The sequence below is a fragment of the Streptomyces sp. NRRL F-5650 genome (assembly GCF_000721365.1).
In the GTDB taxonomy this organism is placed as follows: domain Bacteria; phylum Actinomycetota; class Actinomycetes; order Streptomycetales; family Streptomycetaceae; genus Streptomyces; species Streptomyces ardesiacus.
In genome coordinates this window covers 1-55,909 of the sequence record NZ_JOGV01000005.1, presented here as the reverse complement: position 1 = coordinate 55,909, position 55,909 = coordinate 1, and the positions used below count along the sequence as shown (strand labels likewise).

Sequence of the window (55,909 nt, the reverse complement as noted above, 5' to 3'; positions counted from 1 at the left end):
AAGATCTCCTGTGGCCGTGCCACGCGGCAGGGCGTTCCCCGGGAGAGCGCCGACCAAGGCCTGGGCGATCTCCGCGAGCCGGATGGTGAGGATCACCATGGGCATGCGTCCATCCGGCACCGGCTCATCACGGATACGGCGGGCCTGGCTGACCAAGTCCGGGGCCGTGTCGCCCAGGAGCTGCTCCAGGTGGGGGAGCTGCTGGCGCAGGCCCACGAGGAGCAGCGTGACGTCGTCGTCGCGGGGCAGCGGCGACGTGCCCAGCACCCGTTCCACCAGGTCCTCGACAGCGTGCACGGTGTCGAGAGGGTGGCGCCGCCTGATCTCGAAAGCGCGGGAAGCGGGGCGTCCACGCGAGTCGGGCTTCGGACGCAATGCCGAGTACACGTTGTCTCCGATCAAGGCGCGGGAAGAGGCCGGTCGGTCTTCCACGACCTGGTGGTTCAGTGCGGTGCCTGTGTCGGCACCGCTACGCCGAGGCCAGCCGAGGCGAAGCCGTGCCGCATCCTGCCGTCCCGACGAACTTCCCTCGCGGACATCGGCAACGGGCTGGATGCCAAGGACCGGCGCGATGAGAGTGATCACGGCAACCTTTCCGTGGACGGCGGGGCGAAGGAGCTGCGAATAGCGTTGCCGTTCCCCGGCATGCTCCGATAGCGAAATCGGACCCCACTTCTCCCCACTTCGAGTGCACGGAGGACGGCTGAAATCCCCCTTCAGCTCCCAGAGAGACCCGGACAATAGTGCTGAATTCGGGCACACAACCCGACGTTGATGCCCTTCTGCGTGACACCGCCGCTGGAGATCAGCTTCGCGACCCCGCTTCGCCCCACTTCCCTGGAAGCGGTTGACAGGATTTCCGAAGGTGAGGTAAATGCGATCCGCGCGGCCTCTGAGACCTCCATCCTGGTATCTGCCCAGGTGAGGTCGCATCTGGCGCGCGAATGGGGCCCTCGCTGCTGGACGTGAGAATGGTCGGCAGCCTCTTACTGAAACATCTCGACTCGTGCCAAGCGTACGAATATCGCCTATTCGTTCCCGCTTCGGTTCCCTTGGTGCGTCTCTGTGCGCGCCGGGAGGGCGATCAGTCGTCGGTGAAGTGGGGAGAAGTGGGGACGGGTTTCGCTATCACCCCCGCCGCGACATGCGCCACGGTATTCAGCAGGACGTCCCGTCCGTGCCCGTGCCCCGGGCACCGCGATTGCAGCGAGGAGTGATCCCACCGTGCTTGGTCCTACCAGCACTGTCTTGCCATGCGTCCATGGACGCGACGGCGGTCGCGAGGTGACGCACGCTGCGATTGACCTCTACGGCCTCGAAGCCCCGCAGAGCGCCGCCCGGCACATAGTTCGCACGACTCTCGCAGGGACGGCCGACAGCGAATACACGGACGACGTGGTCCTGGTGGCTGACGAGTTGGTGGGCAACGCCGTCGAGCACGCGGGAGCGGCGCTCGACATCTCCCTCGATGTGTATGACTGGGGAGTGGCAATCCAGGTCCGGGATGACGGTGAAGACACCACCGCGGTGCCGGGGGCACCCCCGGCCGCCGATGAATACGACGAAGGCGGGAGAGGCCTGTTTCTGGTGGACGTACTGGCGAGCGCCTGGGGAGTCCAGCGCGACAAGAAGGGGAAGCGGGTCATCGCGATCTTCCTCTACCGGGCCGGAGACGCTGACCGATGACACTGAGCGATCTCGCGCCCCGCCGTTTGGCCCCAGACCTGACGGTGCGGCCGCTGGGCATCAGCAGCGGAACCTCCCGTTGGGCCCCGAGCGCCCCTCACCCCCAGGACGCACGGCTACTCGACGGGCTGCGGCGGGCTCTGGAAGCCGGCGGCAAAGATGACGGAATGCAGTTGCTCGACACAGCCGACAGCCACCGGTGCGGCCACGCCGAGCGACTGGTCGGCAAAGTCCTCAAGGAGCACCCGGGCCACAGGGTCCAGGTCGCGAGCAAAGTCGGCCGGATGCAGGGTTCTGCTCCGCACCCCTACGCCGGCCCGCGGGTCCGCCACCAACTCGAGCAGACCCTGGAGAACCTGTATCTGGACCAGTTGGCCCTCTACACCCTGGAGTCCTACGACTTCGGCCTTGGCGACCGGTACCTCGACCCAGTGATCGAGCAGATGCGGGCCCTACGCGATCTCGGCCAGATCCGAGCTATCGGGCTGCGAGGCCCAGGATCTCACTCCTCTGAACGCTCGATAGGTCGCTTCCTGGACCTTTTCGACCGCATCCGCCCCGACGTGCTCTGGACGCAGGCGAGCGCGTTGCTGCCGCTGGCCGATCTCGGCGAAGGTGAAGATCTCGGCGCCTTCGCTGAGCGCCACGGCGTCGGTCTGGTGATCGCCTCCCCGCTGGCGCACGGGGTGCTCGCGGGCGGCTGCGTGGAGCGTGCCCTGGCCGCGTGGCCGGACACGGAGCCCGGCCATGGGGCTGTGGCTGCAGCAGTCACCCACGGTCTCGCACAGCTGGTCGGCCGGTTCGGCTCGTCTCCGCAGGAACTGGCCCGGGTCGCTCTGCGGGCCATCCTTCAGCGTGTCCAGAACGCTGTGCTGATTCTCGGCATCGGCGACGAGCAGCACCGGCACGACCATGGTCTGCTCGGTCAACCCCTCACCGAGCAGGAACTCGCTTTCGCCGAAGAGGTATTCGCCCGAGTGCAGAGCGCGCTGTTCAAGCCCGACGAGCGCGCTCCATCCGTGGAGGTCATCGTGTGATCATCCGAGCGGACGGGCTCCTTCAAAGAGCGACTCCATCGCGGAGGTAGCGTGGAACCCCGTCGTCCAGGACCTGGAGGGCGTTGACGGTCCGAGCTCGCTGGCGCTCTGGCAACAACGGCAGCGCTTCCGGGATCTCGAAGAAGCGGTGCTCGGAGATCTCCTCGTCGACCGGCTTCAGGCCGGCAACCTGCTCGGCTGACAGGACGCCGGCGTCGAAGACGAACCCGAGGAGGTCGTCCCACGGGCCGTGGGGCCCGACCCAGTCGACGACCAGGAACCGAAGATCGGCAACCGCAAGGTCGAGCTCCTCCCTGAGTTCGCGTCGAAGGGCGTCCTCGGGGGCCTCGTTGTCTTCGGCCATGCCGCCGGGCAGATCCCAGCCCGATTTGTAGGTCGGATTCACCAGAAGCAGCCTCCCGGCGTGATCCCGGATCAGCGCGTCCGCAGCGGCACGCTTCCGGGCCTGATGGGCATTGCCCTCGGCCAGGTAGGCCTCACGGCCGGGATCGCCTGGCATCGGTGCATCTTTCACTGCGGACCTTCCGGGAGCGCGAGACTGCCGAGCAGCAATGTACGGTGCTGTGCTGTGGCGGTCATCCGTGAGAGGAGCTCGCGGACCTCACGGACCTGTCGGTATGAGTCGAAATCAGTCTGTAACGCGTTGAGTTGATGGCTGAGGCGCGCAGACGTCACCGACTGGCTGGAGTTCAGCAGCTCCATGCCGATCGAGCACGCGGCGTCGGGCTTTCCCTGCGCGAGGAGAACTCGCGCCAACGTGACCTGCCCGAACGCGCGGCTGCGGACCCGGCTCGCATCGCGCAGCGCCAAGGCGTGCTCCGCTTCCTTGGCTGCCGCTTTGAGCGCGCCGAGATCTAGGAGAACAGAGGCTGCCTCGCTGGCGAGTGCTGCCTCGTCGAACGGAGCCACCCATCTGGACGCTGGCGCCGTCCGCGCGAGGGTCAGGGCCTCGCGTGCACAATCAAGCGCGCGCTGCGCCTCGGACTCGGCATTGAGCTGCGCCAGCGCCCGGGCCTCCATGGCGTGCAGGCGAGCCTTGAGGGTCGGCACCTGCGGGACGGCCGCGAGGCGCGCGAGCCCGCTGCGGGCGAGATCTGCCGCGGCATCGACCTGACTGGTCTGCAGGGCCAGGTGGCTCATGCCGGCCATCACGTTCGCACCCGCCGTCACGTCGGTCAGACTCTGCGACAGCCGACGGGCACGATTGAAGTGGCCGGACGCCAGGTCGTCTCGGCCCGCATCGTGGGCCATCCAGGCTGCCATCTCGGTGAGGACAACCGCCGCGCCGAAAGCGGTCTCGCTGTCTTCGTCTCTGTCCGCTGCACCGAAGAGGGCCGGGGCAACGACCGTGTTGAGGTAGTGCACCACAGACCGGTACACATGCCCCCCGCCGAGCTGGCGGTCAGCGAGGCGAAACGACTCCATGGCGGCCAGGTGGGGCGAGCTCGAGTCATTCCCCGCCATGGGAGCCGTAGTCGTAACTTCCGGCTCCAGCGAACTGAAGAGCTGATCGGCCGGCTCGCCGAACAGGTGCTCCAGCACACGGCACGTCGCCGGTCGCGGGAGGCCCTTGATGTCTCCGGCCATCCAGCGGTCCCAGGTGGACCGTGCGACGTACACGGAGGCAAGGGAGGCGTTGCCGTCGAGCTGGGCAACCTCCTTGGCCGCCTGCTTGAAGTGGACCGTGAACGTCTCGAAGATGCGCATGCGGTGGGCCTCCACCACCTCCGGGAATCGAATTGCCCTGCGCATCGTCACACTCCGCCTTCAGATGCTCTTGCCGAAGCCGAGCAGGGGTACGTCGTACAGGTCCGCCCTGCGCCGGCGAGTCAGGGCCGCCCCGTCGTCGTCACCGACGACTTCGACGATGGGGATCTCGCAGATGAACTGCACCGTCGCGTCGAGCAGGTGCGACACCCGCCCTTCGGCGGACTTCGCCTTGAGGCCGGCCGCGACATGGATGTGTGGGGCCAGGCGGTCTTTCTCGGGGTCCCAGGCGAGCGTCCCACCGCCGAGCGCCTCAAGCGTCTCGACGTGTACCTCTTCCCACAAGGGGGCCTCGGGGTCGGCGAGCGGTTCACACGAGCCCACCAGCCGGGCCGCCCGGAGGCCGCCGACGAATGTCGGGATGTACCCGGCCCGGATGTCCTGGTCCGCGCAGAACTGCGTGAGGCCCTCCAGGAAGTCCTCCCCGTGGTCGAGAGCGAGCACGAACTGCCTGCCGGTGCGGAGCTGGGCGAAGCGCATGGTGGGTGTCCTTCGTGCTGGTCGATGGTGGTCAGGAGCGGTCGAGGAACGCCTTCGCGATCTCCGTGCGAGGCGTGTCGGCTGCCAGCAGGGCGGCCAGGAGCAGCCGGGCCTTGTACGGGCCGAGGGTTCCCGCCCCGATCAGGCCACGGGCCAGCAGGTCGCGCTCGGATCCGTCGAAGCCGTAAGTCGAGGTCAGGACGGGGCCGGCACCGATGCGAGTGGCGAGGACGACCGGCATGGCGGCCGCCAGCTCCTCCAGCAGGCCGCACCAGCTCTCGGGGACGTGACCGACGCCGAACGCGGCCACCACGAGGCCGGAGATCTCGTTCTCCAGGCCCTTCAGCAGCGTCCCGCTGCTACCCAGGGATGCGGTGACGATCTCCACCTGCGGCAGGGGAGCGATCGGCAGCGACAGGGGAGCGATCGACTTTGGCAGCCGGTGCAACTGCACCATCCCTTCCACCACGTGGCCCAGCGGCCCTGTGTTCGGCGATGCGAATGCTCCCGGGCTAGTCGTGTGCGTCTTCCGGACGTGGCGGGCGGTATGGATCTCGTCACCCAGGACCACGAGGATCCCGGCGCCCCGAGCCTCTGAACTGCCTGCAGTCTGCACGGCGGCCAGGAGGTTCGCCGGACCGTCGGCTCCGGCCGACGCGGCATTGCGCATCGCGCCGGTGAAGACCACCGGCATCGAGCCCGGGTAGTAGAGGTCGGTGAGGTACGAGGTTTCCTCGAGGGTGTCGGTGCCCTGCGTCACCACCACCCCGTCGAAGCCCTCTCCTTCGGCCCTGCTGAGCCGTTCGGCGAGGCTGACGATGTCGCCGGTCGTCAGGGAGGCCCCGGGCAACTGCCGGAAGTCCTCCACCGTGACCTCAGCGGTGTCCTGGAGGCCGGGAACGGCGCCCACCAGGTCGGAGCCGGTCAGCGTCGGTGTGACGCCGGGGGCCGCTGGGGTGCGCGTCATGGCGATGGTGCCGCCGAGGGTGAGCACCAGGACGGTGCGGTTCGGGGCAGAATCTGCGGAGAACACGGAGGGCCTTTCGGACGGGGTGGCTGCGCGGACGGCAGTCATCGCGGGACTAGCCGAGCTTGCCTAGGAAGAGCAGGGTCTCATCCAGCGCTTCCACGGTGAGCAGGCGACTGCGGGGCCGAACGAGGCCGGCCACGCCGCACTCGCCCAGAGCGTGACAGCGGGCGGTCAACCAGCTCCAGTCCAGGCCCAGGAAGTCCGCGAGGGACCGTAGGCGGCTCGCCGGGTCCTCACCCACGAGCACGTCGGTTCTCTGCGCGTCGGCGAACACGGTGGCGTAGGAACGCAGATCCCCGCGGGATGACGTACTGCGGGCCGCCCACAGCGCACCACCCGGGGCCCGGACCCAGTTGGCCACGACGGCCCGTTGACCGGGCACCAGGGCTACCCCGTCCATCTCCGAGTACTCCCTCTTCGGCACCACCCTCACGCGGATCCCGCATCGCTCCATCAGAGCGATCGCCAGCAGCAGCAAGATCCGCTCGTACTTCTCCGAGCGCGCCACCTCGGCCTCGGGCAGACAGAACACCCGGACGGTCTGCGCTGTCGTGCTGTGGAACCGCTCAAGTGCTCGCAGGTACTCCAGCTTGTGTCGGAAGAACAGCCAGCAGGCCGCCTCTTCACCGGTCTGCTCACGAGTCCAGAAGATCGGCACTTCGCTCGCGTCCGTCAGTTCCTGCTGGATGTGCCGGGCGCAGAACGCCGATCCCATCCAACTACTGCCGACGGTCGAAAGGTCAACGAGCAGCTGGCTGGGCGCCGAGCGGGGCATGGACAGGTAGGTGTCGAGAAGGTCCTGTTCCGCATCGAGCGCCTGATCATCGGACAAAAGGCCGTCATCGAGCTGAGTGAGCGACCAGAGAATGCCGTAGGAGAGGTCGTCCAAGAGGTACGCCGAGGGGATTGACATCGGCCCGGTGTCCGGCGATCCGGGGAGAGTGGGCCTCCGCGCGCCCGCAGCGTCGCGGACGTACACGTTGACATCGTCCCGACTGTCCTCGACGCCGACAAGGAAGCCACGGCGCGCCGGCCGTAAGAACCGCTCCAGGTCGCGTAGTCCGTCAGGGCCCAGCCCATGCACGCTGGCTTTCCCGTCTCGTCTGATGACGGGAAGAAGATGGATGGCGGCGCTGGTTCCGTCCAGGCGCTGCTGTCCGGAGATCTCCCAGAGCCCAGCAGGCCCGCCGGCGGGGAGCAGCACCGTGGATGTGGGCCAGCGCGCGACGACCCGCGCAGCCACCGATTCCAACAGTGTCGTGGGCTCGCTCGCTACGGGCGCCAGGTTGAACAGCTCCTCGACAGTGTGCCCGAGCATGCGCTCCAGAATCTGAGCGGCCTCGCCGCGAGGACGACCGGACCATGTGCCCGACGACCACCTGTCGAACGTGGTGCGCCCAACGCTGGCTGTGGCCAGCCGACGGTTCCCGGTTTCCCGCGCGAGATCACGACCAGTGGCCGCGAAGTGGACGCAGAACGCCTCCCACCCAAGAAGGTCCCGGTCCTTCAGAAGGAGGCTGAACAGCGTCCGGCGCATCGCGGAAGCCCCTCCCTGGGCGTATACGGGCAGCGGAGCGCCTCCACGCGTGGCGACGGGCACTGCACACTTCGTGACCATGGCTAGGATGCTCCCTAAGCCGAGCCCTTAGCAATATGGTCGAGCAAATTGCTTAGCCATATTGCTTGTAGGCGCCGTGGAGAGCCGTCAGACTGGCCACCATGCCAGAAGCGAAGACGCCGTGGTCGTTGACCCTCAGCGAAGTCGGCCTGCGCCTTGAGGAGTTGCGCGAACGGCGCGGCCTCACCCAAGGCGACGTCGCCAGCCATGAAGTGCTGGTCCGTCGCGGTATCAGGATCGACAAGAGCGGGCTCAGCAGGCTGGAGGGTGGACAGCGCCGCCGTGTCGCCCGCGACCTCGTCGAGGCGCTGCTCGAGGTCTACCAGGCCAGCGCCACGGAGCAGTCAGAGATCCTGGCCCTTCTGAGTGCGGACACCACCCCCGCAGGCCGCCCGCGCCCCGCCCTCTGGCGGCGTAACGCTCACCTCCTGGGCCCCATGCAATTTGAGGGCTTCTTGAAGATGGAGCGCCGGGCCACTGCCCTGTCGAACTTCGAGCGCGACATCTGGCCGGGCCTCTTCCAGATCGAGGACTACGCCTACAGTGTCATCGCTCAAATGAGACCCGATCTGCGCCCTTCCGAGGTCAAGGCGCTCGTCGACGTCCGTATGGACCGTCAACACCAGGTACGAGAAGGCGCCCTCTCGGAGTTTCGCGCCCTGGTAGACGAGCGAGTCCTGAGCTCGTCCGTCGACGACCGAGCCGTGGCACGTCGACAACTGGAGCGCAGTCTGGAGGAGTCCGAGGACTCCCGCAACACCATCCGCATCCTCCCGGAGACAGTCGGACTACACCCAGGGGCAGCAGGTCCGTTCGTCGTCATGGCCTTCCCCGAGGCCGCCCGACAGGTCGTGTGGGTGGAGACAATGGTCAGTTCGCTGTACTTCGACGGAGAAGAAGATGTGCAGCGCTACACAGCAGCTTTCACCAACCTGTGGGAGCGGGCGCTGGACCCCGACGAGACGCGCACGCGCCTCAAGAAAGAGATCAAGGAGCTAGAACAGTGACAGAAAAGCCGGACCCGTCCTCTTTCGACCTCGCATCGGTCGACTGGACGGTGTCCAAGTACAGCGGCGGCGGCGGAAACTGCGTGCGGGTCGCCGTCGTGGACGGGTACGTCCTGGTCGGTGACTCGCAGAACCCCGATCGACTGCCCCACGTCTACACCCCGGCCGAGGCCAAGGCGTGGCTACTCGGCGCGAAAGACACGGACTTCGACTTCATCCTCGGTCTGTGACTCCGGCCTGAACCACCGCACGACATGGGCCGGCCCCATGGCACATGGGGCCGGCCCGAACTGGTCAGCCAGCTTGCGGCCTGAACCGGCAGACCTGCTGGGCACAGCATCAGTCGTCGAACTCAAAGCCTGCCGTCTCCGCACGGGCAATAGGCTTGCGAACCGCGCCGGGGTTCGAGATCACGGGCTCAAGGGCAGTCTTGAGTTGCGTGACGTCACTCAAGCTCCCGAGCGCACAGAACATGCCGCCCTCGCTGTCGAAGTCGAGGCGCTCAGCAAGATCCGGCCAGGCGAACTGCACAAGACCTTCCCGGAAGTACCCGTTCGGCTCGTGCCCGGCGGCAACCACCGCCGCATCAGAGGCCAGGTCGCCGGCATCAAGCGTCAGCGAGTGCTCACCATCAAAGTCATGCAGCGTCATAGTCACGCCGCGATCTTCCCACCCCCGGCACAGAGGCTGCCCAGCGCATTCAAACTGCTCGTCCACGCCTGACCCGGCGAACCTTTCCGGCTACAGCACTAGCCTGGGACTGGACACTCTCGGCCGGTAGTCCACCGACCGGTCGCGTGCGCGGGCGCGCCGCTCGATGACGACGGTCGACGGCGCGGTGCACGCGGTGATCTGGCGAGGACCGGTACAGCCGTACCCCCTCCTCGGTTGCCTTGCTCCGCTCGCAGCCGCATCTTCCGTCAAAGAAGCCAGCGGACGGTCGACGGCTCGGTGCACGTGGTGATCTGGCGCAGGACCGGCACAGCGGTACCCCTCCTGATCGCGGGTGAGGCTCTGATCATGACCAGTGGGAGGCAGGGGCAGTGTCCAGGATCGGACGCTACGACTGTGACCTGACTCTCATCCGTCGACCGGGGTGTGAGGCTGCGCGTCGCTCCCCGTGTCGCCCGGAGAGGCCGGGTGCGGCTCGTCGGCGTTCACACAGACCTGGTAGGACCCCGTCGGCTTCTCTCCGTCGGGCAGCCCGTTGGGGAAGATCCAGAATCCGTTCTCTCCCCGGTAGGCACCTGCGGCTTCGCGGGCCCGCTCGGTCTCCAAGGCCTGGCGGACGGTACTGCACAGCGTGCACGGGCATGCGGCCGGCCGCTCGGCTGCGACCCACGCGTCGTACAGCTCCTGCCCTCTGTCCGCGGGCAGCCCCCGAGCGATGGCGACCGCTTGAAGCATGGCGTCCCACCGGGCGGCCTCGACCGCCGGCGGCTCGACGGTGTCGGCGAGGGACCGGTGGCTGTGCTCCTGGTGGACGTGGCGGAAGACGCGTACGGACATGCCGCGAGTCTGGCCCGCCGGGGACCGGCGGAGCCAGGGGTTTGCGGATACTTGCGCGCAATGGGTTCCGCGGCGTCACGGTCAGCCGGGGGAGGGTGTCACGCCCGGACGTCGCCGGGGATCATGTCGTCCCGGATCCGCACGTAGCGCACCGAGTGACGGTGCTGGCCCAGATCGAGAGCGGTGTCGGCCTCGACCTCGGCGACGAGGTCGGGCGCCACGGGGTGGAAGGCCAACGGTTCCTTCACTCCCCACCCGGCTGAGAAGGTCCGGCCCCACCAGGGATGCTCCGCTCCCGCCGGCCGCAGGGCGGCGCCCAGCTCGACGGCCGCCTTGCGGGGTAGCGGCGTGGAGCGGGCGACCAGGCGGAGCGTACCTGCCGCGTCGAGTCGGCCGAGCAGGAGACTTCGGGGCGCGGCCACGGCCCCGGTGACCGCGCCGATGATCCCTTCCACCGTGATGCGGGTCCGGAGCTTCATCCACCCGCGCTCCCCGGGCCGGTACCGCGAACGCGGATCCTTGATCACCAGCCCCTCGATCCCGGCGGCCCCCCAGAACGGGTCCAGCCAGCCAAGGGCGGTCTCCCGGTCGGAGGTCTGCGGGCACAGCGCCCACGGCGCCGTCAGCCGGCGCCCGGCGAACAGATCCTCCAACACGGCCCGGCGCTGCCGCAAAGGCTCGTCCAGGTGAACAACACCGGCCAGTTCGAGTACGTCGAAGACGATCAGGTGAGCCGGCCGCTCCAACGCCGCCCGCCGGGCCGTGGCACCACGGCGCCGGGCCCGTTCCTGCAGCGCAGAGAAGTCGAGCCCGTCCGCTCCCCACACAACCAGCTCGGCATCAAGGACCGCTTCGACGCCGAGCACGGCCGCAGCCTCGACGAGTTCCGGAAACGCGGGGCCCAGATCAGAACCTTGCCTGGACTGGAGGAACGGCTCCGAGCTAGCGAACACCAGAGCACGGAACCCGTCGGCCTTCTGCTCGAACACCGCATGGCCGGCCTCCGACTGCGGCAGCGCGGTGACCGGGCGGGCGAGCATCGGGGGGACAGGCGGAGTCAGGTTCACCCTCCAGTCCTACGCCCCGCGGGCCCCGTCCGCCTGCCTGCGGCCCGTGTGTCACCGGCACGCCCACCGACTCCACCAACCCGGATGGCTTGTCTGCAGTGTCCGAAACTCGCGTGTTCGAATTAGAGTTCGATAGAGTCGAAGCGACGCGAGTCGGTTAGTTCATGTTTGGGGGTATTTGAGCGGAGGGTGGCATGCGTGAAGGTCTTCCTCACCTGCATGTGGCGAGCGGGTTTTCAGCCCGCTACGGCGCCTCACATCCAAGCGATCTCGCCGCCCGGGCCGCCGAGCGCGGCATCGGGACGCTGGCGCTGACCGACCGGGACATGGTCACCGGGACCGTCCGTTTCGCGAAGGCCGCTGCCGCTGAGGGGATCCGCCCGCTGCTCGGTGTGGACCTCGGAGTCGCCGCCTGCACTCCCGCCGCTCCGGCCGCCCGCCGCCGCACTCCGGTGCGGGGTGGTGCACACGTGGCCGAAGCACCGTTCCGGGCGACCTTCCTGGCCCAGGGTCCGGACGGGTGGGCACGGCTGTGCCGACTGGTGTCCGCCACTCACGCTGCCGCGTTCGCCGCCGCTGCTGCGCCGGCGTCGTCGTGGGATCAGCTGCGCCAGTACGCGGGCAGCGGCCTGGTGGTGATGCTCGGCCCTGCCTCCGAACCGCTGCGCGCCCTCTCGTCAGGGCGCGCGGACATCGCCGAACAGCTCTTGGAGCCGTGGCGGCAGGCCGCGGGCGAAGGTCTGCGGCTGGAGGTTGTGTGCTGGGGTCTGTCTGGGACAGGGCCCGGCTCCGTACGCCTTGCCGCGCACACGCTCATGCTTGCCGACCGCCTCGCCATCCCGGCCGTCCTGACCAACGCCGTCCGCTACGCCGACCCGGGGCAGCACCGGATCGCGGACGTGCTGGACGCCGCGCGGCTGCTACGCCCGGTGGACCGGCGACGGCTGGACTGCGGCGAGCGCTGGCTCAAGCCCGCCGGCGACATGACGGCGATCGCACAGCGGGTCGCGGCGGCCGCCGGTGCCGACGGCCGGCGGGCGGAGCGCCTCCTCGCCGACACGCGTACCGTCGCCGACGCCTGCACCCTGGACCCCGTACGGGACCTCGGGCTGGGCACCCCGCATTTTCCCGAGCCGGAAGTGGTGGGTGCGGAGTCGGTGCCGGGCGGCGCGATGCGACTGCTGCGGCAGCGGTGCGAGGCCGGGATGGTCGCTCGCGGCCTCGACCTCGACCGGCGCGCAATGAACCAGCTGCACTACGAGCTCGGCATCATCGGACGGCTCGGCTACGAGGCCTACTTCCTCGCCGTCGCTCAGGTCGTCGCCGACGTCCGCGCGATGGGCATCCGGGTCGCCGCGCGCGGCTCCGGTGCTGGCTCGATGGTCAACCACTCGCTTTTTGTGGCGACCGCAAATCCCTTGTCACATTCTCTCCTTTTTGAGCGCTTCCTGAGTGAGCGGCGAGCCTCGCTCCCGGACATCGACATCGACGTCGAATCCGCGCGCCGACTGGAGGTCTACGACCGGATCATCGCCCGCTTCGGCACAGAACGCGTCGCAGTCACCGGCATGCCCGAGACCTACCGCGCCCGCCACGCTTTGCGTGATACCGGCCTCGCACTCGGCCTGCCGCCGGCCACCGTCGACCGGATCGCGAAGTCCTTCCCCCATATCCGCGCCGCCGACATCCGCGGAGCACTCGCAGAACTCCCGGAACTGCGCGGCCTGGCCGCGGAAGCCGAGAACTTCGGCCCGCTGTGGGAGCTCGCCGAGGGCCTGGATAAGTTGCCGTGCGGGATCGCCATGCACCCCTGCGGCGTCATCCTCTCCAACTCCACACTGCTGAACCGCCTGCCCGTGCAGCCAACGCCTGGTGGCGAGTACCCGATGGTCCAGGCCGACAAGGAAGACGTCGAGGACCTCGGCCTGCTCAAGCTCGACGTCCTGGGCGTGCGGATGCAGTCCGCGATGGCCTACGCGGTGAAGGAGATCCGCCGCACGACCGGCCGGCAGATCGACCTCGACAACCCCGACCACGTCCCCCTCGACGACCGGTTCGCCTTCGCGCTCATCCAAGCCAGCGACACCGTGGGCATGTTCCAGCTCGAGTCGCCCGGCCAGCAGGACCTGGTCGGCCGCCTGCAGCCCCGCGGCCCCCAGGACGTCATCGCCGACATTTCCCTCTTCCGTCCGGGCCCGGTCGCCGGCGGCATGCCCGCCCTCTACATCGCCGCACGACACGGCGCAGCACCCACCTACCCCCACCCCGACCTTGTACCGGTCCTCGCCGATACCTACGGAGTGACGATCTGGCATGAACAGATCATCGACATCTTCGCCGTCATGACCGGCTGCGACAGAGCCCTCGCCGAAATCGCCCGCCGCGCCCTCGGAGACGAAGAGCGCCTGCCGAAGATCGAGTCGTGGTTCCGGAAACTCGCCGGCGCCCGCGGCTACACGCACAGCGTTCTCGACGAAGTCTGGGAGATCGTCTCGTCGTTCGGAGCATACGGATTCTGCCGCGCCCACGCCGTCGCGTTCGCGGTCCCCGCCCTACAGTCCGCGTGGCTCAAAGCTCACCACCCCGCCGCCCTCTACGCCGGCTTGCTGGAGCACGACCCCGGCATGTGGCCGCTGCGCGTCATCGTCGCCGACGCCCGCCGCCACGACGTCCCCGTCCTCCCCGTCGACATCAACCACTCCAAGCCCGCGTACACGGTCGAGGAGACGCCGGACAGCTGGGGCGTGCGGATCTCCCTGTCCTCGGTACACGGCATCAGCGAGGACGAGGTCGTCAGGATCGCCGCAGCACAGCCCTACACCTCGCTCCAGGACTTCTGGGCCCGCGCCCGGCCGAAGCTGCCGACCGTCGAACGCCTGATCAGGATCGGCGCACTCGACCAGTTCAAGGGAAAGGCGTCCCGGCGGGACCTGCTGCTGCAGGCGACCGAGCTGCACCGCCAGACCCGCACCCGCCCCGGCACCGGCCAACTCCCGCTTGACACCACCCTGATGACCGCCGGCCTGGCCGGGCTGAGAGAGATGACCGCCCGCGAGAAACTGGAGGCCGAGCTCGGCGTACTCAAGATCGACGTCTCGCGCCACCTCATGGAGGACCACCACCGCCTCCTGCGTGAGATCGGCGCCACCGACGCCGCCCACCTCAAAGCCATGCACCCGGGACAGAAAGTCCTCGTCGCCGGCGTACGGGCCTCCACCCAGACCCCACCCATCGCGTCCGGGAAAAGGATCATCTTCGTCACCCTCGAAGACGGCTCCGGCCTGGTCGATCTCGCCTTCTTCGAGGACTCCCACGAGCAGTGCGCCCACACCATCTTCCACAACGGACTGCTCCTCGTCCGCGGCACCGTCGAAGCCCGCGGTCCACGCCGCACCGTGGTCGGCGAGATGGCCTGGGACCTCAACTCCCTCGCCACCACCCGCGCCACCCACGGGCCGCAGGCCGTCCTCGACATCCTCGGCCAGCCCCCCGCACCCACACCCGCCCAGCCGACACCAGCACGCACGATCCCCGACGGAACCGCTGGCGCGCGGCTCCACCCCTACGCGGACCTCCAGCCCGCCGGCACCCGTTCCGCCGACCTCACCCGCCTGAGCCACCGCAGCCAAGGGAGCGCAGGTTGAGCACACCGCCGGCTTACCGCCCCCGCGCCATCGTCCGGATCCACTTCCATGCCCAGCAGCGCAGCGAAGAGCTGTTCCCACAGATGCTGGACGTGCTGGGCGGCATCAGCCCAACCATCGAACCCCAGCCCGCCGACTGGTCCGCCTACATGGACGTCACCGGCTCCTTGCGATTCTGGGACCGCGACGTCGAAGGTCTGGTCGCGGTGATCCGCCTGCGCCTTCTCGCACTCCACGGCGTGCAGAGCTCGGCAGGCGCCGGGCCCACCCGGTCGATCGCCGCCATGGCCGCTGCCCTCACGCCGCCCGGCGCCGCAACCATCGTCGGCGCCACCCCCTACGAGATCGCCGCGTTCCTCCGCCCCCAGCCGGCCCCCGCGCTTCCTGGAGTTGGGCCCAAGACGGCCAGGACGCTCGCCCGCTACGGCATCACCACTGCCGGAGGCATCGCCGACACCACGCCCGCAACCCTGCAACGGATCCTCGGAACCGCCGCCCGCCAGATCCAGGACTTCGCCCGCGGCATCGACGAACGCCCCGTCGTCCCCGCCGCCGTCCCTCGCTCCCTGAGCACGAGCCACCGCTTCGACCTGGACGAACTCGACACCGACCAGCACCAGCGCACCGCCCTGGCCCTGGCCGAGGACCTCGGCGAGCGCCTGCGCAAGGCCTCCGAGATCGCACAGGCCCTCACGCTCACCGTGATGTACGCCGACCACACCCACACCGTGCGCACGCGCACGCTCGCCGAGGCCACCGCGCATACCCCCGCCCTGGCAGGAACCGCCCGCCAGCTCGTGGCTGATCTCGGTCTCCAGCGTGCCCGCGTCCGAGGGATCGCCCTGCGAGCCGAACGGCTCCGCCCGGCCGCCCACGCCACCCACCAGCTCACCCTCGACGGCCGCGACGAAAAGCTCCACCGGCTGGAAGCCGCCCTCGACCGGGCACGCGCCCGATACGGTCCCGGCGCCGCCGGCGTCGCCTCCGCCTTCAAGAGGCTCACCCCGTCCTGATCCCGGACCCTACGGGCCGGGTCAGCATCCGTACTCGTCGAGCACCGCCCGGGTCATCTGGTCGAGGGGGCGCAGCGGATGCGTGCTGCCGTCCTCGGCTGGCCCCAGACGCAGCGTCGTCCCGCCGGTCACCGGCGTGACGATCAGCACGCCGTCCTCGACCATGGTCTGGACGGCATCGTGCCGGTAGGGGCTGGCGGCGAGGCATCCGTTCGCGTACTGCCGGTCGTAGCGGTCGTACGGGCCGGCGAAGTAGTAATCGGCGACGGGACCTTGGCCCTGCCACACCGTGAAGGCGATCACCGCCGCGACGATCCCGGGAAACAGGGCCTGAGGCCCCGGCTGGGTGACCAGCTTCGGTCCGTGCCGGTAGATCAGGGCTGTCCCGGTGCAGGCGATGAAGCCGGCCGCCAGGAACAGCAGCGTGTAGTGGGACAGCAGGTCGGCGCGCTGCCCGAAGGTGAGCGGGAGTCCGGTGCACGCGAGCACCAGCCAGCCGAGCCCGGCCAGTGTCGCGCCCTGGTAGCCGTTGAGCTTGGCCGGCCACTTCGCCCGGTCCGGCACCAGATGCTGCTCGCGCCCCACCCAGCGGCCGGCACCGCGCAGTCGTCCCGACTCCGGCGCTACGCCGTCCGCCCGGTGCGCGACGAGGAGAGCGAGAACCGCGTCGCCGAAGGCGAGGGCCCTGGCGTGCACGGCTGACCGGTCGCTGCTCAGCTGGTTGAACTCGGCCTCCCGGCCGGGCTGGATCCGCGTACCCGTGGCCCCGCCGCGGGGAAAGGCACGGTTGAGGGGATGCCCCGGGTTGGGAAACCCGGGCAGTGTGGGCGCTGTCCGCCCACCGACGAGCAGGCTCGCGTCCGGGCTGCCCGTCCGGTCAGGGATGTACGACTCGTACAGCCGGTCCACCTGCCGCTCGCCGCGGAGGCTGGCCTGCAGCGCCTCGGCCTGGTCGATGACGGCGGCCAGGAGAGGGTCGGACGGGGCGCTGCGCATCCGTGCGAGGGCGGCGGTTCCGGGGATGGCCCGCCACACCCCGCCTCGCCGGTCCAACACCTGGTCCTTCCACACATCGCGCAGGCACGGCCAGACGCGGGCGACCGGCAGCCGTCGGGGCGGGCGCCGGTCGGTGAGGTGCGCGCGCAGCAGTGTGCTCGCGCTGCGCAGATAGTCGGTCTGGGCAACGTTGGAGATCGCCGCGGCGGTCGTGCGCTGCCCGCTGGGAACATCCTGCACGCGCTCGGCGGCGGCCCGGGCCGCGTCGCCCTGGGCGCTCAACTCGGCGATCGCCCGATGCCAGCGGCTGCTCACCGGCCGCCCCCCTTCTGTACCTGGTGTGGTGTCGCCCTGAGGCTACCCGCATGGTCCGCCACGGCATTCTCCCCGGCTCGGGGTCGTGCCGGCCGGGGAGTTGGGGGAGCTGGACGTTCAGGCGGCTACCGGTTGGTGGGACCAGTTTAGGTCGACGTGGGTGGCGCCCTCGCGGACGACGATGGGGCCGTGCTCCTTCTCCAGTCGGCGGTATTCGTTGCCTCCGGAGTTGGGGTTCTTGTACCCGGCCCACTTGCCCAGGTCGGCCTGCGACAGGGCCACGCCGGCGGCTTGGTGGGCGACGTAGATCCGCTTGGCCCGCTGCCGCTGGGTGAGGTTCTTTGGCAGCACTGAAAGGTCGATGTCGATGCTCAGCCGCTCCCGAGTTTCTTCGTCTTCCTCGTCGTGCGGCGGAGTGTCGTGCTCGGGGTCGGGCTCCTCGCCCTCGGGCTCCTCCTCTTCTGCATCCTCGTCACCGGAGGCGCCGCCGCCCGGTACGGGCTCCTCGTCGGGCTGACCGGTGGGCGAGGCCGTCGTGGTGGGCGCGGCAGGTTCTTCCTCAGGTTCGGGGTCCTGCTCTGCTTCCGGTTCGGGAACGGCCGCAGGGCGCGGCTCGACCGCAACGGCCGGCACCGGGGCCTCCTGCGTGGCCGCCTCCTCTTCCTGCGGCGTGATGGCCGGCGCGGACGTCGAGGCAGCGGGTGGGGCCACTGTGGCCACCGGAGCCTCTTCGGCCTTCCCGACGGCGGTCTTCGGGGCGCTGGCCAGCGCGTTGACCGGCACCGCGCCGACCGCGGCGGTGTCCACGATGGCGGCCGAGTCGGCGCGCTCCACGGTCACCTCGGCCGCGGCGGCGACCGGTCGGGGGCGCTGGGAGCCGATCACGCGGACGTTGTCGACGGTCGCCAGGAGCTTGGTCCGCCACGCCTTCCACATCTTGACCGGCGCGCCGATCGGCCAGGGCAGCCACAGCAGCAGGCTGTAGGCTCGCTCGCTGTCGGCCTTGCGGCGCTTCTGCCGGCCCATGATGACCTGCTCGATCTTGTACAGCAGCATCTCGAGCAGGATCGCGTACACCAGCGGCGGGACCACCGCGAGAAACGCACTGCCAGCTCCCGACCCGGGGGCGTGGAGCAGGTTCATCGCCGCCGAGGCCGACACGAACGCGAGCAGAAGGATCCGCGTGATCACTGAGGACCGCAGCGTCAGGGCCTCGAAAAAGCGGATGAGGGAGAGGCTCAGGGCGCCGGCGTCCAGGAGCAGCGCGAAGCCAGTTGCCGCGTCCCAGTCGCCACCGTTGTGCGCGTGGGCGTACTCGCGCTGCGCCCCGAAGGAGAGCCAGGCAGCGATACCGGCGAGCACGAACATCATCAGACAGCCGATACCGAGCGCTATCACGGCGAGGCGACGCTGCCAGGCGTTGCGGCGCTGGAGGGCGAGCGCGGCGCGCTCCTCGGTGGTGGCCTTTTGCTCCGCGGCCCTGCGGCGGCTGCCCAGCAGCAGGGCGACGGCTGTCGCGGTCCCGATCCCGGCCACGGCAAGACCCGCGGACAGCGCCCACTGGAAGGTGGTCATCGGCGGCCTCCTTCCCTGGAGCGTGCCGCGGGGATGGCGGGCCCGGCGGGCGGGACGGCGGCATGCTGCCGACGGCGGCTCATGTGCGCGGTCTCCTTCGTCGGATGGTCGGCCGAAGAGGCCCCTCGCTCTCTACAGGTGTGATCGAGCGGTGCGGTGTGACACCGGAGGTCGGTGAATTTCGAGCGGGTCGTGGTCATGAGGCCGCAGACCCCAAAGTGGGCTTGTTCCTCTCGCCCTTGAGGAGCGTGCGCAGCAGGCCACGGGTCTCGGGCGAGGAGTCAACGCCCTCCTCGGCGTTGATCCGGGCCAGTTGGGCGGCGGCGCGCTCCAGGCCTTCGCGGTCGCCCATCTCGTGGCAGATCGTGAAGAGGTCCCGGTAGAGCAACTCGCTCTGGGAGTCCACGAGCATGCCCTTGGTGACAGCTTGGGCTGCCGCCCGGTAGTCGCGGACCTGGCGGCGGCGTTCGGCGAGCTCGTGGGCGACGTCGACGATCGCGCTGATCATCTCCTGGATGTCGGCCTCCGCCCAGGCGTACTTGGAGGGGTCGATGTCCGCGAAGGGCCGGCCGCGCACGAGAGCCAGGGCGTGGGCGAGGGCGACGTCTGCGTCCTGCCCGTCGTGGTGCATGCCCTGCTGGTACAGCTCCTTGAAGCGGTCCCAGTCGGAGGTGACGGCGGGGCCGAGCCGGTAGATGCCGTCGGTGACCGCGGGAAGATAGGCGCTGCGGGGGTCGTCGGCGGGGACGTGAGGGTTGGGGCCGAGCCAGGAACGCAGCCGCGACATCGCGGTGTTGCGGGTGCTGGAGGTCTTGCGCAGCCCGGGCCAGATCGCGTTGTCGAGGTCCTGGCGGCCCAGGCCGGGGTGCAGCACGAGCCAGGCGGCGATCTCCAGAAGGTGGTTGCGCCGGTTGCTGCCCACCCGGCCCTGCGCGCCGGCCAGTGTCACCGGGCCGAGGACCTGGACCTGGGGGTCTTCGGGCTCGGCCGGCGGGGTGGCCAGCGCAGCCAGCACGGTGGAGGTCGCGGCGCTGGGACGGGGGATGATCCACGCCTCGGCCGCTGTCGCGGATGCCGTGGTCTCGCCGAGCGCGGCCGCGGTCAGGCCGGACTCGTCCCCGTCCTGGTCACCGGACATGGCCGAGTCCCCTTCCAGCGTCTCCTCCTCGTCCGGGCCGTCGCCGAGCGCGTCGGCGGACAGACCGGCCCCGGCCTCTTCTTCGTCGATCTGAAGCGGCGAGTCGTCTTCGCGCTCGCCGAGCACTTCGTCGAGGACCTTTTCGAAGTCCTGCTTCGGCTCGGCGGTGTCCCACACCTCGGCACCCAGCGCGGACGCCTCCTCGGGCTCTTCTTCCTCAGCGGGCTCGGGCGTCTCCCAGCCGGTGGGCTCGCCAGCGGAGTTGCTGTCGGTGTCGTCGGCCAGCTCGTCGAGGGCGGGGGAGCCCGCGACCGCGGGGGAGAGCGCGCTGCCGTCCTCCCCTTGCCAGTCGTCGCCGCTGCCGGTCAGGGCGTCGTCGGGCGTCCCGGCGGCGGAGAAGCCGGTGAAGCTCGGCACAGCGGTCGCCAGGCCGCTGCCCTGGGCGGCGACCGTGGTCGCCTCGGGAACGGCAGAGGTCTCCGGAACGAGCGCGAAGTCCTCGCCGGCGGTGAAGGCGGGGCGGGGACCGTTGGTATCGGCCGGGCCGGTGTGACCGGTCCACGCCGGCGGGGGGACGTCGTCGGTGCGGCTGACGGTGGCGATCAGTTGGACGAGCCGGTCGTAGGAGTCGGCGTCCAGGTGCTGGAGCTTGACCGCGAGGTCCAGGTCGGGCAGTTCGACGAGGGTGCCGGGCTGGGCGGGCAGGGTCCAGGCGCCGGGCAGGTCGAGTTCGCCGCCAGCGGCGGTCACGACCGCGACCGAGGTACGGGGCCGGGAGGAGAGGAGGTCCTCGAGCTCGGCGGCCGCCGCGCCGGTGGGCGGGGCGGTGGCGATGAGGATGCGGGGGATCCAGGTGTCGCCGCCGTCCTCGACCAGCCGGGCGGCCCGCAGGTGGTCGCGGCCGCCGTCGGTCAGGGCCTGACGCTGAAAGGCGTCGTGCGCCCGGAGGTCGCTGGTGGCCGGACCGAGATCAGCGTGGTGCTCGATCTGGTCCGGGTAGAGGTGGTGCAGGTCGCTTCCGGCGCCGGCGAGGAGGACCTGGGTGTCGGGCGCCAGATGCGAGGAGGCGAGCTCGACGGCGAGGGCGAGCATGACCGCGCGGACATCGGCCGGGCTGCCGGCCAGACGCAGCAGACCGATGGCCTCCAGGTTGACCACCACCGCGTCGCCGTCCTCGGTCTCGCCGAGACTGACCAGGGCCGGGTAGGGCACCGTGATGTCGGCTGCCTCGTCTTCGTTGAGGAGGGCCGCGCCGCGGGCGGGGCACACCCACACCGTCGGGTTGTCCTCATGCTCGGTGAACGGAGCGACGGGCGGGGTGACGGCGGCCAGGTAGAGCTCGATGCCGCGCGCGGTGATGCGCATCGCCTCGACCTCGGGCAGGTGCCGGCTGTTCTGGCGGCAGTTCGCGGCCAGGGTACGCAGGGCACGGTCGGCGAGCGCGGTACCGGTGATGTCGGACGCCACGCGCAGCTGCTTCTCGAAGTCGGCGGTCGCACCGGAGGGCATCGGGATGCGCCGCTTGGGGCGCCGTCGGCGTTGCTGGTGCGCCCGTCGGGTCGCGACGACCGCGAGGACGGCCGCGGCCAGGATGCTTCCCGCCGCGGCGATCGTTCGCACGCTCGTGTCGGCGCTGTCGTCGGCCTCCGCCGTGTCGTGCGCCTCGGGTGCCTGGGTGGGTGTGCCGTGCTGCTCCCGCTCGCGGTCGGGCGCCGGGCTCTGCGCGGCCGGCGGTTCGCTCGGGGTGTCGGGCCGGGTGGTCGGCTGCCCGCCGTCCTGCTGGCCCTTGTCCGCGCCCTGGCCGCCGTGGGCCTGGTCGCCCTTCTCCCCCTTGTCAGCGCCTGGGCCCGCATCGTCCTGGGCGGGTGGCTTCGACTGCTCGGCGCCGGGCCGCTCCTCGGCCTTGTCCTGGTCGGTGGGCTGTTCCTGTGGCGGCTGCGCCTCGTCCGGCTTCGAGTCGCTCCGGTCGCTGCCGGCGGCGGTGGGGATCTGCAGCTTCCAGCCGGGATAGATCTCGTCGGGGTCGTCGAGGGCGCGCCCGTCGTCCTGCTTGACGCCCTTGTTCGCCTCGACGATCCGGGGGTAGGCGTCAGCGTCGCCGAGCTCGTCCTCGGCGATGCCGGTCAGTGTCTCGCCCGCGCGCACGGTGTGGGTCTGGGCCGCGGCCGTGAAGTCGGCGGTCTGTGCCCTGGCTCCGTCCTGGTCGGCTGCCAGGTCGGGGGAGGCGTCGGCGGGCAGGCGTAGGGTCCAGCCGGGTTGCAGGACGGTGGTGTCGGCGGTGACGAGGGAGCCGTCCGCCTGGCGCACGCCTTCGTTGGCGTCGATGATCCGGTGCCACTCGATGCCGGCACCCAGGCGCTTCTCCGCGATGTCCCAGAGGGTGTCGCCTTCCTGGACGTGGTGGACGGGGCCGTCCCAGGCCGTAGAAGTAGAGGACGCCGCTTTGGCTGCGGTGGCCGTCGCGGAGTGGGCGTCGGCGGTCACACTGGCCGTGGCCACGGTGGCGGAGGTTGCGCTGGCGGGGGTAGCCATCGCGGTGCCGGTCGGCAGCAGGACGAGGATGCCGCCGACGAGGGCGCCGGCGAGCTGCTGGGATCCGCCCAGCATGCGGATCCGGGGGGCCCGGACGTTGCGCAGCGCGGCGCCCGTCTCCAGGGCGACCGAGACCACGAAGCTCAGCCAGCCGTACCAGCCGATGAGGGTGATGGCGCCCAGGAACAGCTGGCCGGAGTCGGGGCTGGTGAGCGCGGTGGTGATCTCGTCGAAGCCGGGGACGTGGTCGGGCAGGAACCCGATGCCGAGCAGGACGGCGGGCACGCCCGCCAGGAGCGCGACCAGGGTCACCAGGGCGAAGAGCGCGCGGACCAGGGTGGCGGCGGCACTGCGGTTTCTCATGATCGTCACCCCTTGTAGACGAGGTTGGCGCTGCCGTGGCCGGTGACGGACCCGCTGGCCCCGCTGAGGAACACGGCGCGGTACGACTCGGTCACGGTCACCTCCAGGGACCCGCCGTCCTCGCTCACGCTCACCGTGCCGCTGACTCCCGCGTGGCTGAGGTAGGTCCGTGCCGCGGCGACGGCCGCGTTGCGGTCGACGGTGATGCCGTCGCCGGCGATCGCCTTGCCCGCGTCGACGGCCTGGCCGCCGGCCCGGGCTGCCTCGTGGGCGACGCCTTCGGCGTGGGTGAGCGCTCGCAGCCTGCCGGCGCCGTCGTAGACGAGCGCGGCCACGGCGAAGAGCGCCACGATGGTCACGAGGGCGAACACGCTCACCGCACCCCGGTCGTTGCGCAGGGCACGACGGATCCGTTGGGTGAGGGCGAAGCGGGCGGGTGGCATGCGGTGGTCCTGTCAGCCGCGCTGGCGGTAGGAGTCGATTGACGAGGTAAAGCTGCTGGTCAGAGTCTTGGATCCGGGCAGTCCGGGCAGTCCGATATCCGAGAGGTTCACCACGCAGGTCACGGTGGCGGTAGTCGTGGCGGGCTCACTGATCGGCGCGGCGAACCCGCCGGTGGAGACGGATATCGAGGTAGACGTGCATTGCAGTCCCTGCCGGCTGAGCACGATGCGCGCTATTTCCGAGCCGGCGGAGCTGGCGGCACCGCCGGTGCGTTCCAGCGAGGCTGCGCGCGCTGCGTTGCGGGCCGCGGTGTCGACGGCGTTGTCGGCGGATCCGATCCGGCCGAACGCGATGACCAGCAGCAGCACCAGAATGAGGACGGGGAAGAGGATGACCGCTTCCAGCGACAGTGCGCCGCGGTCGTCGCGGAGTCTTTCGGCGATGGTCACCGTGCCTCCGTGATGCGCTCGGCGGCCGTGTCGGCGTGCTGGTCGATCTTGAGTTTCAGGCCGGGGATCATGGTGTCGACGTAGCCGGTGACGCGGATGGTCACCGTGGCTCCCTTGCTCCCGCTGACGGACGTGCCGGAGATGCTGCTGCCGGCCCTGGAGAGGAATTCCCGGGCCTCGGCCGTGCCGGTCCCTGCGGACGCTCCTCGTACCCGGGCGGACTCAACTCCCAGCTGCGCGGCGGACATCGCCACATTGCGTGCGTGCCACCACAGGCCGACGTGGACGACCAGCAGGATGATCAGCAGCACGACAGGGAAGACGATGAGCATTTCCAGGGACACGGCTCCGCGGTCCCGCACGTCGCCCTCGGCGAGCGCGCTGGACCAACGGCGCAGAGTCCGGCGAAGGCGGATCACTTGATCTCGTTGGCCTTCTCGTTGACCTTGGTGAGGATCACAGCGGCGGCGATCGCGGCGACGACGACGAGGCCCGCGACGATCATCATCGTCTCGATCGAGATCGCGCCTCGGTCGTTACGGACGTTGCGCAGCCGCTCGATCCGCGCGCTGAAGAAGGTCTTCAGAAAGGTGAAGTTGGGGTCGTTGCCCATCGTGGATTTCCTTGTCTCTTCAGGGAGTTAGCTGGCCATGATCCGCGCGATCGCGGGATAGCCGATGTACACGGTCATGATCAGGACGAGCATCGCGACGGGCATCACCATCTTTTCGGAGGCCATGTTGGCCTGTGCCTTCGCTTTGGTTACCAGGGCGCCGGAGAGCGACTTGGCCTGCGCGCCGAGAGTGTCGCCGACGGCCGCACCCTCCTCACCGGCGATCGCGATGATGTCGGCCGGCGCGCCGAGTTCGGGCACGTCGAGTTCGAGGGAGAGACGCTTGAGGCCCTCCCACGGGCTGATGCCATCGAGCTCGGCGCGGGTGATGGTGTCCCGGATCTTCGCGAAGACCCAGCCCTCGCCGACTTCCGCGGCCCGTTTCAGGGCATGAGTGGGGGCGGCGTCCGCGGCCCGTTCGAGCTGGACGAGGCGCAGGTACGCCTTGACGGCGTACCGGAAGTCGTCCTTGGCTTCCACTGCCTGCTGCTTGAGCTGCAGGTCCGGCAGGAGCCAGAAGACGATCGCGAGGCCGAGGCCCGCTACCGCCGGGATCGCCACGGGGAAGGGGTAGCCGGCCAGGTTGGCCAGCCCCACCGCCAGCACGGGCAGCAGCAGCCCGTACAGCGCGAGGGCGACCTTGCGCCCCAGGTGCGCGGCGGGAGACCGGCCCACGAGCTCCAACTGCTGGCGGGGCAGGCGCAGGGTGCCTTCCCCAGCCGTCCGGAGCAGGAGGGCGCCGGCCTTCTCCATGAGGGAGTTGGGCTGGCTGTCGCGGTTGCGGGCGAGGTTCTCTAGCCGGGTGGCATCCATGCGGGACAGCACGTCGCCGAGGTCCGGCCGGCCGGGCAGGATGCCGCGGGCGGCGATGACCAGGCCGAGTCCGGTGACGGCGCCGCCGACGATGGCATAGGGGGAGAAGATCACGGCGCCTCCTTGGCGATCTGGCCGCCGGAGCGGTCGGCCGGCGACAGGAACCGGGGCGCGGGTTCGAGGATCGCCATGCGTCGCATCCAGATCTTGACCAGAACGAAGGCGACGGCGACGAAGGCCAGGACGAGGTGCCCGGCAACGGTGTCGTAGGGCTCGACGTAGGCGCCGGAGAACGCGGTGACTCCGAAGATCGCCAGGCAGAAGATGGTCACCCAGCGGTCGTTGGTGCGGGGCTTTTGCCGGTCGGCCTCGACCTCGCGCCGTGAGAGCACTTCATGCTGAAGAGCCTCGGCAAGTTCACGCAGAGCCTTGCTCAGCCCGCTGCCCCGGTCCTCGACGTGCAGGATCAGCAGGGCGGCGACCTCGTCGACCATCGCGTCGTTCAGCTCGTCGGCGAACGCACGGTAGGCGTCCTGGGGCACCCATCCGGCCTGCTGGCGCGAGACGAGGAGGCGGACCTCCTCGCGGATGGCGCCCGGGACGGTCTCCAGGCTGCGCTGGATGGTGGCCTCCAGGCTGACGCCGACGGTGTGGATGTCCGACATGCGCCGCATCCACTCCTCGATCGCCTCCAGCTTGTCGATCTGTGCCTTGCCGGAACCGGAGGTGTTGAGCAGCCAGGGCAGGCCGATGACGACGGCGATGGTGACCAGGCCGCCCATCAGCCAGCCGGTGAACAGCCACACGCCAAGGCCCGCCACCGCAGAGCCGACCAGGCGTGTCTGGCCCCGGGCCCACCAGGCGGTGGGGGTTCGGGCGTCCTTGACGAAGACGGCCCGGATCTTGCGCTCCAGGCGGCTGCGGCGGCGCACCGTCGTCGAGGGTGCCCAGCCGACGCCGCCGGCGACCGCCAGGGCGAGTCCGCCGACGGCGGCGAGACCGCCGAGCGCGGCGAGCAGGAATTCGAGGGTGAGCGTCACAGCGGCACCACCGTTTCCAGCGGCGCGCCCCAGCTGCCCCACGGCCGCTGCAGGACGGTGCGGTCCAGCCCGGCCCGGACGAGGTCTTCCAGGCAGCTCTGGGAGATGTTCCCGTGGGGCACGGCCCTGGGCTCGCGGCGCCCGTCCTGCTCGCGGGGAGCGAAGACCATCTGGTGGGCGGGGCGACCGCCCTCGCCGATGCCGGTGATCTCCATGACGTGGCTGACGAACCGGTGCTTGCGCCCCGGCCTGCCGTCGTGGCCGACGAACTCAGTCTCGTCGACCAGCCGTACGAAGACGACGAAGTCGACGGCCTGGGCGATGAGCCGGTAGGCCAGGGCCTCGGTCATGCCGATCCCCGCCTCCAGGCACAGGGTGGCCAAGCGCTCGATCGACAGCTGGGGGCTGCGGGCGTGCAGGGTGGCCATCGACCCGCCCTCGCCCTCGTTCATCGCGTGCAGCATCGGCACGACCTCTTTGGAGCGGACCTCGCCAACAATCACGCGCCGCAGCGACATACGCAGGAGCTGCGGGAAGAGGTCGGACAGGGTCAGCTCGCCCTGGAGCTTGCCGTCCGCGCCGCGCTCACCGTTGGACTCGCGTCCTTCGTAGGCGACGACCTCCGGGCCCTCGGGGTCCTCGTGGAGATGGAGCTCGTACTCCGACTCCAACGTGCCCACGCGCTCGGTGCTCGGGATCTCCCGGGCCATGGCCCGCAGCAGGGACGTTTTGCCCACGCCCTGGGAGCCGACCACGATGATGTTCTTGCGGCCCTTGACCGCGGCGGTCAGGAAGTGCGCGAGCGAGGCGTCGATCGTGCCCCAGCGCACCAGGTCGTTCAGGCCCTGGCCGCGGGTGCGGTGGCGCCGGATGACGATGCTCGGCCGCGGCGTGACGTATGCCGAGGCCGCCAGGCGCGATCCGTCGGCCAGCCGGAGGTTCAGGTTCGGCGTGGCCGGCGTCAGCGCCCGCTCGCCCTGCCCCTGCATGCGCGCCAGGTGGTTGATGAGGTTGATCAGGTCGCGGTCGGTCTTCGCGATCGGGTCCCAGGTGCGTGTCGGACGGTCGGCGTAGTCGACGCGCACCTTGTCGCCGTAGATGATGATGTTCTCGACGTTCGGGTCGTCCAGGAGAGGCTGGAGACGGCCGGCGCGGAACAGCTCGTCGAAGACCGCCTCGCGTACGGCACGCTCCTGCTGGGGCGTAAGGTCCGAGCCGCTGGCCGCGTACTTCGTCGCCCATTCCGAGACGACCTGCCTGATGATCGACTGTCCGCGCTGCCGGCGGTCCTGCTCGGTCATGGAGGCGTCGGCACCGGCGGCCTCGCCGATCTTCATGCTGGCCTGTGAACGCAGCTCGGCGAGAACCTCGTGACCGACCGGAAGCGCGGTCGGCGCCGCGGTGTCGGGGACCCGGACGAGGCCCTGAGGGATGCCGGCCGGAGACACCTGCGCAGGGAAGGGTCGAAGAACCGGCGCGTCCTGCGTGGGACTCTCCTGGAGCGCCTGGGCGAAGAGGGCGGTGTAGTCGGGGGTCGGGGTCTCCGGCCTGGTGTCGGTCATGATGCCCTCCCGGTGACCACCTGCATTCCTGCCGGCCGCAGCTGCACGCGCCGCCTGGTCACCAGCTCATTGATCGTTTGGTGGGCCGTGCGCGCGGACCGCAGAAGGGTGCGCGGCATCTTCTTGTAGGCCCCGTGCGTGAAGACGTCGGCGGTGTCGGGATCCCACGCGAGCATGCCGACGACCGGCGCCCTCAGGTGCTGCTGCACCTGGCTGGAGTTGAAGGAACCCTCTTCGATCAGCAGCAGCCCGAGCGCGTCGGAGCCCGTGCCGTGGTGGGCCAGTTCCTCCCTCACGACCCGGATGGCGGGCGCGGCAGCCGCGATCGACGCCTGGGTGGTGCGGACCACCATGAGGACGGCGTCGGCGCGGTGCAGCAGCGGCGTCGGGTAGCGGGTGGTGGACAGCCGGGTCTCGGACTCGGTGAGGATGCGGCCCGCATCGATGATCACGTCGTGGCCGGTCTGGTCCATCACGCCGAGCAGCCGGGAGATGGGGGCCCAGGTGCGGTTGAGTGACGCGGCCTGCGTGGGGTCGGTCAGTCCGGGCAGGAGCATCCGCTGGCCGGTGTTGTCGCGGTCCAGGCTGACGAAATGATGAGAGAACTCCCGTGCGAGGGTGCCCTGTCGGTCCGCGGCCGCCAGGCGGTGCAGCCCGGTGGCTGCGCTGCCTTCTCCGCCCAGGTAGCCGGCCCGGATCGTGCCGCCGGCAGGGTCGGCCTCGACCAGCAGGGAAGGCTTCGGCGACGACAGGGCGAGCGCGAGCGCCGAGCAGGTGACGCCGCTGGACTTTCCCGATACCAGCGCGATGACCGCCATCAGCTCGTCGCATTCAGGACGATGGCCACGTCACCGCTCGCTGCCCAGGCGGCGAGCGACGTGCTGTTCACCTCGGGCGCGGCAACGTCGACGACCACGGTGCCGTTGGCGTCGGGCGCGCCGACGCGGGACACGACGGCAGGAAGACTGTCCGGGGTGGAACCGGCCTCGCTGGAGGAGGCTGAGGCGCTGCCGTCCTGCGGGGTGTGGACGATGGTGACCGCATCACCGGTGCGCAGCTTCTGGATGGGCAACTGGCCGGGCTTGGCGAGAATGCCCACCACCGACTTGCCCTTGGTCACGCTGGATCCGTCGCTCACCGAGTCCTCGGTGACCAGCACGCCGGCCGGCAGGTCGGATACGGCCTGCTTGCCGATGATGTCGGAGGCGTGGGAAGCGGGCAGCGAGCGCAGCTCGGTGCCGTGGGATATCTCGGTGGCCACCAGGTCCGACGCCTTGATGCTCTCGCCCGCCGCAATGGGGTGCCGGGTGGCAACGACCGAGACCTTGTCACCGGCTTCGTCGACCAGCCACACCGACACCAGTGCGCCCACGGCGGCGAGCGCCAGGCCGGCGCCGACGACCACCGGGCGTCGGCGCCGGCGTGGGGCGTCGTTGGTGATCGGCAGCAGCACGGGCGCGGAGCCCGGCTCGGAGGGTGCCGTCGGCTGCTTGGTTCGCGGCATGGTGATGGTCTTCCTTACGCTAGTTGACAACCTGCAGCTCGCCGACGCGCGCTGTGGTGTTGGACGTACGGATCTCGTCGGGCAGCGTTCCGCTGGCACCGTTCGACGCCTGCCAGGTGACTTCCCAGGAGCTGGTCGCGGTGACGGTGAACTTCCCGCCCGGCTGGCTGGCGGAGACCTTGGTGTAGCGGTAGCCGCAGTCCGGTGAGGACTTGTCGCCGTAGGCCTTGGAGTACTTCGTGCCCGCGGTCGTGCACGTGACCGAGCCGCCGTCTCCCATGGAGTAGGTGATCTTGGTGACGCGGGCCGTGGCTGTCACCGACAGTCCCGGGACGGCGGCCGTCGCACTGTTGGGACCCCAGGTGGTGTCGCTCTTGTTGTTCCACAGCCAGACGGGCATGCCGACGAGACCAGGGGCGTCCGGACCGGGCGAGCTGCCGATGTTCGCACCCAGCAGAGTCATCTTGTCCCGGGCCTGACGCGCCAGCACTTCGGGGTCGGGGAGGAGACCGGCGGGCGGCTCCGTCAGCCAGACGATGCCGCCGACGTCGTTGACGATGCAGTCCCTCATGTAGAAGGCGCCGGGACCCGTGGTGTCTGCCCCGTTCATGTCGGTGTGGCCCGGGCCGGACGGCGGCTGGGGATCCATGAGCTCGTAGAAGCAGCGGTCGGCCGGGTTGTACCCGGGCGCGCAGGGGATCTCGGTGTCGTCGACGAGCTTGCACATTCCGTTGCCGCTCCCGCCTCCGTCGCCCCCGCCGCTTCCTCCGCCGGTGCCGCCGCCTCCACCGGGCTTGCCGGGCGTTCCGACGTCGACGCACACGTCCACGTCGGAGCAATGGCCGGCGCCGTTGCCCGCGTACGCGAGGCCGGCCGGCGTCAGGGCGGCCAGTACCGCAAGGACGCCCACTGTGCGGGCAGAACGGATCAGCAGCCCTGTGTGCGATCGGCCGTGATCCTCGTGACGAACCATGTGTCGCCCTCCAGCGTGGCTTGGGACGTGACGGGGTACTTCAGGCGCTGCTCGGCGAGCTTGAGCTCCTTGCCGGAGTCCTTGTAGACGGGCTTCCATCTGGTCGCGTCGAAGCAGTCGGTGACCGTTGCGGTCTTGCCCTTGGTGTTCACGGCGGTGACCTGAGGCTTCATCTGCGGACGGCCGGTGAACTTGATGCCCATCGACTCGTTGCGCAGGACCGACTTCTTGAGGTCGGTGGCGGCATCGCCTTTGGCGTACTTGGCCAGTTCCTCGGTGTGCAGATCTCCGTCCGCGGCCATCTTGATCTGGATCTCGCGCATGTTCGTGTACGCGGCGAGGACCTTGTCCTTCGCTGCCTGGTCCGCATCGTTGGACGGCGTCGAGGAGGCAGTGGCCGAGGGCGAGGAGGCCGTCTTCTTCTTGGGTGTGTCGGAGCCGCAGCCGGCCAGAGTGCCGACGGCGACGGTGCACGTGAGGACGGCACCTGCGAGTCGCAGGACGTGGGTGCGGTGGTGGGTCGTCGAAGCCATCGGCAGATGCCCTTCAGGAGTCGGGTACGGGCGCTGACGCGCAGGGCGGACAAAACGCGGCGAGGTGAGTCCTCTACCGCGCTTCGTCGGCTCTGGAGATGCACGCCAGGCCAGGACCCGGCGAGCCTACGGCCACGGCTGGGGGCCAGCGCCTGGCTCCCAGTCGCAGCGGGGTCTTCGCGCCGCGGTTGAGCCACGGATGACGAGGTGCCAGCGTGTGAACAGAGCCGCTTCGCACCGAAGCCTGGATAGTCGACTCGGTCAGCAACCCGGTTCCCGACCAGAGGTCGGCCGGCCGTAGCAGTGACGCGGACCCGGATGGCACGAGTCCAGTTCCTAGATGTCGCAACGCGATTTCCCCCTCGCGGTCACGGACGCCGCGTCTCCCACAACGTGATCAGTCCGAGCCTGATTCTGGCCAGAAAGATCAGAGGCAGCCAGGCCCCGTTTTTCCGGTAGCAGCACTTCCGGTATATGCCTCTGGCGCGCGCGATTTGGAAAAGCTGTGGCCAAGGACTTCACGGCTTGATCAGCAAGGCCGGCCCCGTGGCCCGCAGAGCATTCCGGGCAGCCTCCTGGTCGCCGCCGGTAATGGCGTTAAGCCGACGGTTTACGAACGGGGTGGAGGGGTGGTTCTTGCCGTAAACCGACTGCAGCAGCGTCAGCAGGGCCGTTCCGGTCCGGACGGCGTCGTGCGCGTCGGTGACGGTGAGCCAGGAGGCCGCACCGTTGCGGGCCTGCCGCCGGATTTGGTGGTGTGTGGCATCCAGAAGGCGCTGCCAGGCCGCTGCGGTGTACACCGAGACGTCGGTGGCCATGGCCGGATATCCGGCGATCTGAGCGCAGAAGGCGACGAGCTCGAGGGCGTGGAGCGTGTAGTTGTGCAGGGGGCCGTGGCTCTCGGCGAGCTCGTCGCTGATGGTCCGGGCGGCCGCCAGGGCCTCTTCACGGCGGCCGGCGCGGAGGGTGTGGCGGAGGCCCTCGATGCGGTGGCCGAGGAACTCGGGGACGGCGGCGGGGACCGGCAAGACAGTGGCTGCGCGGCTCATGAACTCTCCCTGGAGCGAAGCGGCTTCGAGTGCCGCCGCCGGGGGGCCGGCGGCGGCATCCGGAATCGAGTGCAGCAACGGCGTGCTGCTCGACCGCGCACGTCAACGGGCGTGGGAGGGCCCTCGGTGCCTGAGCGGCGCTCCCCCGTGCTTACACGGCGCGCCGACGTCGGTAGTTGACTGCTTGGGCGAGCTCGGGGGCAAGCCCCCGAGTTACGCGGGCGGTTCCTATTCCAATGATCGGAACGGAGTGGGCCGCGCTGTTTCACCAGCCGAAATCCGCGCCGTGCATGGCTGTCAGGTGAAGAGTTCAGGGTGCGAGAGGGCCGGTCGTTGAGCGGGCCCAGGCAATGCTTGCCGCGTGGTCCATCAGCTTCAGCAGGTCCGGGGCGGTGGTGTCCTGGTTGAGGTGGCGGTACTCCGTGCTGAGGGTGATGGCGAGCCGCTCGGGCAGGCCGAGGCCGGGGTAGCGGTCTTCCTTGATCAGGATGCGTGCGGCATCGACGGCCGTCCGGCCCTGGCCGTGCATCACATACGCCTGGTCCGCGAGGTCGTCGAGGTAGAAGATGTAGCCGCGCAGGTCTTCGGGGGTCATGAGCGGTCCGTGGCCGGGGACGATCCAGTCGGGGGCGAGGTCCAGGATCCGTGCGCAGGCGGCGGCGACGCGCTCCAGTGGGCCGGCCCAGTGGGAGGGGTGGTCTCCCGCGAAGACGATGTCGCCCGCGAAGACAAGGCGCTGCTCGGGCAGATGGACGATGAGGTCTCCGACGGTGTGGGCCGGGCCGACTTCGAGTAGCTCCGCGGATATCTCGCCGACTTCGAGGTCGTGGCGTCCGGTGAACGTCGTGGTCGGCGGGAGAACCTCAATGCCCGCGAAGTCGAACTTGCCGAAGTGCTCACGGAAGTACCAGCCGAGGGGCTGGCCGGGGTCGGTGTCATGGATGAGGGCCTGCAGCTGTTCCGGTCTCGGCTCCAGGCACTGGTGCTCATGGGCGGCGTGGGTGGCGTAGACGTCGGCGCCGGGGAGTTGCTGAAGGCCCCAGGTGTGGTCGCCGTTGGCGTGGGTGACGGCGACCCGGTCCAGATGGACGTCCGGGCCCGCGGCTGAGCGGACCGCGGTGAGGAAGGCGTCGGTCAGGGCGGGTGTGTAGGGCGTGTCGATGACGAGGGCCTCGCCCTTGGAGACGACGAGACCGCAGTTGGCCAGGCCCCATGTTGTCTCGTGGCCGGGCTGCCAGGCGAAGACGCCGGGCGTGATCTGCTTCAGGTCAGTGGATGCCATGGGCATGCATTGTGCGTGCCGTGGTCACCCGGAGGAAATCTCTCCGCCGGGGCCGCCGCGCGGCAGCGTCAGATGTGTGGCACGAATGGCAGGAGGAAGAACCGGGCGCCCGGGCTGCCGAATGGCTGGGCGGCGCACATGGTGACTGTGCCCAACTGGGACGGCGCGTGCCGGTCACAGCACCTGGTGCGGTGGTCCTCGGTGCCGCGCGGGGTCAGGTAGCCGGCGTGACGCATCGGCCGCGCGTCGCCGTCCGGGTGGATGTACGCGAGGCTGTGGTCTCGGTAGATCGGCCCCGCCACTGGGTCGTCGTTGACCTCCTTGTCGAGCTGCCGGAGATCCGCATTGTCGGGGTGCGCGGCGAGCGCCGTGCGCAGCTGGGCTGCAACCTGCGGCGCCCAGCGCGTGTCCCAGTTGACCAGATGGTGCTCGCGCGCGTCCTCGCGCAGCAGCATCCACCGAATCATGTTGCGTTCAGGCAACTCGGGGGATCTTCCTTCTGGCCGGGGGAACATGAGCTTGAAGTCGTCGTTGGCGGCCAGCACGTTCCAGGCCACGTCGTTGATGTAACAGGGCTGCCCGGAGACCCGGTTGACCGCCACCTGCCACGCCGGGGCCACGTTCGTCCCGGCCATCGGGTCAGTAGGGAACGGAGGCTCGTAGCCGAGCGCGTAGACGTAGAGCGCGGTCCGTTCGCGCTCTCTCATGTTGAGCACCTTTGCCACGTTGTCGAGGAACTCGGTGTTCGGCTGGGGCGTGTTCCCGCGCTCGAACTCGGCGTAAGTCTTTTCCGTGACGAACAGCGCTTGTGCAACCTGCGCCTGTGACAGTCCGCGGGAGCGGCGGCCCCGGCCGCTGCGCTTGGGCCAGCCGAGCTCGACCGGGTCTATTTGCCCGCGCTTCCGTTGCAACAGCTGTTGCAACGCCTCCCTCTGATTCATCTTTGCACCCTTCCCCGTGTTTCTGTCCCCGTCTCGGCCTGCGCTGTCGTCACTTCTGAGGTGACGCAGCCGCGAGCGTTGCCTGCCCTCGGCGACTGTCAGTTCGGTCAGATGTTGCGTTCCTTCGGGGTTAGTGGTGCGCCTGTCAACTGCGGCTTCTTGGGGCCGAAGAGCATCGGCCAGACCATGTCGGGTGAGAACAGCCGGGTAGGTGGCTCCAGGAGGCTCATGACGTCGAGGAGGGCTGCGAGAGCGCGGGGATTGCCGGCTCCGGTCTCGACGCAGCGGTCGACGTATCGGGCCAACGCCTTCTCGACTGTGGTGGGCGGTGAGTCGGAGGCCCCGGGGTAGAGAGCGTCCTGCCCGACGGCGAGGTCCCATGCGGCGCCCACCGGACCCGCCGCAGCGTTTTGCAGGCGCTTCGCGGTGCCGGCGGCGGTGATGGGGTGGGTGCGAAGGACGTTGCGGACGGCGACGGCGCACTGGGCGGCGACGGTCAGGCCGTGGCCGTAGACCGGGTTGTACCCGGCGATGGCGTCTCCCAGGGCGGCGAAGCCGTCGGGCCAGTGGCGCATCTTCTCGTAGTAGCGGCGGACGTTGGCGGTGGCCCGGGAGGTTTTGACGTCGGTGAGGGGCTCCGCGTGCCGGAGCAGCTCGCCGATGACGGGGTCTCCGAGGCCGAGTGCGAGGTCGAGGAACTTGTCGTTGTCGGCGGTGGGTTCGCCTCCGCGTGTGCCGCTGAGGGTGACGATCCAGCGGTTGCCTTCGATGGGCAGGATGATGCCGCCCTGGCCGGGCGGGTTAGCGGGGTTGGCCTGGACGTTGACCAGCGGGAACGCCATCGTCTGTGCGCGTTCCGGGGCCCGGTAGAGCCGTGAGGCGTACGCGACTCCCGCGTTCACCTCGCGGACCTCGACGTCCGGCAGTCCCAGGGCGTGCAGCCACTGGGGCGCGCGGGTTCCGCGACCGGAGGCGTCCACGACTAGGTCGGCCTGGAGCGACTCCTGCGCGTGGGCGCTCTGGAGGCGTACGCCCGTCACCGCTTCCGGTGTGCCCTCGACGCCGAGGACGGTGGTGTTCTCGCGGAGGGTGATGCGGGGGTCCTTGAGGACGCGGGTGCTCAGCACGTGGTCGAGGAGGGGGCGGGAGCACACCAGGTTGCGGTGGGGGAGCTGGTCGAAGCGGCGGAACCAAATTTCGTTGGGCGCCCGGCTCACCATGTCGCCCATGATGCGCACGAGGCGGGCTCCTTCGTCGACGAGTTCCTGCACGAGGCCGGGGAGCAGGTCATCGAAGGCCTTCACGCCTCCGGTCCATACGAGGTGCGCGTGATGTGCTTGGGGTATCCCGCGGCGTGCCTCGGGTCCGGCCGGCAGCGTGTCCCGCTCGATCACGGTGACGTCGGCATGCTCGGCGAGGGCGGACGCGGCGAAGAGACCGCTGGCGCTGGCGCCGATGACGATGGCCGTCGGACGGCTGGAGGTGGCTCTGTCACGCATGTCTGGTCACGCTCTCTGTACCGGTCGGCCGCCGCGGACGAGGCGGTCGAGGAGATGGGGGCGGTGCAAGGCCTCACCGATGGCGTCCAGGTGGCTGGTGACCTCGGGACCGATCAGCAGGGGTTGGTCGGTGACTTCGAGCGGCTTCTGCTCGGTGAAGGCCTGAACGGCTTGCTGGACGGCGAGGGCGCCTGCCAGGCCGCGGGCCTGCCGTGTCTCGCCGTGCTCCGCGCTGATCTGTGCATAGTGGTGCTGGTAGGCGTCGTGATCGAAGTAGGGGGCCAGAACCCGCAGGGCGTCGTGGATGCGCTGCTCGCGCTGCATCAGCTTCAGGTCGAAGGGAGCCCAGACGCCGAACCGGGCGGTGGCTGCGGACGATCGGGTGACGCGCACGGTCCGCCACAGGTTGGCCAGACGCCGGTACTCGCGGCCGTTGCGCAAGCGGGTCTGGAGTGCGGGGCCAGCCTGGGGGATGGTGAAGCCGAGCGCCACGAGCATGGCTTCCATCATCGCGAAGGGCGGCGCCACCCTGGTGCTGAGCACGTCAAGGTTGTGGCCGCTCCAGCGGGCGATGACCGCAGTCAGCTTCGCGATGTCGAAGCCCAAGGCCAGAGCCCATCCGGCCTGGAGACAGACGACACCCGCCTTGATCCAGCCCCGTTTGACCTCGGGGAACCAGCGCCACAGCATGCTCGCCGCAACGAGCGCCGAGACCGCGTGCGCGAGGACGTACAGCAGCACGTGCTCGCGCATCCACGGCGTGCTGGCGTAGTAGGTGTCCAGGTCGTAGATCCGCGGCTCGGGGACGTCGGCCAGCAGGAAGGTGATCCACAGAGCGACGATGATGCCGGCGTAGACCCAGTAGATCGTGATCATGCGGCGGCGGCGCCGTTCGGAGGGGGGCTCGCTCCACCGAATGATCATGGTCAGGGCGGTGCCGCAGAAGGCGGTGAGGAAGCTGTAGGCCCAGGGTGCGGAGAAGTTCGCTATGCCCGTCCAGCGGTTCAGCCGGTCGATGTTGACCGGCGTGATCACGACCAGGACCGCTGCGGCCCACAGCAGGAGCAGCACGGTTGCGCGCACGTCAGGATCGCGCCGCCCGGCCCGCCACAGTGTGGGCAGCCTCAGGGCCAGTGCCGCCGAGAGCGCCAGGGTGGGGATGATGTAGGGAATGTGGAGGTCAGTCATCAGAGGACGCGACCGCCCCGGTGGGACAGGGAGAGGGTGAGACGGCCCTCCACCGTTGCGGCGGTTGCCTTGGGCTGCTCATGACGGCCGCGGACCCATCCCCGGACCGCGCTGGCGAACCAGTACCCGAAGGTCTCAGCGTGCACTTCATCGCTCTGCTTGACGGTGGTTCGGTCTGATTCCTCGTCGGCGACGGAGCGGGCGGCCACAGCGATCAGCGCTTCGGCTGGCACCTCGTCCGAGGACATGACCATCTCCGCGACGCGGCGTATGGACTCGTCCGACCCGTCGACGGCACCCCGGGCTGCTGCGCCGAGCCCCACGGAGTGCGTGCAGTGGTTGTGCTCCTCGTGGTACAGCTCATGGCCGAGGATGACCAACTGCGCCTGGGGATCCATCCCGGCAGGCAGGACGATCACACTCCGCTCCTCCAGCAGCAGACGAAGGCCCGAGATGGGCAGACCGGGCGGGAATTCGCGGATAGCCATGTCGACGGGCCTGCCGCGTCGCTCGCTCATGACCCGGCAGAACTCGCCCATCACGACCTCGGCGTCCGCCGGAACCTGGATGCGCTGGGCGACCTCCCTGCCCAGGTCGGCGACGAGATCCTTCATCTCCCTGCTGCTCCTCACCGGTCCTGCCCTCCCTTCGGCGGGAGCACGGACTTGAAGACGCCTTCCAGCAGGGCAGCGAGCTGTTCCTTGCTGGTGATGCCGGTGGCGTGACCGTGCATCCGCATGTCGGTGGCCTTGACTCCGTACTGCTCCATGAGGGCCTCGATCGGATCGCGCTCGGGCGACTCGAAGCGCAGGAGGATCTTTCTGAGTTCCCGGTTCAGGGCGGCCTCGGCATCGCTGGTGAAGTAGGTCTCGTGGCCGTCCAGCTGGAAGTGGACGGCCAGCTCGTGAAGGGTGCTGGCGTTGGGTACCTTCTCGCCGCGGATCACACTGCGGGCCCAAGGGCGGGAAAGGCCGAGGGCGGTCATAACCTCCCCGATCAGCTCCGTCTCCGACTTGCGGGTCTGGGCCAGGTGAAACGCGACGAAGCTCTTGATACGGGCCAGGACCCGGTCATTGAAGCTCTCCGCCCGCACCGCTTTTCCCTGGAGCAGGGTGCGGACTGTCCTGACCGGCAGGGATGTCTTGCCTGCGAGTTCTTTCGCGTTGAGGACGACGGCTCTGTCCAGGCCGCGCTCTTGGATCTGCATCTCAAGGCGACGCAGCGTCGCGGAGAGAGGAATGTCCACCTATGCGCTCCAGTAGTCATCGGTGATGGGTGGACCCGTACTCTATGCGAGAACCCGCCGAAGGGAAACGATCGTTTCTGTCGGCAGAAAGAATCGTTGACACAGGTGGTCATGGCGTTGCAAGATCCTGCTACTGGAGGCGGCACGTCCGCCGATGGGATCGTCACGTTTAGCGCAGAGAACGGGGCGTTCGGGCTTTCCGGTATGACTTCAGGCATTACTACGGGGAGGGGTGCGGAAACCATGACCAAATGCGTGTGGCAGCCGCAGGCCCGACGAAGAGTCGGCGCATGGGTGCGCGTTCACCCGCACAGCAGGTACTACCGCGGCCGCACAGCAGCGTGTGCCGCAGTTGGCATGGTTTCTGAGCCCTCGCCGAACCGCCTGGCATGCAGCCAGATCTAGCCTCTACGACCACATTTGAGTGAGCCCCTGTTCCTGTTGGCGCAGGCTGAACGGGTTCCTCACGGCCACACATCGAGGTGGCCGCCTCCCTGTTGGCGCAGGGAAACGACCACCTCGAAGACTCCTGAAGAGCCACACGCACCACCAGACCCAACTCAAGCCCTGGGTGCTTCTACGGCGTCTTGCCCACGCCGTGGGCACAGAATAGGCCAGCCGCGACACGGTGCCTAGCCATAAAGCGGTCGACCGACCTGTATTTGAGCGCCCAGCACCTCGCAAGGAGGCTGCTGTGTCCCACACGTCAAGCACACCGCCAGACTTCGCAGACGCTGGCGCCGAGGACCTCTCGCGACGGTGGGGTGTTTGCGCTCCGCTTCCGGTGGGACCCGCCGGCGCCGTCCTGATGGCCCTGCCGCCAGTGGACCAGGCTCGCCACCCGCGCCACGTCACGCGCTCTCATTCCGGCGCCGGTCTGCGCTCATCGCGCGAGTGAGTGTCCGACTCGGGGTGCCGGCTAGCGCCGCGCTCTTCGTTGTTGCCACCTCCGTGGTGCGTGGGTGCACCGGCGGCGCTATACCGCCCTGGTCCGCCCCGGTCTGACATACCGAGCCCCGGTCAGTTCCTGCCACCTGACCGGTGCACGAGGGCTGTTCAGCCCGACGCCCTCCGCATCTCTTGGAGCACTTGTGCCCACCACAGACCTGCCTGCTGCAAGACCAGCCACCCCGCCGCCTGCCCCTGCTCCCTGCCCAGGACAGATTCCCGCCGTCGTCTGGGTCCTGATGGTCGGGGCCAGCCTCGTTCGGGCCGCCGGTTTCGCCTACCCCTTCCTGTCCTACCGCCTGGGTGAACTCGCCCTTTCGACCCGCAGCGTCAGCACGATCCTCGCCGCGTTCGGCGTCGGGTGGTTCATCGGGCAAATCGTCCTCGGCCGGCTGGCGGATGCCGTCGGCCGACGCGCCGTCCTCGTGGGCTCCATGCTGCTGTCGGCCATGGTCCTGCCTCTGCTGGGTGCGCTGTCGCATCCTGCGGCGGTCGCCGTGTCCGCCGTCGTGGCGGGGGCCGTCTATGACGCCCCGCGCCCCGTCATCTCGGCCGTGGTGGCGGACACCGTGTCCGACGACGCCACCCGCGCCTCCATCAGCGGCTGGAGGCACTTCGGAACCAACGTCGGGGCTGCGGCCACGGGCGCCGCCGGCGGTCTGCTGTCCGGCACCACCGGACTGGCCACGCTGTACTGGACCAACGCCGCCGCCTGCGGGGCCTTCGCCCTGACCGTCCTGGCCTGCATGCCGCACGACCGCCCGGTGCGACCTGGTGCGGGCGCTCGAAGCCAGGGGCGTGCCTCCTACCGGATCGCGGCGACGGACGCCCGGCTGTGGCTGCTGTGGCTGGTCAGCCTCGCCGCCCTCATCCCCGTAGTCGGCCTCTTCTCCATCCTTCCCGTGCTGATGGACGACGCCGGGCTGCCCGCCTCGGCCTACGGCTGGACGCAGGTCGCCAGCGCCTGCACGGTCCTCGTCCTGTCCGTCCCCCTCAACCGGTGGCTGGCCCGCAGAGCGTCCCGGCGCACGTCGATGGTCCCGCTGCTGGCCGTCAGCTCCCTGATCCTGGGTGCTGGTCTCGGCTCCGCCGGTCTCGCCGAGTCCACGATGCAGTACGTCGTCGCCGCATGCGTCGGGATTCCCGGGGAGATCGTCGTCTTCGTCGCCGCAACCGACCTCCTGGATCAGATCACCCCGCCGCATGCCCGCGGCCTCTACGCCGGGATCTGGGGCTCCACACTGGCGGCCGCCGTGATCTGCGCTCCCGTCATCGCGGGCTGGTCCCTCGCCGAGGGCGGCCCCCGGCTCGTCGCGGCCACCACCGCGCTGTGCGGCCTCCTCGGCGCCCTCGCCTGCCTGCCGCTCTCCCTCCTGCTGCACCACTCACACACACCCTCCACCACCTGGAGAACCCTGTGACTACTCCCTTCCTTCTGCTGCTCGGAGCGGGCGGCCACGACGGCGCCCCCTACCGGGAGTTCGTCCTCGCCCGGATCGCGGCCGCGCACTGCGTCGTCCTGGTCGACGCCTCGGCTCCCGACTGGGCCCGCCCCTACCTGGCCGCTCACATCGAGGCCGACCTGACCGACGTACACGGCACATCGGCCGCCGTGAAGGCCTTCGCCGCCGACCATGACGTCTCCGGGGTCATGACGTACATGGAGCACCACGTCGTCACCAGTGCCGTGCTCGCGCGGGACCTGGGGCTGCCCGCGGGCAGTGCGGACTCCATGGCCGCGTGCCGGGACAAGGTCGTCACCCGACAGCTACTCGACCGCGACCGTGTGCCCTCGGCCCGCGCCCTGGAGGCCGGTGACGCCGCCGAGGCCGTGGCCCACGCCGAAGCGATCGGCTACCCGGTCGTGGTCAAGCCACGCTCGATGGCCGGGAGCGCGGGCGTCGTCCGCGCCGACACCGCCGCCGAAGTCCTCGGCGCGTTCGAGCGTGCCAGCCACGAGACCGTGCTGGGCCTGGACCAGTACGGGCCCACGGGCGTCCTGGTGGAGGAATTCCTCGACGGCCGGGAGGTCAGCGTCGAGACCGCGGTCCTCGCATCCGGCGAGGCCCGCATCCTGGCCGTCACCCGCAAACTCCCCGCGCCGGCCGGTACCACGCAGGAGTACGGGCACGTCGTGGCCGCCGACGATCCTCTGCTGGCCGACGACGCACTGGCCCGTGTCATCCAGGGCGCCGTGCGCGCACTGGGCCTGACCTGCGCCGTGCTGTGCGTCGAGGTGATGCTCACTCGCTCGGGGCCGCGCATTGTTGAGGTCAACGGGCGCCTCGGCGGGGACCTGCTGCCCCTGCTGGTGCACCACGCCCTGGGCATCGACCTCGCCCAGGTCGCCGCCGCACTGGCCACCGGGACGCCTCCGCAACTGGAGCCCACCAGGAGGGCCGCCGCCGGAATCCGCTTCGCCTACCCCGAGACGACCGGCGTCCTGGAGCACATCGCCTTCCCTCGCGGCATCGGCGCCCTGCCGTTCGTCGACCGCGCGGTCATCGGCCAGACGCCGGGCGGCCAGGTGGCCGCTCCCCCGCACGCCACGCTCTCCGACCGCCTCGCGCACTGGGTCGTGACCGCCGAGTCGGCGGCCACCTGCCGCGACCTCCTCGACGAGGTGGCCGACCACCTGGACATCCTGATCACCAGCCCTGCGCACACCACCGTCTGCACGCGCTGATACCCCGACACCTCCCCCCGGAGCCCCGCCCCATGGCCATACCGTCCGCCGCGCTCGTGCTCGCGCGGCCCCGCGCCGACACCGGCACCGCCGCGGTGGTCGCCCCGCTTCCCGGCTGCCCGTACGCCAAAGCCCTCGCCCGCCGGGGTGTACGTCCCATCGCCGTGACCCTGGCACCGCGCATCCGCCCGCTGGGCCTACACGCCGACACCGACAGCCCGTACCCGCAATCCGTGGAGCACCGAGGGTCCACACGTCTCACGGTCAAAGCCCTGCGCGCGCTGGGCGTCACCGCCGTCCTGCCCGGCAGCGCCGTCGGTGCCGAGCTCACCGAGCGCATCGCCTGGCACCTCGGCCTGCAGGCCGGGGACCCCGCCTCCTCCCCACTGCGCTACGACCTCGGCGCCCAGTCCCCCGCCCTCGAACAGGCAGGCGTCCCCACTCGCCGCGCAGTTCGCGTCACCAGCCTCGGCCAGGCCCTCAGATGGGCCGACGCCGAAAGACTGGACGGCTACATCCTCGCGCCCGCGGTGGCCGGAACACCCGTCACAGCCGTCGACTGCACCACCGACCTGGACATCGCCGCCGCCTGGCCCGCCATGCGCCGAGCGGCAGCTCGGTACTCCGGCAGCACACACCTAGTCCTCGCCGAGCGGCTCTCGCCACGCGAGTACACGATCAACAGCGTGACCGGCCCCGGACGCCACGAGCTCCCGGAGCGCGGCCGGAGCGCTGGACCGGACCGACCTGATGGACCGCCGCCACCTGCTCACCCGCGCCCTGCCGATGTACGTACTGCGGGTCCTGGACGTTCTCAAAGTGGTCTGCGGCCCGGCGACGTGCCGCGTCGCCTACAGCGAGGGACGTGGGCCGCTGCTGCTGTCGGCTCTCGCGGCGCCACCCCCCGCGTCCCTAGCGGACGACGCCCTGCGCACAGCCACCGGAGAGGACCGCATTACCCGGGCTCTGGAGGCCTGGTTGCCCGCGCCCGTCCCGCCCCCTGTCCCGGCTCCTCCCTTCCGCCACGTCGTCCGTGTCCGCCTCCGTGCACGCGGAGACGGCCGCGTGAACCCCTGGCTGGCCCGGATCGTGCGCCAGCTACCCACCGTGAAAGCGGTCAACGACGTCCTGCGGGCAGACAGGCCCCTTCCCTCCACCGCCGACCGTGCTGAGGTCGTGCTCAGCAGCAGGGACCCCGAGGCCGTGGAGACGGACTACCGCGTCATCCGAGCACTGGAACGCGAAGGCCTCTACCAAGGCGCCCGTCCGTGACACGGCTCCGCCGCCCCTGCTGCCCGCCCTTCCAGCCGCCGCCCGAGAGGCCTCCCATGCTCACCTCCACCCCACCGTCCTGGCCCGCCTACAGGCTCGACCAGGTCCTGACGCAGAGCAGGCTCCAGCACCGGGCCGCCCTCGGCCTCTACCTCCCCGTCGGCTACCCCAGCCGCTCGGCGAGCTTGGACGCCCTGCACGCCATGTCGGAGCACAGCGACGTGCTGGAGCTGGGCGTGCCCACCGAGGACGCCTACCTCGACGGCGTGACCGTCCAGCACGCGGCCGCCCAGGCGCTGGAGGGCGGCTTCCGCATGGCCGATCTGTTCACCACTACAGCCGACCTCGCCTCGTCACCGGCCGCACTGGTGGCCATGACGTACTGGGCCCCGGTCAAGGCCTACGGACCCCGGCTCTTCGCCGAGCAGTTCGCCGCCGCCGGCGGGGCGGGAGTCCTCATCCCCGACCTACCCGACCGCGCGGCCGCCCACTGGCAGCACGCCACCGAAACGGCGGGCCTGCACAACGTCCCCCTCATCCCGGCCCACGCCTCAGCAGCCCGCCTCCACGCGATCGGCCGAAGCAGCAGCGGGATGGCCTACGCCCCCGCCATCCCCGGCCTGACCGGAGCGGCCGGCCCGCTCAGCCCCTACCTGCCCCGCCTCGTCCGCCGCCTGCGCGAGGCCACCCGTCTGCCCGTGGCCGTCGGCATCGGCATCAGCACCCCGGCCCTGGCCGCGCAGGCATCCGCCTACGCCGACGCCGTGGTGGTGGGCTCCGCCGTCATCCGCCGCATGCACACCGCCACCAACAGCGCCGCCGCCGCGGCAGCAGCCGCCCGCGACTTCGCCGCAGGAGTACGCGGCGACCCCAGACCAGCGGCCTGACCGACAGACCGCCCCTGCCCATCACCGTTCCAGGAGGAGAAACACCCCCATGCCCCGATCGATCAGCCACCCCCCGCGACGCCTGCACCGCCACACGCTCCTGGCCATCAGCGTGACCGGCGCCCTCGCTCTGACCGCCTGCACAGCGGACACGGACGGCCCTGCCGCCGACGCGTCCACCCCCACGCCCAGTGCCAGCGCTGCCCCGCGCGGGCTCCTGACGAAGAAGGAGGCCGCAGCGGCGCTCGACAACTACGAGAAGGTCAACAACAAGGCCAACACCGTGCAGGACGCACGGCTCCTGGGCACCGTCGAAGCCGGGCAGGTCTATGAGGAGTCCAAGGGCGACTACACGCAGTGGGATACCATGTCCAAGAAGGACCAGAAGTTCTACGAGACCCCCTTCTACTACCGGGACCGCGAATTCCTCATCCCGGCTGCCAGCAGCGGCGCCACCTGGTTCGCCGTCAAGGCACGCCCCAGCTCCGATTCCAAGAGGTCGAGCGCACTGGTGATCCTCGACAAGGTCGGCGGCTCCTACAAGGTGGTGAACACGGTCTACTCGGAAGAAGGGCTGCCGAAGATCGCTGTCGACAAGCACGGCTACGTCCTCCCCGCCGATCCTGCGCAGAAGATCGGGGCACTCGCCCCGAACCAGATCAGCGAGGCGTACGAGGACTTCTTCGAAACCGGCGGCAAGACGGCCGGCAAGGTCTTCGCCTCGACCGACTCCTCGAAGGAGTCCACCAAGGTCCACACGGACGGCGTCGACAAGGACCTCCGGGGCTACGCCACCGAGAAGTTCTTCGCCAAGAAGCCGACGAACCCGAAGGTCTACGCGCTGAAGCTCGACAACGGGGGTGTTCTCGCCGTCTTCCCGACCGCGCACACCTCCGAGCTGATGCTCAAGCCGCAGTACATGGGCAGCTTCGACATCACTCCCGGCCCCAAAGAAGCGGCGTACGACGACCGCAAGCGCGACATCGTCACAGACAAATTCGAAGGAGAAGGCCTCGCCGTCCTGCACCCGACGGCCAAGCCGCGGGTGACCGGAATCGAGTACGGGCTGGTCGACTCTCGATGATCCCCACACCCAGCCGGCCACATGGAATGGCGGCATGCGTGACAAAGCACGGCGCGATCGAGATCCGGCACCAAGAGATCGACGTGGTGCAGCATGCCGTGCTGCGTTTGGCTCATGCAGCGGTCGGCTCAGACCGTCCTACAGGCGAACCCCAGGGAGAACCTGTGCCCTATGACGCGCGCGGGCGCGTGTCCCGTCGTTCCACGGCCTCCGTGCCGCGGTGGCCGCAAAGTGGTGGAGCGGGCGCCGATGCCGTACTAGTGGGTCGGCTGCCTGACGTGGCTCACGGCCCGAACTGAACCCCGGGGGGCAGGTACGCGCGGAGACGTCCGCTTCCGTGACGGGTGGCATTGGGCTGGTCCTCGATTTCCTCATTCCGGCGGTCGGCACCGGCCGCCTCGAAACCTCGGCGACCAGGCGAGCCTCGCGGCTGGGGTGCAGGCTGATGGGTCACCTTGTTCGCGTCCATCAGATCGGCGCCCTGGTCCGCGATATACCGGAAGTGCCCGCTCCTGAAATTCGAGGACCGGAAAATTCAGAGCCTGGTGAGCTGGATCTTGGCCGGGAAGAATCGCGCACAGGATCGAAACCGCGTTGTGGGAGACGCGAAGGTCCTCACAACCGCGAGGGGGAGTTCGCGTTGCTGCATCCCGTTGCCACCCAGCCTGACCGCACGGGCGCCGTGGCACGCACCATGGCGGTGCTAAGCGCACTGATACGTCTCGGGCCGGGGGGACATCCTCTGGCTTCGGTCGCCGAGTCCGCGAGGCTTCCCGCGCCCACCGCTCACCGGTATCTGCAGGCCTTGATGCGGGAGGGTGCCGTCGAACAGCGTGGGCCGCGTGCTTGCTACGCGCTGACTGACGCGCTGCACGGTCCCCCCTCTTCGACGCCTTACCAGCCCCTCCAGGCCGGCCCGCCCTCCCCTGCCGTAAGGGCCGAGATCGTCACACTACAGTCGAGAACTGGTCAGCTCGCATTTGTTTACCGACCGCACCTGATCGGCACTCCGATGAGAATCTGCGCAGAACGCGCATACGGTCCACACGCTGATGAAGTCCTCGCATCACCTCAGATCGCTCTGCGATCCCTCGAGTCGGCACCACTGGAAGCGGACGCCGCCGGTCTGGCGATCCTCGCCTGCCTCGGCTCCGTCAGTGACCACAAGATCGACATCGTGTACGTCCGTGAGGAAGGTCACGCCATCGGGCCGTCCCCGCTTCTGGGGCGCACCATGATCGCCGCGCCCATCTGGTACGGATCGGCCGTCGCCGGCTCTGTCGCCCTGTTGGCCAAGGACGCGCTCATGCAGCGGGCCGCCACCCGCGCCCGGTATGTGACCGCGGTGATGGATGCGGCCGCGGCGATGAGCGGACAGCTGACGCGTTCCGGCGCGCGCCGGGCCAGTTGATTGACTACACCCCCCCACTAAGCACCAGAGAAGGGCGCCACCTCGTGTCCCGTTCAGTCCTGATCACCGGCGGCAACCGCGGCATAGGCCGCGCCATCGCCCGTCACCTCGCCGAGGCCGGCGACCGCGTCGCCGTCACCTACCGCTCGGGCGAACCCCCCGAGGGCCTGCTCGCCGTCCGCTGCGAGATCACCGACACCGCCCAGGTCGACGCCGCGTTCAAGGAGGTCGAGGACCGGCACGGCCCCGTCGAGGTCCTCGTCCCGAACGCGGGCATCACCAAGGACGAGCTCCTGATGCGCATGAGCGAGGACGACTTCACCTCCGTCGTTGATACCAACCTCACCGGCGCCTTCCGTGTCACCAAGCGCGCCTCGCGCGGCATGCTCCGCGCGAAGAAGGGCCGCGTGGTGTACATCTCCTCCGTCGTCGCCCTGCGCGGCGAGAGCGGCCAAGCCAACTACGCCGCCTTCAAGGCCGGCCTCGTCGGCTTCGCCCGCTCCATGGCCCGCGAACTTGGTTCCCGTGGCATCACCTTCAACGTGGTCGCCCCCGGCCTCACCGAGACGTCCATGAGCCAGCAGCTGAGCGACGACCAGCTCGAAAACCTCAAGGCCCCGATCCCGCTCGGCCGCCTCGCCCGCGCCGAGGAGATCGCCGCGACCGTCGCCTTCCTCGCCTCCGGGCAGGCCGCCTACATCACCGGCGCCGTGGTGCCCGTCGACGGCGGCGCCTGCATGGGCCACTGACCACCGCGACCGCCCGCCACCCTGGAGACCGATGAACGCATGACCTGACAGGAGGCAGTCCCGCGTGGGCTGCCCCGCGGCAACAAGCCCCGGTGTGTCCAGCACCTCGGCCCGCCCGCCGCACCTCTGCGACCACCGGGTGAGTGTCCAGCCCACCCGGTGAAGAACCCGGTCCGAAGACCGGGCAAACCGCCCCTGCCAGGGCGGATCTCCTTGGTTCCCGAAGAACCCGGCCCCACCGAAGAGGGGCTCGCGCATGCCCGAAAGGAGGGCGTGCCCTGCCCATGATGCAGCATGCCCACGCGCCGGTCCAGGCAGCCGCCGCTCCGCCGTGCCCTCCGCACGGACAAAACCGAATATCCCCGAACAACCGATTCGCCCCGGTCTGTGAGCACGCGGACCAGGAGATCGGCACCACCGCGTCCCGGCGCGCCCGGCGCGGTGACTTCCTGCGCGCTGCCACCTGGGCCATCACCCAGCGCCTGCACCCTAAAGCCGGTGACACCACGCTGCGCGTCGCACGCGACCTTGCCGCCCGACTGAACGCCGAGGGGCACGTCGCCTATTGCCGCGACACCATGTGGCGCCGCCTCGGCATCAGCCGGCGCACCCTCGAGCGGCACATTGCCGTCCTGCGCGAGCTCGGCCTCCTCGTCTGGACCGTCCACGGAAGCCGCACCAACACCCGTCCCGCCGGAAGCGGCGAATGGGCCGGCACCGCCACCATCTACGCCGCCGTCGTCCCGCCTGCCTGGGACGACGCCCTCGGCCACCGCGTGAGCGGCCACGGCTACCACGCCCGGCACATCGGATTCACCGATCACGGACGCGAGATGGCCATCGCCGACGCCCGCCGACGCGCCCGCCTGTCCCACCGCCGCTACCGCCGTGACACCCCTTCCTGTAAGACCAACCACCCACGTCCTACAGCTGAGGTGAGAGAGAAGAACAACAACACCAGCGCGCCCCGCGGGACGCGACCGCGCCCCCGCCGCCGACACGAAGTACCCGAGCCCTACCGGGCCACTCCCCGCCAGGCCGCGCACGCCGTCTCGATCGCCGCCTGGGTGCGCCCCCGGGTGCCCTGGACCCAGGGCGAGAGCCTGCGCCGCCTCGCCTTCGCCCTGCGGCCCTGGATCACCAGCGGCCTCTCCGCCGCCGAAATCGCCGCCGACCTTTCGGTCTGGCGCGTGCCCCGGCGGCCGGCCTCACCGGCCAGCGTGATCATGGCCCGCTGGAACGAGGCCGCCACCCAGGGCGTACCTGCCGCACCCGACACCGGCGAGGACACGCCTTGTGGGGCCCCGCCCAACGCGGCCTTCCTGGCGGCCATTGACGACATCCGCGCCCGCCTCACCAGCCTGTCACCGCCCGTCGCGGCGGAACCCGATCCCCCCGGCTTCGTTATCCGTGACAGGATCCTTGCCTCGTTCGCGGAGGCGGATCGGGCCCGCCGCGCGCGCACCGCCGAGCAGTGCTCCACCTTCGCCGAGTGGGAGGCCATCTGCGACGCCCGAGAGCGAGCCCTCGAATGACCCCGCGCCGGCCCAGCCCACGCACGTACGGCACGCACCAGGCCACAGCACCGATGACAAACCCGACCGTGAAGCTCTCGAACCGGAACACGACATCCCCTTCCCGTTCAGGACGACTCCGCCGCTGTGGCGGCGGACTCAACGGCCTGCTCGACGGTCTCTCCCTGCGCCTTGCCCTCAGCGCCGCGCCGGCGCGTGCGGACGACTGCCCTCACCGACCGGGACAGGGCACGGACCAGCCGCCACAGACCGACAGCTGCGCAGCCGACTGCCGCCGCGCTGGCGCCCAGGCGCGCGGAAGTCTCCAGCAGCCCCGGCCGGTGCAGGTAGCCCAGCGTCAGTGACGTACCGATCAGGCTCAGGCTGAGCACCATCAGGACACTGCTGTGCCCGATCACTCCCCAGGTGCGCTTCAGCTCGGCGTAGGCCTCGGGATTCGCCTTCCGCCAGGAGACACTTCGACCGGTCTGCTCCTGCTCACTCATTGCTCTCTCCGTTCGTCGCATGCCGAGCTCCGTCGTCGTGAGCCGCGCCCAGGACTTCCCGGGCATGGCGCAGTCCCTCTCCCAGCTCCTCCAGCTCCAGCCGCACCTCATCCAGCAAATGTTGGGGCAGCAGCCCTTCGGGCGGCGCGGGCCTGACCGGCGCGGCGGCCGGGTGGTCGTCGCGGATCGCCGACTCCACCGCTTCCTCTTGCCGCTCGACTTCGACGGCCTGGTCGACCAGGAGCGCGAGTGACTGGGCGTATCCGAGAAGAAGTTCACGGGCTTCCACGTCATCCGCCGCCAGCGGCGCCAGCCCGGCCGTGTCCCACACCAGCCGCGGCAACATACCCGCCGCGCGCGCCAGCTCGTAGCGCTCGCTGCGCTCGGCGAGCATGCGCAAGCGCTGCTCGTCGGCCAGCAGCCGGAAGAAGACCGCCGCGTACGCCTCATCCGACTCGACCACGCGCACGCAGTGCCGGGTGAGGCGCCGGACGGCCGCCGGCACCCCGGCGGCCGCGGCCACCCCGACCGCGCCGGCCGCGAGGAGACCGATGGCCGCCGGCAGCAGGGAGGTCGCCGGGCCCAGAGCGGCGAAGGCGGCCACGGTGAACAGCGCGGTCCGGCCGACTGGGAGGGGGCGGGGAAGCTCGAGGCCTCCCAGCGTCCAGATGTGCTGGGGAGCACGCCGTCCCCACACGGTCCGACACGCCCAGCGCCCCAGCCGGTGCTGCCCCGGGTCGAAGACGCCCGCCTCGCGCAGCACACCCCCGGGGGGCGGTCCGAAGACATCCCAGCGCAGCCACCCACCCCGGGTCCGCTCCCGTATCAGCAGCAGCGCCTCCAGGGCGGCCCGAACGGCGGCCGGGGTCGAGAGCCTGCCGGCCAGCTCGGCGCGCACGGCGTGGTGGAGCCGGACGGCGTGGGTCCACCGGTCTCGGTCCGCGTCGAAGGGCAGCGGCTGTGCGGCCGGCCTCATCGCGGGCCCTCCTCGGCCGGGCAGGATTCCAGCGCGGTGCGCAGGGCCGCCTTCTCCACCGGCGTGACCGACAGGCGGTACTTGGTCTTCACGCGAACCTGCGCGGTCGCGTACCAGCAGTGGGCCTCGGCCCGCGGGGGCATCCACGCCGCGGCGTCCTTGGCGCCCTTGCCGGCGTTCGTCGAACCACCGGTCGCAACCAAATTCTCGGGGTCGTTTGCGTAGTTCAGCCTCTGCTCGGCGGTCAGCTCCCGGGCCCCCGAGCGCCACCCCAAGGCCAAGGGGACGATGTGGTCGATCTGTACGGCCATGGACGTGCGGGGGCCGCGCTTGAAGTCGATCGTCCGGCCCGTGTACCGGTCGTGGAGAACGCCGGACAGGACGGTGCAGCCGTCCCCGGCCCGTACGACTTCGTCCAGGTCGCGGGCCAGGACGTCCTGACGCGTCGGACAGGAATTCCCCGACATCTCGACCGTGCCCGCATCGCTCCATGCCGGTCCGAAGGCGTCGCGGCTGTAGCCGGCGAGGGGGATCTGCGCCCGGACCGTCAGGTCGTTCAGCTGGGCCAGCGCCGTTCCGCCGCCGGCCGCGGCTTGGCCGTGAGCTGGTGCGGCTTGGGCGGTGGAGCCGGGAACGGTGAGAGGGCCGCAGGCGGAGGCGGCGAGCGCGCCGGCGAGGAGGCCGGCGGACAGGAGGCGAGGGGCCATGTATGGGAGTCCTGTTCGGGTCGGAGAAGGCACCGTTCACCTGCTACAGGTGTGGCACAGGCCGCCGGTGTGACACTCCGCCCGAACTTTTGTCGGCTCCTTCAGCCGATCGTGCCCTCGAAGGTGACCTTGGAGCCGCCCGCGTCGACTGCCTCGATCGTCACCGGGCCGCCGATGGCCGTCTCCGGGACGCGGAAGGAAACGGTCTGCGTGGCAGTGCGGTACGGGGCGATCGCGGCGTCGCGGTACCCGTACACCGGACGGACGGTGGCGGCCAGGTGCAGGTCCTGGCCGGTCAGGATCCGCAGGGTGGTGCCCAGGCCGGGCATCGGGTCGCCGGAGCGGTTGACCACGCTGAGCTCCAGGCTCCCGGTGCGCGAGGCGCCCTCGCCGCGCACCGTCACCTTGCCCACGCGCACGTGGCCGTTCCACTGCCCCAGCAGTGTGACCGACTGCCCGGCTGGCGCGCCCTGCGGTGCCTGCGGGTCCGGGGAGGCGGCGGTTCCACCCGGCAGGGCGCCTTCGAAGAACAGCAGCTCCGGCTCAGCCAGCCCCTCCTCGGTCGCTTCCACGGTCACCGTGACCGGCAGGCCCTCGGCCTGGTCAGGAAGCACCAGCTTCAGGTCCCTGTCGAGGGACCCGTTGGGGCGCACCTGCTGCGGCTCGTCCTCGGCGGAGGCTCTGCTGGCGTCGGTGGCCTCGGCAGCCGTGCGCCCGAGGGTGCCGTAGCGGGCGGTGACGGCGGTCCGCGGCGCGGTCGCGACCTGGGCGCGCTGGTTGGCCACGGTCACCCGCGCCGTGAACGCGCTCGAGCCGGCCAGCACGCCGGGCACGGTGTCGGCCGGCAGTCGCTCGAAGCCCTGCAGCGTCACCGTCCATGCCCCGTCGCCGATCGGCTGCGCGATTCCCGGCTTCACGATGCCGTCCGGCAGCACCGTGGAGGGCGAAGGCCGGGCCCCCGGGGCGCTGTTCGCCGGCTTGCTATCGGCCTTGGGGCCGCTGTCGGAGCTGGCACAGCCGGAGACCAGGACGGCGCCGGCCAGGAGCACGGTCGGAAGGGCGTGGCGCAGGCACATGGACATGGTTCCCCCTTGTCAGGTACCGGATCTCGGTCGAGGGGGATCATGCCAAAACGCGTCCGGGGCCGGACGCGTTGGTGAGGGATGTCTGTTTCAGGCCGTCCGCCGCCTGTGCGGGTGGCGGGTCACAGCGTGATGGGGATGGGGACGAGGAAGTACTCGGTGTCGCCGACGCGGACGCGCAGAGGGTGCCCGGCTGGGAGGGTGAACAGCCGATGGTGGACGGTCGCGGGGGAGTTGCGCACGGACAGCGCGGGCTCCAGCGCGGTACGGACGGCGGCGCGGGAGGTGTCGGAGAGCGGGTTGCGCTCGGCGATCTCCGCGCACCGGTCGAGCTGGGCGCCGGTCAGGTCGGGCCCGAGGCCCTGGCGGAGGGCCTCGACAGCGACGGCGGGGGCCAGGACCGCCCGGTTGTGGTCGCGGCATACGTGGCCGGGTGTGCCGCGGGGCTGGAAGTGACGGGCGGTGCCGATGGAGGTCAAGGGGACTCCCGGGGATGGAGGAGGGTGGCGTCAGTGCACGCGGATCGTCGCGGTCTCGGCGATGCTCAGGACGTGCGAGGGGAGCGTCGGGCGGCCTTCGACCATCGCCCGGTACATGCGGTGCACGCCGTCGATCAGCAGACGGGCCGGGCCGCTGTCGAACTCCAGGGTGGCGATGATCACCGGCTGGTCAAGGTCGGTGCGCATGGCGTGTTCGACGCTGAAGTGGGACTGGTCCGGGCCGAAGATCGGGCACCAGCACGGGCCGTCGTAGTCCGGCCTGAGCAGGCTCAGGTGGTAGGCGGCCGACCAGTCGGCTACGGAGGTCTGCTCGACGGCGCGGGGGTGCTCCTCCAGGAGGCGCATGGCCCGGTCGCTGTCGAACACCCAGCCTCCGTACTTGAACATCTGGCGGGACGGAATGGTCACGGTTCCTCGCTGACGGGTCGCGGATCGGTGATGGGAAGGGGCGGCCTGCAGTGGCCGGCAGCCATGGTGGCCGGTCGGACGCCGCCACGGAGCGCTCCGGGGCGGCGAGAGCCGGTTCAGTGCGCGGCGAGCGGGATGACCACGACGCCGACGTGAGGCAGGCTCATCTCGGCGAGCAGCCGGGCGGCCCTGCCGCCAGGGCTGCTTGGATCGCTGGGATCGAGGCGTATGGCGCCCCGGTGGGGGCCGCGCGTGGGGTAGAGGTGCACCGTTTTCTCGGGTGAGTCGCGTTCGAAGACGCTGACGGTGGCGTAGTCGAACCCCCGAGGTTCGGGTACCGCTCGGCGACGGCCAGAGACAGGGCGGTGGCGAGTTCGGGGCTCGGCGAGGCGACCGAGAGGGGGGAGTGGGAGGCAGCGCGGCCGGATGCGCAGAGCAAGGGCGCGGATCAGGACGCTGAGGACGCCGAGGCCGAAGCCGATGGCAAGGGAGGCTGGCTGGATCAAGGTACTCCCCCTGGGTTGCGGCCGGGCTGGCGGTGGAGCGTGGGTTCTAGGCGGCGTTGGTGGTCACGGCGGCGTGGACTAGGCGGGCGAGTCCTCGGCGCCGCTGGCGCTTGGTCAGCCCCTGGACGCTTCCGGCGTTCTCGTGTCCGGCGGCGGCGGTCAGGCCGGAAACGAGGGCGTGGACCAGTTCTTTGCCCTCGCCGTTGGGCGTGGTCGTCTGGGCGGCCGCCGTCAGGGCCCGGACGACGGGCCTGGTGGCCGCGAAGTACGCCTTGACGAAGCGGGGGTCCCGCTCGGCTGCGACGGCGGTCAGCACGCGCATGACCGGGAGGTGATCGCTCCAGCCGTCGAGTACGGCGTCGACGAGCCGGGTGGCGCCGGACAGTCCGTCCGAGGACCAGGAGCCGTCCTTGAAGCCGTCGAGCGCCGTGTTCGTCTCCTCGACCAGGAGGCGGGAGGCTTCGAGGACGACGCCCTCGATGTCGGGGAAGTACTGGTAGAACGTCGCGGGCGACGTGCCCACGGCCTGGGCGATGTCCATCACCTTGATGTCGCGGTAGGACCGGGTGGCGAGGAGTTCGATCGTCGCCTCCATCAGCTTCTGACGGGTCTGGAGGCCGCGCTGGTTGGGCACGCGGCGGTCCGGGGTGCGGGTCACGACACGGGTGGGCACAGTCGTCTCCTGGTCTGGAGGAAGGAAGGGAAGTGGTCGAGGTCTGGGGCGGTGCCACCGGACCCGACGTGCAATCACATTACACATTGGAGCATGAATACGCAACACGCAGTGTGGGGCGTCTCAGCAGTCCCCGCTTTCGACCTGCGCTCGCGCGGCCATGGCGGCCGCCTCCCTGGACTCAGCGCGGAAGGTGTCGATCCACCGGGAGAAGTCGAGCTCGTCGCCGTCCACTTCGACAGAGGCCGCGGCGTGCTCGCCCGGAATGACACCAGCGACCAGTAGCGCGTCGGCGCGGTCGTATCGCAGTCCGAACACCGTGAACACCTCTCCCGTGCTGGTCGGCTCGACCTGCGCAGGGGGGCTGGCCGGGTCCAGGCCGAGGCCGGCGAACATCTCCTCCACGGCGCCGGCCAGTTCCGCGGCGTTCGGCCGGTGCCCGCAACTGGCATCGCGCAGGGAGCACCACACGCGGAACAGGGACGCTACGGCCGAGCCGCTCGTAGTGGCGGGGTCGAAGTGCAGAATGACGGACTCTCCGAGGACTTGAGGCGAAGGGCGTGCCGGGCGATCGCCCGGCACGGTGCGACAGGAGGGCTTGCTACGCCGCGGACTGCGGCGACTTCGAGGCTCGGGCGGACATGCGGTGAGTGAGGGCATGCGCGCCGGCGAACGCCGCCCCTGCACCGAGGGCCAGCTAGGCAGTTTCGTTTAGATCAGCCGGTCGTTGGTCCGTGTGTGCCGTTGACTGATGCGCAGTGGGCGCGGATCGAGCCGTTGCTCCCGGACCGGACGCCGAAGCGGGGTGGCCGCTGGCGGGACCACCGTGAAGTGATCGACGCGATCGCCTACAAGTTCCAGACCGGCACGCAGTGGGTGCACCTGCCGGAGAAGTACGGCAACTGGCGAGGCGTCTACAACCGGCTGCGGATGTGGGCCGTCGACGGCACCTGGGAGCGGGTCTTCACCGCCCTGGTGGCCCAGGCCGACGCGGACGAGGACCTCAACTGGGCCGTCTCGGTCGACTCCACGATCGTGCGGGCCCACCAGCACGCGGCCGGAGCCCGCAAAAAGGGGCCCCGGCCGGCGAGCCGGACGACCGTGCCATCGGCCGGTCCCGCGGCGGACTGACCACGAAGATCCATCTCGCGGCCGACGGCCGCTGCCGGCCGCTGGCGTTCGTTCTCACCGCAGGCCAGGCCGGTGACGCACCTGCCTTCACCGAGATCATGGCCCGCCTGCGCGTTCCCCGTCGGCGAGGCCGGCCTCGCACCAGGCCGGACGTGGTCCTGGCCGACAAGGCGTACTCATCCCGCACGATCCGCGAGCACCTGCGCAAGCGCGGCATCCGGGCCGTGATCCCTGTCCCCGCAGACCAGCGCAGACACCGGCTTCGTCGAGGCAGTCGAGGCGGCAGGCCATTGGCCTTCGACCGTGAGACCTACAAGCAGCGCAACACCGTCGAGCGGTGCATCAACCGCCTGAAGCAGTGGCGCGGCATCGCCACCCGCTACGAGAAGACCGCCACCATCTACCTCGCCGGGCTCCACATCGCGGGCATCTTCCTCTGGTCCGCCCGATGATCCAAACGAAACTGCCTAGTCCACCGCCCGTCCGCGCAGGACGAGTGCGTCACCATGGCCAAGCAGCAGCACGGTGCAGACAGCGAAGGCTCCCGCCACCAGGGCGGCGTCCAGACCGGCCGCGGCAGCGCCCCACACCCAGCGGGCGCGAGCCGGGGCGGCCTTGCGCTCGTCCCGCCTGCGATGGGCGGCACAGGCCCGGCTCCGGGCGAGCTGGCGCGTTTCGACGACAAGGGTCCCGAGCGGGCCGACCTACAGCCACATGACGGGCTGCTCTAGCAGGATGCCGCAGCCGGCGAGCAGCGCCACCAGCCCGTAGACGGTGTGCAGCGGCTGACAGTGGCAGTGCTGGACGGTGCGGGGACGGAGGTCTTCGGACATGGCTCTCCGTAAGTTGTTGGTCGGCCCGGGAGGGCCGGGTGTGGCTTATGGTTCTCTGCCTTCAGTGGCTTCCGAGGAGTGGCCGCCCGGCTCTCCGGGGCG

At 70.0% G+C, this 55,909-nt stretch carries 55 protein-coding genes and 1 pseudogene (1 of these 56 cut by a window edge); 16 read left to right on the top strand and 40 right to left on the bottom strand.

What is annotated here, in order from left to right; all coding sequences use genetic code 11:
- Positions 1-585, bottom strand: partial view of a hypothetical protein gene (locus IG88_RS0107225; RefSeq protein WP_031036270.1) — the 5' portion only. The gene continues 207 nt to the left of window position 1, outside the view; the window shows 585 of its 792 coding nt (coding positions 1-585); its start codon is at positions 583-585; the stop codon falls past the left edge of the window.
- A 699-nt stretch (positions 586-1,284) separates the two neighbouring features.
- On the opposite strand from IG88_RS0107225, the gene IG88_RS0107220 reads away from it, so the two are divergent.
- Entirely contained in the window at positions 1,285-1,686 is a 402-nt protein-coding gene (locus IG88_RS0107220) for an ATP-binding protein (RefSeq protein ID WP_031036267.1), read from the top strand.
- Positions 1,683-2,723: an aldo/keto reductase gene (locus IG88_RS0107215; protein ID WP_031036264.1), complete on the top strand. Its 1,041-nt coding sequence runs from the start codon at positions 1,683-1,685 to the stop codon at positions 2,721-2,723. The genes IG88_RS0107220 and IG88_RS0107215 overlap by 4 nt, the downstream gene beginning before the upstream one ends.
- A gap of 22 nt (positions 2,724-2,745) precedes the next feature.
- On the opposite strand, the gene IG88_RS0107210 is transcribed toward IG88_RS0107215, so the two are convergent.
- Genes IG88_RS0107210 through IG88_RS0107190 form a run of 5 tightly spaced genes read right to left on the bottom strand, consistent with a single transcriptional unit; the run spans position 2,746 to position 7,558 of the window.
- Complete coding sequence (locus tag IG88_RS0107210; RefSeq protein ID WP_031036262.1) at positions 2,746-3,243, bottom strand: NUDIX domain-containing protein; 498 nt, start codon at positions 3,241-3,243, stop codon at positions 2,746-2,748.
- 11 nt (positions 3,244-3,254) lie between these two features.
- Positions 3,255-4,451 (bottom strand): hypothetical protein, encoded by a 1,197-nt coding sequence (locus IG88_RS0107205; protein WP_234332032.1) that lies wholly within the window; start codon positions 4,449-4,451, stop codon positions 3,255-3,257.
- Positions 4,452-4,511: 60 nt separating this feature from the next.
- On the bottom strand, positions 4,512-4,991 hold the full coding sequence (locus tag IG88_RS0107200; RefSeq protein ID WP_031036257.1) for a PPC domain-containing DNA-binding protein: 480 nt from the start codon (positions 4,989-4,991) through the stop codon (positions 4,512-4,514).
- A gap of 31 nt (positions 4,992-5,022) precedes the next feature.
- Entirely contained in the window at positions 5,023-6,024 is a 1,002-nt protein-coding gene (locus tag IG88_RS0107195) for an asparaginase (protein WP_031036254.1), read from the bottom strand.
- Positions 6,025-6,073: 49 nt separating this feature from the next.
- Positions 6,074-7,558, bottom strand: coding sequence for a hypothetical protein (locus IG88_RS0107190; protein WP_031036251.1), 1,485 nt, complete (start codon positions 7,556-7,558; stop codon positions 6,074-6,076).
- A 182-nt stretch (positions 7,559-7,740) separates the two neighbouring features.
- On the opposite strand from IG88_RS0107190, the gene IG88_RS0107185 reads away from it, so the two are divergent.
- The gene (locus IG88_RS0107185; RefSeq protein ID WP_031036249.1) at positions 7,741-8,646 is read left to right on the top strand and encodes a helix-turn-helix domain-containing protein; all 906 of its coding nucleotides are present in this window, start codon (positions 7,741-7,743) and stop codon (positions 8,644-8,646) included.
- Positions 8,643-8,876 carry a DUF397 domain-containing protein gene (locus IG88_RS0107180; protein WP_031036245.1) on the top strand — a complete coding sequence of 78 codons (234 nt, stop codon included), beginning with the start codon at positions 8,643-8,645 and terminating at the stop codon, positions 8,874-8,876. The genes IG88_RS0107185 and IG88_RS0107180 overlap by 4 nt, the downstream gene beginning before the upstream one ends.
- 109 nt (positions 8,877-8,985) lie before the next feature.
- Here the strand turns inward: IG88_RS0107180 and IG88_RS0107175 are convergent, their stop codons facing one another.
- From IG88_RS0107175 to IG88_RS0107165, 3 genes are all read right to left on the bottom strand, one after another.
- On the bottom strand, positions 8,986-9,297 hold the full coding sequence (locus IG88_RS0107175) for an Imm51 family immunity protein (RefSeq protein WP_031036241.1): 312 nt from the start codon (positions 9,295-9,297) through the stop codon (positions 8,986-8,988).
- Positions 9,298-9,726: 429 nt separating this feature from the next.
- Complete coding sequence (locus IG88_RS0107170) at positions 9,727-10,155, bottom strand: hypothetical protein (protein WP_031036239.1); 429 nt, start codon at positions 10,153-10,155, stop codon at positions 9,727-9,729.
- 98 nt (positions 10,156-10,253) lie between these two features.
- Entirely contained in the window at positions 10,254-11,195 is a 942-nt protein-coding gene (locus tag IG88_RS0107165; RefSeq protein ID WP_234332030.1) for an ATP-dependent DNA ligase, read from the bottom strand.
- Positions 11,196-11,416: 221 nt separating this feature from the next.
- Here IG88_RS0107165 and IG88_RS0107160 point away from each other — a divergent pair, with 221 nt between their 5' ends.
- Positions 11,417-14,866: a DNA polymerase III subunit alpha gene (locus IG88_RS0107160; RefSeq protein ID WP_031036232.1), complete on the top strand. Its 3,450-nt coding sequence runs from the start codon at positions 11,417-11,419 to the stop codon at positions 14,864-14,866.
- Entirely contained in the window at positions 14,863-15,879 is a 1,017-nt protein-coding gene (locus tag IG88_RS0107155; RefSeq protein ID WP_031036228.1) for a DNA polymerase Y family protein, read from the top strand. Before IG88_RS0107160 ends, IG88_RS0107155 begins: the two co-directional genes overlap by 4 nt.
- A 21-nt stretch (positions 15,880-15,900) precedes the next feature.
- Here the strand turns inward: IG88_RS0107155 and IG88_RS44155 are convergent, their stop codons facing one another.
- The 21 genes from IG88_RS44155 to IG88_RS0107045 all read right to left on the bottom strand — a co-directional run bounded on the left by IG88_RS44155 (position 15,901) and on the right by IG88_RS0107045 (position 37,934).
- Complete coding sequence (locus tag IG88_RS44155) at positions 15,901-17,190, bottom strand: hypothetical protein (protein WP_234332027.1); 1,290 nt, start codon at positions 17,188-17,190, stop codon at positions 15,901-15,903.
- Positions 17,191-17,307: 117 nt separating this feature from the next.
- Positions 17,308-18,765, bottom strand: a complete 1,458-nt coding sequence (locus IG88_RS0107140; protein ID WP_031036222.1) for a DUF2637 domain-containing protein — start codon at positions 18,763-18,765, stop codon at positions 17,308-17,310.
- Between the two features lie 196 nt (positions 18,766-18,961).
- Positions 18,962-22,798 (bottom strand): LysM peptidoglycan-binding domain-containing protein, encoded by a 3,837-nt coding sequence (locus tag IG88_RS0107135; protein WP_234332026.1) that lies wholly within the window; start codon positions 22,796-22,798, stop codon positions 18,962-18,964.
- A gap of 5 nt (positions 22,799-22,803) precedes the next feature.
- The gene (locus IG88_RS0107130; RefSeq protein ID WP_051851801.1) at positions 22,804-23,241 is read right to left on the bottom strand and encodes a TadE/TadG family type IV pilus assembly protein; all 438 of its coding nucleotides are present in this window, start codon (positions 23,239-23,241) and stop codon (positions 22,804-22,806) included.
- A 12-nt stretch (positions 23,242-23,253) separates the two neighbouring features.
- A complete protein-coding gene (locus IG88_RS0107125) occupies positions 23,254-23,691 on the bottom strand; it encodes a TadE/TadG family type IV pilus assembly protein (protein WP_031036212.1) in 438 nt (145 codons plus the stop codon).
- The gene (locus tag IG88_RS0107120) at positions 23,688-24,110 is read right to left on the bottom strand and encodes a TadE/TadG family type IV pilus assembly protein (protein ID WP_031036209.1); all 423 of its coding nucleotides are present in this window, start codon (positions 24,108-24,110) and stop codon (positions 23,688-23,690) included. Before IG88_RS0107120 ends, IG88_RS0107125 begins: the two co-directional genes overlap by 4 nt.
- Positions 24,107-24,304, bottom strand: coding sequence for a hypothetical protein (locus IG88_RS0107115; protein ID WP_031036206.1), 198 nt, complete (start codon positions 24,302-24,304; stop codon positions 24,107-24,109). Before IG88_RS0107115 ends, IG88_RS0107120 begins: the two co-directional genes overlap by 4 nt.
- Before the next feature lie 27 nt (positions 24,305-24,331).
- Positions 24,332-25,231 carry a type II secretion system F family protein gene (locus IG88_RS0107110; RefSeq protein ID WP_051851800.1) on the bottom strand — a complete coding sequence of 300 codons (900 nt, stop codon included), beginning with the start codon at positions 25,229-25,231 and terminating at the stop codon, positions 24,332-24,334.
- The gene (locus IG88_RS0107105) at positions 25,228-26,157 is read right to left on the bottom strand and encodes a type II secretion system F family protein (RefSeq protein ID WP_031036201.1); all 930 of its coding nucleotides are present in this window, start codon (positions 26,155-26,157) and stop codon (positions 25,228-25,230) included. The genes IG88_RS0107110 and IG88_RS0107105 overlap by 4 nt, the downstream gene beginning before the upstream one ends.
- A complete protein-coding gene (locus IG88_RS0107100) occupies positions 26,154-27,719 on the bottom strand; it encodes a CpaF family protein (RefSeq protein WP_031036199.1) in 1,566 nt (521 codons plus the stop codon). Before IG88_RS0107100 ends, IG88_RS0107105 begins: the two co-directional genes overlap by 4 nt.
- Positions 27,716-28,537, bottom strand: coding sequence for a hypothetical protein (locus tag IG88_RS0107095; RefSeq protein WP_031036197.1), 822 nt, complete (start codon positions 28,535-28,537; stop codon positions 27,716-27,718). The genes IG88_RS0107100 and IG88_RS0107095 overlap by 4 nt, the downstream gene beginning before the upstream one ends.
- Positions 28,537-29,223: a flagella basal body P-ring formation protein FlgA gene (locus tag IG88_RS0107090; RefSeq protein ID WP_051851799.1), complete on the bottom strand. Its 687-nt coding sequence runs from the start codon at positions 29,221-29,223 to the stop codon at positions 28,537-28,539. The genes IG88_RS0107095 and IG88_RS0107090 overlap by 1 nt, the downstream gene beginning before the upstream one ends.
- Before the next feature lie 19 nt (positions 29,224-29,242).
- Positions 29,243-30,133: a hypothetical protein gene (locus IG88_RS0107085; protein WP_051851798.1), complete on the bottom strand. Its 891-nt coding sequence runs from the start codon at positions 30,131-30,133 to the stop codon at positions 29,243-29,245.
- A 17-nt stretch (positions 30,134-30,150) separates the two neighbouring features.
- A complete protein-coding gene (locus IG88_RS0107080) occupies positions 30,151-30,729 on the bottom strand; it encodes a hypothetical protein (protein ID WP_031036189.1) in 579 nt (192 codons plus the stop codon).
- A gap of 518 nt (positions 30,730-31,247) precedes the next feature.
- Complete coding sequence (locus IG88_RS0107075) at positions 31,248-31,778, bottom strand: hypothetical protein (RefSeq protein WP_031036187.1); 531 nt, start codon at positions 31,776-31,778, stop codon at positions 31,248-31,250.
- A gap of 310 nt (positions 31,779-32,088) precedes the next feature.
- The gene (locus tag IG88_RS0107070; RefSeq protein ID WP_037835480.1) at positions 32,089-33,060 is read right to left on the bottom strand and encodes an MBL fold metallo-hydrolase; all 972 of its coding nucleotides are present in this window, start codon (positions 33,058-33,060) and stop codon (positions 32,089-32,091) included.
- Between the two features lie 68 nt (positions 33,061-33,128).
- Positions 33,129-34,001: a helix-turn-helix domain-containing protein gene (locus IG88_RS0107065; RefSeq protein WP_031036183.1), complete on the bottom strand. Its 873-nt coding sequence runs from the start codon at positions 33,999-34,001 to the stop codon at positions 33,129-33,131.
- Between the two features lie 107 nt (positions 34,002-34,108).
- The gene (locus tag IG88_RS0107060; RefSeq protein ID WP_031036181.1) at positions 34,109-35,500 is read right to left on the bottom strand and encodes an FAD-dependent monooxygenase; all 1,392 of its coding nucleotides are present in this window, start codon (positions 35,498-35,500) and stop codon (positions 34,109-34,111) included.
- Positions 35,501-35,506: 6 nt separating this feature from the next.
- Positions 35,507-36,688, bottom strand: coding sequence for an MAB_1171c family putative transporter (locus IG88_RS38410; protein ID WP_063760587.1), 1,182 nt, complete (start codon positions 36,686-36,688; stop codon positions 35,507-35,509).
- Positions 36,688-37,302: a hypothetical protein gene (locus IG88_RS0107050; RefSeq protein ID WP_031036179.1), complete on the bottom strand. Its 615-nt coding sequence runs from the start codon at positions 37,300-37,302 to the stop codon at positions 36,688-36,690. Before IG88_RS0107050 ends, IG88_RS38410 begins: the two co-directional genes overlap by 1 nt.
- 14 nt (positions 37,303-37,316) lie before the next feature.
- Complete coding sequence (locus IG88_RS0107045; protein WP_031036177.1) at positions 37,317-37,934, bottom strand: hypothetical protein; 618 nt, start codon at positions 37,932-37,934, stop codon at positions 37,317-37,319.
- Positions 37,935-39,121: 1,187 nt separating this feature from the next.
- Between IG88_RS0107045 and IG88_RS0107040 the strand changes: the two genes are divergently transcribed.
- From IG88_RS0107040 to IG88_RS40140, 9 genes and pseudogenes are all read left to right on the top strand, one after another.
- Complete coding sequence (locus IG88_RS0107040; RefSeq protein ID WP_078861420.1) at positions 39,122-40,303, top strand: MFS transporter; 1,182 nt, start codon at positions 39,122-39,124, stop codon at positions 40,301-40,303.
- The gene (locus IG88_RS0107035; protein WP_051851794.1) at positions 40,300-41,568 is read left to right on the top strand and encodes an ATP-grasp domain-containing protein; all 1,269 of its coding nucleotides are present in this window, start codon (positions 40,300-40,302) and stop codon (positions 41,566-41,568) included. The genes IG88_RS0107040 and IG88_RS0107035 overlap by 4 nt, the downstream gene beginning before the upstream one ends.
- Positions 41,569-42,318: 750 nt before the next feature.
- Positions 42,319-42,840, top strand: coding sequence for a hypothetical protein (locus IG88_RS42375; protein WP_031036170.1), 522 nt, complete (start codon positions 42,319-42,321; stop codon positions 42,838-42,840).
- Positions 42,841-42,896: 56 nt separating this feature from the next.
- Positions 42,897-43,727 (top strand): tryptophan synthase subunit alpha, encoded by an 831-nt coding sequence (gene trpA, locus IG88_RS0107020; RefSeq protein WP_031036167.1) that lies wholly within the window; start codon positions 42,897-42,899, stop codon positions 43,725-43,727.
- Positions 43,728-43,776: 49 nt separating this feature from the next.
- The gene (locus IG88_RS0107015) at positions 43,777-44,811 is read left to right on the top strand and encodes a DUF3558 domain-containing protein (RefSeq protein WP_031036164.1); all 1,035 of its coding nucleotides are present in this window, start codon (positions 43,777-43,779) and stop codon (positions 44,809-44,811) included.
- 445 nt (positions 44,812-45,256) lie between these two features.
- Positions 45,257-45,634, top strand: a pseudogene (locus IG88_RS45075) (helix-turn-helix domain-containing protein); the annotation flags it as partial.
- Between the two features lie 189 nt (positions 45,635-45,823).
- Positions 45,824-46,222, top strand: coding sequence for a hypothetical protein (locus tag IG88_RS44145; protein ID WP_234332072.1), 399 nt, complete (start codon positions 45,824-45,826; stop codon positions 46,220-46,222).
- A 44-nt stretch (positions 46,223-46,266) separates the two neighbouring features.
- Complete coding sequence (gene fabG, locus IG88_RS0107005; protein ID WP_031036158.1) at positions 46,267-46,971, top strand: 3-oxoacyl-ACP reductase FabG; 705 nt, start codon at positions 46,267-46,269, stop codon at positions 46,969-46,971.
- A 284-nt stretch (positions 46,972-47,255) separates the two neighbouring features.
- On the top strand, positions 47,256-48,506 hold the full coding sequence (locus IG88_RS40140; RefSeq protein ID WP_051851793.1) for a hypothetical protein: 1,251 nt from the start codon (positions 47,256-47,258) through the stop codon (positions 48,504-48,506).
- 107 nt (positions 48,507-48,613) lie between these two features.
- Here IG88_RS40140 and IG88_RS38405 read toward each other — a convergent pair whose 3' ends face one another.
- The 9 genes from IG88_RS38405 to IG88_RS0106960 all read right to left on the bottom strand — a co-directional run bounded on the left by IG88_RS38405 (position 48,614) and on the right by IG88_RS0106960 (position 54,248).
- Entirely contained in the window at positions 48,614-48,991 is a 378-nt protein-coding gene (locus tag IG88_RS38405) for a hypothetical protein (protein WP_051851792.1), read from the bottom strand.
- Positions 48,984-49,967 (bottom strand): hypothetical protein, encoded by a 984-nt coding sequence (locus IG88_RS44140; protein ID WP_051851791.1) that lies wholly within the window; start codon positions 49,965-49,967, stop codon positions 48,984-48,986. Before IG88_RS44140 ends, IG88_RS38405 begins: the two co-directional genes overlap by 8 nt.
- Positions 49,964-50,674, bottom strand: coding sequence for an HNH endonuclease family protein (locus IG88_RS0106990; RefSeq protein ID WP_031036153.1), 711 nt, complete (start codon positions 50,672-50,674; stop codon positions 49,964-49,966). Before IG88_RS0106990 ends, IG88_RS44140 begins: the two co-directional genes overlap by 4 nt.
- Positions 50,675-50,775: 101 nt before the next feature.
- Positions 50,776-51,756 carry a hypothetical protein gene (locus IG88_RS0106985; RefSeq protein WP_234332022.1) on the bottom strand — a complete coding sequence of 327 codons (981 nt, stop codon included), beginning with the start codon at positions 51,754-51,756 and terminating at the stop codon, positions 50,776-50,778.
- A gap of 122 nt (positions 51,757-51,878) precedes the next feature.
- Positions 51,879-52,235 carry a hypothetical protein gene (locus tag IG88_RS0106980; RefSeq protein ID WP_031036147.1) on the bottom strand — a complete coding sequence of 119 codons (357 nt, stop codon included), beginning with the start codon at positions 52,233-52,235 and terminating at the stop codon, positions 51,879-51,881.
- Between the two features lie 30 nt (positions 52,236-52,265).
- A complete protein-coding gene (locus IG88_RS0106975; protein ID WP_158853795.1) occupies positions 52,266-52,664 on the bottom strand; it encodes a hypothetical protein in 399 nt (132 codons plus the stop codon).
- Positions 52,665-52,780: 116 nt separating this feature from the next.
- Positions 52,781-52,933 carry a hypothetical protein gene (locus IG88_RS43270; RefSeq protein WP_158853793.1) on the bottom strand — a complete coding sequence of 51 codons (153 nt, stop codon included), beginning with the start codon at positions 52,931-52,933 and terminating at the stop codon, positions 52,781-52,783.
- Positions 52,934-53,216: 283 nt separating this feature from the next.
- Positions 53,217-53,843, bottom strand: a complete 627-nt coding sequence (locus tag IG88_RS0106965; protein WP_031036142.1) for a TetR/AcrR family transcriptional regulator — start codon at positions 53,841-53,843, stop codon at positions 53,217-53,219.
- A 123-nt stretch (positions 53,844-53,966) separates the two neighbouring features.
- Positions 53,967-54,248, bottom strand: a complete 282-nt coding sequence (locus IG88_RS0106960) for a hypothetical protein (RefSeq protein WP_031036138.1) — start codon at positions 54,246-54,248, stop codon at positions 53,967-53,969.
- A 333-nt stretch (positions 54,249-54,581) separates the two neighbouring features.
- On the opposite strand from IG88_RS0106960, the gene IG88_RS40910 reads away from it, so the two are divergent.
- A protein-coding gene (locus tag IG88_RS40910; RefSeq protein WP_420712076.1) for an IS5 family transposase occupies positions 54,582-55,426 on the top strand; the annotation gives its coding sequence in 2 pieces (ribosomal slippage) (positions 54,582-54,938 and positions 54,941-55,426; 843 coding nt in all).
- Positions 55,427-55,678: 252 nt separating this feature from the next.
- On the opposite strand, the gene IG88_RS44920 is transcribed toward IG88_RS40910, so the two are convergent.
- Entirely contained in the window at positions 55,679-55,807 is a 129-nt protein-coding gene (locus IG88_RS44920) for a hypothetical protein (RefSeq protein WP_267884652.1), read from the bottom strand.
- Between the last annotated feature and the right edge of the window lie 102 nt (positions 55,808-55,909).

Excerpts from the sequence above, each read along its gene's own strand:
- IG88_RS0107215 (WP_031036264.1), top strand. The coding sequence starts at position 1,683 with ATGACACTGAGCGATCTCGCGCCCCGCCGTTTGGCCCCAGACCTGACG.
- IG88_RS0107210 (WP_031036262.1), bottom strand. The coding sequence starts at position 3,243 with ATGCCAGGCGATCCCGGCCGTGAGGCCTACCTGGCCGAGGGCAATGCC.
- IG88_RS0107205 (WP_234332032.1), bottom strand. The coding sequence starts at position 4,451 with ATGCGCATCTTCGAGACGTTCACGGTCCACTTCAAGCAGGCGGCCAAG.
- IG88_RS0107200 (WP_031036257.1), bottom strand. The coding sequence starts at position 4,991 with ATGCGCTTCGCCCAGCTCCGCACCGGCAGGCAGTTCGTGCTCGCTCTC.
- IG88_RS0107190 (WP_031036251.1), bottom strand. The coding sequence starts at position 7,558 with ATGCGCCGGACGCTGTTCAGCCTCCTTCTGAAGGACCGGGACCTTCTT.
- IG88_RS0107185 (WP_031036249.1), top strand. The coding sequence starts at position 7,741 with ATGCCAGAAGCGAAGACGCCGTGGTCGTTGACCCTCAGCGAAGTCGGC.
- IG88_RS0107175 (WP_031036241.1), bottom strand. The coding sequence starts at position 9,297 with ATGACGCTGCATGACTTTGATGGTGAGCACTCGCTGACGCTTGATGCC.
- IG88_RS0107170 (WP_031036239.1), bottom strand. The coding sequence starts at position 10,155 with ATGTCCGTACGCGTCTTCCGCCACGTCCACCAGGAGCACAGCCACCGG.
- IG88_RS0107165 (WP_234332030.1), bottom strand. The coding sequence starts at position 11,195 with ATGCTCGCCCGCCCGGTCACCGCGCTGCCGCAGTCGGAGGCCGGCCAT.
- IG88_RS0107160 (WP_031036232.1), top strand. The coding sequence starts at position 11,417 with ATGCGTGAAGGTCTTCCTCACCTGCATGTGGCGAGCGGGTTTTCAGCC.
- IG88_RS0107140 (WP_031036222.1), bottom strand. The coding sequence starts at position 18,765 with ATGACCACCTTCCAGTGGGCGCTGTCCGCGGGTCTTGCCGTGGCCGGG.
- IG88_RS0107135 (WP_234332026.1), bottom strand. The coding sequence starts at position 22,798 with ATGAGAAACCGCAGTGCCGCCGCCACCCTGGTCCGCGCGCTCTTCGCC.
- IG88_RS0107130 (WP_051851801.1), bottom strand. The coding sequence starts at position 23,241 with ATGCCACCCGCCCGCTTCGCCCTCACCCAACGGATCCGTCGTGCCCTG.
- IG88_RS0107115 (WP_031036206.1), bottom strand. The coding sequence starts at position 24,304 with ATGGGCAACGACCCCAACTTCACCTTTCTGAAGACCTTCTTCAGCGCG.
- IG88_RS0107100 (WP_031036199.1), bottom strand. The coding sequence starts at position 27,719 with ATGACCGACACCAGGCCGGAGACCCCGACCCCCGACTACACCGCCCTC.
- IG88_RS0107095 (WP_031036197.1), bottom strand. The coding sequence starts at position 28,537 with ATGGCGGTCATCGCGCTGGTATCGGGAAAGTCCAGCGGCGTCACCTGC.
- IG88_RS0107090 (WP_051851799.1), bottom strand. The coding sequence starts at position 29,223 with ATGCCGCGAACCAAGCAGCCGACGGCACCCTCCGAGCCGGGCTCCGCG.
- IG88_RS0107080 (WP_031036189.1), bottom strand. The coding sequence starts at position 30,729 with ATGGCTTCGACGACCCACCACCGCACCCACGTCCTGCGACTCGCAGGT.
- IG88_RS0107075 (WP_031036187.1), bottom strand. The coding sequence starts at position 31,778 with ATGAGCCGCGCAGCCACTGTCTTGCCGGTCCCCGCCGCCGTCCCCGAG.
- IG88_RS0107070 (WP_037835480.1), bottom strand. The coding sequence starts at position 33,060 with ATGGCATCCACTGACCTGAAGCAGATCACGCCCGGCGTCTTCGCCTGG.
- IG88_RS0107065 (WP_031036183.1), bottom strand. The coding sequence starts at position 34,001 with ATGAATCAGAGGGAGGCGTTGCAACAGCTGTTGCAACGGAAGCGCGGG.
- IG88_RS0107060 (WP_031036181.1), bottom strand. The coding sequence starts at position 35,500 with ATGCGTGACAGAGCCACCTCCAGCCGTCCGACGGCCATCGTCATCGGC.
- IG88_RS38410 (WP_063760587.1), bottom strand. The coding sequence starts at position 36,688 with ATGACTGACCTCCACATTCCCTACATCATCCCCACCCTGGCGCTCTCG.
- IG88_RS0107050 (WP_031036179.1), bottom strand. The coding sequence starts at position 37,302 with ATGAAGGATCTCGTCGCCGACCTGGGCAGGGAGGTCGCCCAGCGCATC.
- IG88_RS0107040 (WP_078861420.1), top strand. The coding sequence starts at position 39,122 with ATGGTCGGGGCCAGCCTCGTTCGGGCCGCCGGTTTCGCCTACCCCTTC.
- IG88_RS42375 (WP_031036170.1), top strand. The coding sequence starts at position 42,319 with ATGGACCGCCGCCACCTGCTCACCCGCGCCCTGCCGATGTACGTACTG.
- trpA (WP_031036167.1), top strand. The coding sequence starts at position 42,897 with ATGCTCACCTCCACCCCACCGTCCTGGCCCGCCTACAGGCTCGACCAG.
- IG88_RS0107015 (WP_031036164.1), top strand. The coding sequence starts at position 43,777 with ATGCCCCGATCGATCAGCCACCCCCCGCGACGCCTGCACCGCCACACG.
- IG88_RS44145 (WP_234332072.1), top strand. The coding sequence starts at position 45,824 with ATGAGAATCTGCGCAGAACGCGCATACGGTCCACACGCTGATGAAGTC.
- IG88_RS40140 (WP_051851793.1), top strand. The coding sequence starts at position 47,256 with ATGATGCAGCATGCCCACGCGCCGGTCCAGGCAGCCGCCGCTCCGCCG.
- IG88_RS38405 (WP_051851792.1), bottom strand. The coding sequence starts at position 48,991 with ATGAGTGAGCAGGAGCAGACCGGTCGAAGTGTCTCCTGGCGGAAGGCG.
- IG88_RS44140 (WP_051851791.1), bottom strand. The coding sequence starts at position 49,967 with ATGAGGCCGGCCGCACAGCCGCTGCCCTTCGACGCGGACCGAGACCGG.
- IG88_RS0106990 (WP_031036153.1), bottom strand. The coding sequence starts at position 50,674 with ATGGCCCCTCGCCTCCTGTCCGCCGGCCTCCTCGCCGGCGCGCTCGCC.
- IG88_RS0106985 (WP_234332022.1), bottom strand. The coding sequence starts at position 51,756 with ATGTCCATGTGCCTGCGCCACGCCCTTCCGACCGTGCTCCTGGCCGGC.
- IG88_RS44920 (WP_267884652.1), bottom strand. The coding sequence starts at position 55,807 with ATGTCCGAAGACCTCCGTCCCCGCACCGTCCAGCACTGCCACTGTCAG.